We start from the raw sequence: 56,353 nt of genomic DNA, 5'->3' as shown, positions 1-56,353 counted from the left end.
CGCGCAACACATCATCGAGCGAGCGCTTGTTGCGGGTCTTGATACGGATCTCCTGATCCAGTTCACTCAGCAATAGAACCGCTTTGCCAATCTGTGCCGGGCTGATCTGCTCGCCCCGCAACGTCGTGACCTTCTGGCTATCCTTGGCCAACTTCTTGTGCAAACTCTCATACCGCTCATCACTCATGCCACCGGCGCGGCGCACCAGTTCGATGGCGTAATACTCGGCAAAGCCTTCGCTGATCCAGTCGCTGCGCTGCTTGTCGTTGATCCGCCCGAACACCTGGGCCAGCTCACGCACCAGTGCGCTGCTGCCACTTTCGCTGACCAGTGGCAGACGCGAATTCAGATATATCGACTCTCGCGCCGCCAGACTGCCGCGCCACATCGGGTCGTTGGCGCCGACGATCAGCAATTTGGCGGGATGACGCGGAAACACAGCCTGCACTTGCGGCCAGACGAACGTCAGCAGCGTCAGCACGTCCATGCGGCGCATGCCCTGGCCCTGAGGCGAGGCGACGGTGACTTCGGTTTCCCCAAGCCGGGTGCGACGGCTGCCGAGGTGACCGGCGAGCATCCAGCCGGTTGGCCGGTCGAACAGGCGCGAGACGTTGTCGATGCGGAATTTGTTCTTGCCGATCCGCGGCCAGGCGGTTTCGACGCTTTTCCATCCGGTGGGCAATTCGAATTCAAGGCGTGACACCAATTCGATGCCGTCCTGCTGATCGAGTCTGGCGGCCGGTACCAGGTCGTCGCCGCGCATCAGCGCCCAGGTCGGGGTCATGCGCGTGTCGAAGCTGCCGCTCTTGCGACCGTGGCTGATGCGCACGCGGTAGGTCAGGCTGGCCTTGTCGGCCGCCGGGCGCCAGACACCCCGGGCCTCTTTGCCCGGCGTGAGTTGCCATTGGCCGTCAGCCTTGAAGTCGCTGTAATGGCTGCCGTCGCCGAGGTCGAAATCCAGACTGCGCACCGCCGAACCCTGGGCCAGCGTCAGGCGCACTTCAGCCTGATCGCTTTGCGGCAACAGGCGCACGTGGTAATCCAGATCGACTTTTTTCGCCGCCCACACCGACGAACTCAGGGCCAGCAGCCCAACGGCCAACGCCAGCCGCAATCCCACAGCCATACACACTCCCTTGTAAAACTAACCTGCGCGGAAAATCAGATGGTCTTCCCAATCGTCCTCGGGCACGCTGCCTTCGGCGAGCATGCGCCCGGACTGGGAAATACGTTCGTGATGCACGGCATCGCGATCACCGCACACCAGATGGTGCCAGAGTGGCAAATCCTTGCCCTCGCTGACCAGGCGATAACCGCAGGTCGGCGGCAGCCATTTGAACTCATCGGCCTTGCCCGGTGTGAGCTGAATGCAGTCCGGCACGAATTCACGACGGTTGGGGTAATCGCTGCACTGGCAGGTTTTCAGGTCCAGCAGTTTGCAGGCGATGCGCGTGTAATAAACGCTGTTGTCGTCTTCATCCTCAAGCTTTTGCAGGCAGCACAGGCCACAACCGTCGCACAGCGATTCCCATTCCTCTTGATCGAGTTGATCGAGGGTTTTGCGTATCCAGAACGGTTCGACTTTGGCGGCCATGGCTCAAGCATCAACATCAGGTGGTGAAAAGGCCGCCAGTCTAGTGCCAAGGCCGTTGCGGGCCAAGCATTGGCGACTGCCGGTAGAACGCGCTTGTCAGTTTTTGCGCTGCCCAGTAGGGTTTCGCGTCGCCCCTCACTTTCAAACGTAGCAAGGAATCTATTGATGAGTGCCAATCCACGCGTTGCCGATTATGCCATCCACCCTCAATTCACCGATCGCTGGTCGCCTCGCGCCTTCACCGGCGAGGCCATCTCCGAGGAAACCCTGCTGAGCTTCTTCGAAGCCGCACGCTGGGCGCCATCGGCCTACAACTCGCAGCCTTGGCGGTTTCTCTACGCGCGCCGCGATACGCCGAACTGGGAGCGTTACCTGGGCCTGCTGAACGAGTTCAACCGCAGCTGGGCGCAACACGCCTCGGCGCTGGTGATCGTGATCTCGAAAACCACCTTCACAGCACCCGGCGCCACCGAAGAAACCCCGGCGCTGTGGCACACCTTCGACACCGGTTCTGCTTGGGGCCATCTGGCGCTGCAAGCGAGCATCAGCGGCTGGCACACCCACGGCATGGCCGGTTTCGATCAGGAACTGACCCGCAAGGAGCTGAACATTCCTGAAGGTTACGCACTGCACGCGGCAGTGGCGGTGGGCAAGCTGGGGGACAAGGCGACGCTGGCGGATTACCTGCAAGCCCGCGAAGAGCCAAGCCCGCGTCGTCCGTTGAGCGAGTTGGCGGCTGAAGGCGACTTCACCCTCTAAGCCACAACATAGAACCAAAACTGTAGGAGCGAGACCGGCTTGCCGGCGATGGAGTGTCAGTCGACATCAACGTGTCTGACACTCCATCGCGAGCAGGCTCGCTCCTACAGAAGGTTTGCACAGTATTCAATGATGCAGTGGGTTCAATACCCGCGATTGAAATCCACTTCGCCGCGCAACGCTTCGCCCGCCTGATACGCCCGCAAATTCTCGACAAACAACTTCACCATCATCGTCGGCGACGTTGGTGCGGAGCTGTGGCCGGTCAACAGCAGGCCCCAGGCCGTCCAGAACGGATGACGTTGCGGCAGCGGCTCCTGACGGCAGACGTCGATCACCGCGCCCGCCAGATGCCCTTCCTTCAAGGCTTCCACCAGATCCGCATCGACCACCGCCACGCCGCGCCCGACGTTGATGAACAACCCGGTCGGCTTGAATTGCTTGAACAGCGCCGCGTTGTACAGGTCGTGGGTGCTCGGAGTGTTGGGCAGCAGATTGATCACGTAATCCACTTCACCGACCAGGCGCGGCAAGTCCGCCAGCGCTCCCACTTCGACAAACGGAGCCTGCTCGCGGGCTTCGCTGGCGATGCCATACAACTCGACGCCAAACGGCAGCAGGAACTGCGCGACGGTCTGGCCGATGTCGCCGGTGCCGACGATCAAGACCTTGCGCCCCGCCAGGCTTTGGCCCTGACGACTGTCCCATTTGCGCTCGACCTGACTGACCAGCCGCGGCAGCACTTCGCGTTCGTGGCCGAGCATGTAGGTCAGCACGTATTCAGCCATGACCTGACCGAAAATCCCGACAGCGCGAGTCAGGCGATAGTGGCGCGGCAAACCGTCGGCCAGCAGCGGCGTGATCCCGGCCCACGTCGACTGCAACCATTGTGGCTGGTGGCCCTGACGCAACAGAGTGGCCAGGAGGTCCGGCTGACCCAGCCAGATCGGGCAATCGGCAGCCTGACTGGCCAGTTCGGCGGAGTCACCGCTGGTCAGCACTTCCAGATCAGGTGCTGCCTGACGCAACAGTTGGGCATACACAGGGTGGTCGTGTTCAGCAATCAGAACGCGCATGGTTCAAACCTTTCAAAAGCAGTGCAGACGGCCGCCGAGGGAGTATCGCTCCCTCGTTGCGGCCATCGCCAAAATCATTCCAGTTTTTCATAAAGGCTCTGAACAGAGCCTGTCTGCCGACTACATCGGGTCGTTGCGTCGCAACAACTCTTCCGGCAAGTGTTCGATGTATTCGTCTTCGGCCGGTGGCATTTGCAGGTGATAGCCCTGCTTGTCGAGGTTTTCCAGGACCACGGCGATGTCCTCGCGCGACAGCTTGCGCTCGGGGGTCAGCACCAGATCGAAGGCGTGGATGGCTTTGCCGAAGGCCGCCATCAGTGTTTCGGGCACGCGCTCCAGTGCATCGCTCTTGAGCACATAGAGGTACATTTCGTTTCTTTTCGAGCTGCGGTAGATGGAGCAAATACGTTTCAAGGCTGTTCTCCGGCGGTGGCCAGGCTGTCGAGCAGCGCCTGGCCCATCAATTCGCGGCGCCAGCCACGCAGCGAATCAGGCAATTGGTAAGGACCATTGGGGAAGCCGCTCTTGAGCAGCGCTTCCAGGGTTTTCTTGCGCAGCATCAGTTCCGGCGCGACGTTCAGTCGCTCGGCTTCGGCCTGGCCAAGCGCACGCAACTGTTTGATCAGTGCGGCAGCATCCACCGGCAACGGTTCCGGCACGGCTGGCGGCCATTGATCTGGCGACACACTGCCAGAGCGCTTGATCAGATCAAGCAGAAATTCGCCGTCCTGACGCACGGTACGCGGGTGCATGTCTTCGATTTTCGCCAACGCCCCGAGGTTGTCCGGTTGCGTGCGCGCCAGCGGCCACAGGGAATGTTCACGGATGATGCGATTGCGCGGCAGATCACGGGCGCGGGCCTCGCGTTCACGCCAGGCGCAGAGTTCACGCAAAACGGCGAGCTGAGCGCGAGACAACTTCCAGGCCAGTTTCGCTTCGCGGTAAACCTCGTACGGGTCGACTTCACGACGCAGGTTGGCCACCAGCTCGGCGCCGTCTTCCAGGACCCAGGCGTATTTGTCGTCAGATAGCTTCGGACGAAGCTGTACGAAAACTTCTGCCAGGTGCAAGGCGTCTTCGGCGGCGTAGCTGATCTGGGTGTCGGACAGCGGGCGTTGCAGCCAATCGGAACGGGTCTCGCCCTTGGGCAGGTCGATGCCGAGCACTTCCTGCACCAACCGCGAATACCCCATGGAGAAACCGAGGTTCAGGTAGGCGGCGGCCAATTGCGTGTCGAACAGCGGCGCCGGCAGGCTGCCGGTCAGGCGCAGCAACACTTCGAGGTCTTCGCTGCACGCGTGGACGACTTTGACCACGGCCGGGTTTTCCAGCAACGCGGCCAGGGGTTGCCAGTTGTCGATGGTCAACGGGTCAATCAGGTAAGCGCGTACGCCATCGCCGATCTGCAGCAAACCCGCGATCGGATAAAAGGTGTCGACCCGCATGAATTCGGTGTCGAGGGCAACGTAGGGCAGCTGCTGCCACTCGGCGCAAAACCGGCCGAGGCTATCGTTGTCGCGAATCCAGTGAATATCGATGGCCACACGGCTCTCCCTTGAAGAATGGCGCGCAGTATATATCGCCCCCGGCGATTTCCGCGCCTCCACTGAACAAGAGCTTTAGCGAAAACACCTGCTTGTTAGCAAGAATAGTCTGACGGAGGGAGGTTATCTGGCCTTACGCAGCACGTAGACGCGCATCCGCGTGCAACCGGGCAGGAAATCCTGATGGCTGAGTAAACGGAACCCGGCCTGTTTGAACTCGGCTTCCACCTCGGCCTTACTGGCCAGATGCCGGGCATGAGTGCCTTGTGCATCGGGTTGTCGGCCTTTGAAATGAGCTTCGACCCGCACCGCGACAATCACGGTGTCGCGGCTGACCCGGTGGAACTCACCGAGCATGGCCGACCGATGCTCGGCGCTGGCGATGTGCTGAAACAGTTGCATGCAAAAAATGCAGTCCACCGCATTCGCCGACAAGCCGATGGCGAACGCCGAACTCTGAAAGGTCTTGACCCGTTTCAGCAGCTCTTGCGGATGATGGATCGGGGCGTGATCGAGCATGTCCTGCGACGGATCGGACGCCAGGATCACCCGGTTCGCGTGTTCGGCCAGCACCGGCCAGAAACGTCCGGCCCCGCAAGCGACGTCAAGAATCAACCCCGGCTCGCCGGCCACTTTGAGCGCGTTGCGCACCAACTGCTCGTCCCGCCAGAACGCCAGGCGCCCGGCCAGGCCACGCGGACGCGGCTGCATGCAGACGCGGGCGTGTTCCTGGTCATAACGCCGGGCGAACTCAAGCTCGAAGGCGGATGGGGGTTGAGGGGACATGTGTGATTGCTCTTGTAGGAAAATCTACCGGCCGCAGGTTAGCGGCCGATACGTGAAAAAAAGGTTGTCACCCTCACTCTTTGGCCAAAACGCCGTCGATCACCGCACCACGGCAGCCGGCAAACAGGTCCAGATCCTGGTTGTAGACCTTACTGTTGACCTCCAGCAGACCGAGCATCGAATGGAACAGGTTGTCCTGGCTCAGCGGCTTCTCACGGCTCAATTGCAGGCAGTGTGTGTCCACCGAGAACGACTTTTGATAGCTGTCAGAGAACCAGGCCAGCATCGCAACATGCTTCTGTTGCTCCGGCGCCAGCATGTAAGGCGTACCGTGGAGGAACAGGTTGTATTCGCCCAGGGATTCGCCGTGGTCCGACAGGTAGAGCATCGCGGTATCGACTTTGTCCTGGTTGCTGCGCAACAGATCAATCAGGGTCGACAGCACGTGGTCGGTGTAAACGAGGGTGTTGTCGTAACCATTGACGATACTTTCGCGACTGCAATTATTCAGGGCATTACTTTCACACACAGGCGTAAAGCGTTCGTACTCTTTCGGGTAGCGCTTGAAATACTCCGGGCCATGACTGCCCATCTGGTGCAACACCAATACCGTGTCTTTATCCAGGGTGTCGATGAAGTGCTGCAAACCTTGCAGGAGAATTTCATCGCGGCATTCACTATTGGCGCAGAGCACCGGGTCTTTCAGGTTACTGACATCGTCGAGGGTGACGCGGTCGCACGTGCCTTTGCAGCCTGACTGGTTATCGCGCCATATCACCTCCAGGCCTGCACGCTTGAGCACATCCAGCAGGCCTTCTTCATTCTTGGCCTTGCTCGCGTTGTAGTCCTTGCGGCCCATGTTGGAAAACATGCAGGGCACCGACACGGCCGTTTCAGTACCGCAGGAATGCACATCGGTGAACGCAATCAGGCCGGCTTCTTTATCCAGTTTTGGCGTGGTGTCACGGTTATAACCCAGCACACCGAAGTTCTCGGCCCGGGCACTTTCACCGACCACCAGCACGGTCAGGGATTTGCGGCTGTGCGCTTGCCAGGTCGGATTTCTCTCGGCGTCCTCACCGATTTTAACGAAAGGCTGATGGGCCGAAGCGACTTGCTCACGCAGGTAGCTGAACGAGGCGCCGATGTAGTTGCTCGGGACCACCATCAAACGCAATTCATGGTGATTGCGAAACAGTGAGGACAGGCCCTGATAGTTGACCAGTGCGACGCCACCGATCACCGCCACCGACGCAACACTTACCAGTACTTTACTGAGCAACTCACGGTGCCAGCGGCGGTAACTAATTGGCGTCTTCCATAACAACCACGAAGGTAAAACCCCGAGCAGAACAATATAAACAAGTAACTTTATCGAGAGTAAGTCACGCACTTCCGTGGCATTGGTTTGCGCAAAGTTACGCAACATGCCGGTGTCGATAAGTGCACCGTATTGCCCCATGAAATACGCCACCCCGGCGCTGATCATGAAGAGTAGGGTCAAGACTGGTTTTAACAGCGGGCGGAACGCCAGCAGGGTCAATACGATGTTGAAAGCAGCCAGAATCATCAAGCCAAAAGCCACACGCATGACGATGCCTTGACCGTCGAACGCGGTGATTTCAAACAAATGTTGCCAGAGCACCAAATTAAAGCCTGTCAATAAAAAGGCACTGGCAATCAACGTCACCCACTCGGGGCGAACGGCTTTGAGTTTCCACATGATAATCGGCTGTTCCTGAAAAGAAGTGCCGTCGGTCAATGTGAAAATTTCATTGACCGCGACAGCACTAATTTTAAGTAGCCAACCATCAATTTTTTGTGAAAAAGAAGCCAACGATTAGTTGGCTTAAGGCGTTTAACTAAATCTTCAGTTGTATTTGAGAATGGTTCAGGCCTGGTTCAGGTACCAACGCCAATCCTGCTCACCGACCTCGCCCATGAATTGACGATACTCGGCACGCTTCACCGCGAGGTAAACACCCAGAAATTCTCTGCCGAAGGCCTCTCGCGCCCAGCCCGAACCTTCCAGTGCGCGCAAGGTGGTCAGCCAGTCGGTGGGCAGCAGTTCCGTGGCCTGGGCGTAACCATTGCCCTCCACGGGCGCCCCCGGGTCCAGTTGTTCGCGAATGCCGCGATGGATACCCGCCAGAATCGCCGCAGCCGCCAGGTACGGGTTGGCGTCGGCGCCGCAAATGCGATGTTCGATGTGCCGCGAGAATGCCGGCCCGCCTGGCACGCGTAGACTCACGGTGCGATTGTCCACGCCCCAGGTGGCCGCCAGCGGCGCGTAGCTGTTGGTCTGGAAGCGACGGTAGGAGTTAGCGTTCGGGCAGAACAGCAACAACGAATCGAGCAAAGTGCTGAGCATCCCGCCAACCGCCTGTTTAAGCAGCGGCGTACCGTCTGCGGCTTCGCTGGCGAACAGGTTGTTGCCGTCCTTGTCCGCGAGGCTGACGTGCATATGCATGCCCGTGCCGGCCAGGTCATCGAACGGTTTGGCCATGAAGCACGCGGTCATCCCGTGCTTGTGCGCCACGCCCTTGACCAGGCGCTTGTAGCGCACGGCTTCGTCCATCGCCTGCAAGGCGTCGGTGCGATGCTCAAGGGTGATTTCCACCTGCCCCGGCGCGTATTCGGAAATCGCCGTGCGCGCCGGAATGCCCTGGAGTTTGCAGGCGCTGTAGAGATCCGCCAGAAACGGCTCGATCTGCTCCAGTTCACGCAAGCCGTAGACTTGAGTTGCGCGCGGGCGCCCGCCATCGACATCCCGCGCCGGTTGCGGCCGGCCGTTGCTGTCGCGCTGCTGATCCAGCAGATAGAACTCCAGCTCCGCGGCCATCACCGGGTAATAGCCGTCCGCCTGCAAGCCTTCGATCACCTTCGCCAACAGGTGCCGCGGGTCGGCGATGGTCGCCGGCATGCCCTCCTTCGGGTGCATGCTGACCTGCACCGCCGCCGTCGGAATCAATCGCCATGGCATGCGCGTCAGGCTGCCGCTGATCGGGTAGGCCCGGCAATCGATATCCCCCACGTCCCAGACCAGACCCGAGTTTTCCACGTCATCGCCGTTGATGGTCAGGCCCAGGATAGTGCTTGGCAGGGGGCGACCGCTTTCGTAGACCGCCAGCAGTTCATCGCGATGCAACAACTTGCCCCGTGGCACACCGTTGTTGTCGAGGATGAACAACTCGAACATCTCGATATCCGGATTCTGTTCCAGAAAAGTCAGGGCTTCTTGTTTCGTGGCGAAGGAGGTCGTGGCACAACTCATAGGAATTCTCTTGTTTCCGCGTCAGGCAAACGCGCAGGCGCTGCCGGTTTGATCCCGGCGCACAGCGCAGGACCTGTAGGAACTATCAACGGGAAAGGCAGGAATCCGGTGGGCGCGCGTGACGGCAATGCCACAACGCCCAGAAGGCGAGTTCGGAAGGAAGTGCGACTGGACAATCGTCCATAAAGAAGACCGCAGTAGACAGATGAGCAGCAGCGTCACATGGCTGGTTAAGTCGTTAAATCGGGATTTGAAGAACTTTGGTTGTGGATTGGCTAAACAATCAAACAGCCACCCTAAACCCAATGTGGCTGCCGCCACACAAACCATTGTAGGAGCGAGCCTGCTCGCGATGACGGAGAGTCAGGCAACATAAATATTGAATGAAAAATTGCTTTCGCCGGCAAGCCGGTCTCGCTTCTACAGGGTTCTGCGTTGCGGCAGAGGTATTTGATTTTTAAATACTGCGACGGACTTTCTGATTTGCGGCTTCCAGGCCTCTCGCGCCTAATCGGGCCCTGTCATTCAAGGTCCAATCGATGGAAAACGTCCGCGCCACTTCTCGCCCTGCCTTCTGGTTGATGATCAGCATCATGCTCGTCGCCCTGAACCTGCGCCCGTCCATGGCTGCGGTCGGCCCTTTGCTCTCGGCGATTCGCGGCGACATCCCGCTGAGTTTCAGCCTGGCGTCGCTGCTGACCATGCTCCCGGTGATGGCCATGGGATTGGCGATGCTCTTCGGCCTCAGCGTCAGCCAATGGCTTGGCGAACAGCGCACGGTGGTGGTGTCGTTGCTGATCATCGGCCTGGCGACGGTGTCGCGCCTGTTCCTCGACTCCGCGGCCGAACTGATCCTCAGCGCCGTTCTGGCAGGTGTCGGTATCGCGCTGATTCAGGCGTTGATGCCGACGCTGATCAAGTCGCGTTTCAGCGACAACGTTTCCGTGTGCATGGGCCTCTACGTCACATCGATCATGGGTGGCGCCGCCCTCGCCGCGTCCTTCGCGCCGCTGGTGATGATGCGCACCGGCAGTTGGCGAGGAGGCTTGGCGATCTGGTCGATCCTGGCATTGGTGGCGCTACTCTTCTGGCTCGGCCAACGTGCGGCGATGCCGGCACTGCCCGCTCATGCGCAACGAAACAGATCGTTCTCCGCCAATTCCCGCGCCTGGTTACTCGCCATCTTCTTTGGTCTGGGCACAGCGTCCTACACCTGTGTGCTGGCCTGGCTGGCGCCGTACTACATGGAAAAAGGCTGGAGCGAACAAAACGCCGGTTTGTTGTTAGGTTTCCTCACGGCCATGGAAGTACTGTCCGGCCTGGTGACGCCTGCGATCGCCAACCGCTGCCGTGACCGTCGCCTGGTGCTGATGGTGTTGCTGGCGCTGATCATGGCCGGTTTCTGTGGGCTGATAGTGAGCCCGCAACACCTGAGTCTGTTGTGGCCGTGCCTGCTGGGGCTGGGCATCGGCGGACTGTTCCCGATGAGCCTGATCGTGTCGCTGGATCATCTGGACAACCCGCAACGTGCAGGCGGGCTGACGGCTTTCGTCCAAGGCATCGGCTACTTGATCGCCGGCCTCTCGCCGCTGATTGCCGGGATCATCCGCGATCAACTCGGCAGTTTCGAATGGGCCTGGTGGTCGCTCACCGGCGTCATGGTGCTGATGATGTTGATGGTCCTGCGCTTCAACCCGCGGCACTACGCCCGCCACATTCACTGACCCGGAAGCGCCCTCATGAAACACACCGGTTTCGCCGCCGCCCACGCTGGCATGCTGCTCTGGGCACTGTTGATCGCTGCTTCGTTTTCCGCAGCGGCGCAGGTCAGTCAGGCCATTGATCCGGTCCTGCTGACCGGCTTGCGCCTGCTGTTTTGTGCCCTGGTGTTTTTGCCGCTGCTGCTGATCAAGGGCGACACCGCCATGACCCGACGCGGGCTATTCGGCCATGCCGTCCTCGGCCTGCTGCTGGCGGTTTATTTTGGCTCGTTGTTCGAAGCATTGCGCTACACCAGCGCGGTCAACACCGGCACGATGTTCACGCTGGTGCCATTGCTGACCCTGCTTTTCGAAGCCGTATTGATGCCGGACAGCCGCCTGAAACAACGGGTATTACCGATGTTGATCGCGGCCGCCGGGGCCGTGATGCTGGTGCTGAAAGGCACTGGGCCCGGCGAGTTGCCGTCGTTCTATGCGGTGTCGGTGTACGGGCTCGGTTGCCTGGCGATGGCGCTCTATTCGCCTCTGAGTCAGCGGCTGAAAACCAGCAGCCTCAAGGGTCGTGGCCCGGTGGGCATGACTTTCTGGAACATGCTGTTCGGTGCGTTGTTCCTGCTGGTGTTTTGTGGGGTCAGTGGAGGCTGGCGATCGGCATCGTTGCTGACCCTGAATGATTTTTACTGGCTGATTTACCTGGCGTTGTTTGCCACCCTGGCGACCTTCTGGTTGCTGCACCGGGCCATCGGCGTCATCGCCCCCTCATCGGTCATTTCGTACATTTACCTAAGCACGCTGTTCATCACGCTGTTTCATTGGTTCTGGTGGCGTCAATCGCCGATGCCGCTGGAAATCGTCGGTGCGGTACTCGTAGGCATCGGCATGCTGGCGTTATTGATGTCCAGTCGTCGCACTGTGCATTTGGCACTGCCTCACAACTAAAAGGGAAACTTCCCACAAGGCATTCTCCTGGGACCATCGTTCCGCTAGGATCATTCGCACGAGTTTGCGCTCAGTCAGCGCAAGGATCACAGCGAGATGGAATGGATGCTGAACAGTAACTTGCTTAGAAAACTCGACATGCAGGACCTCATGGTGTTTATCGCCGTGTATGAACAAAGCAGCGTCACCGGAGTGTCCGAAACACTCTGCGTCAGTCAGTCAACCGTCAGTTACTGCCTGAAAAAGCTACGCAGCGGATTCGAAGACGAATTGTTCATCAACACCCGCGCGGGGATGCGCCCTACTTACAAAGCCAGCACCATGTACACCCACGTGCTGAAAATCCTCGACAGCATCAACCTCTGTCACGCCGGGACGCAGGCGTTCGACCCTACCCTGCAACCGGTCACCTTCAACATCTGCGCACCGGAATACTTCGAGCAGTTAATCCTGCCGCGGCTATTGAAAAGCTTTGATTTCGCCGACTTACCGGTGATGGTCAACATGCACAAGTTCGAAACCGACATCCCGGCCGAAGAACTGCGCGACGGCAGTCTCGACCTGGTGATTTGCTTCGGCCCGAATTTTCATCGCAGTCACACCGACTTCAAATCCCGCATGCTGCTGGAGGACGATCTGGTCTGCGTCTTCGATAAACGCGCCACGCCGCTGGAGCCGCGTTTAAGTCTGCAAGCCTTCACCGAACGCCGGCACGTGTTTCCTACACCCTGGACATCGACCACCAACATGGTCGACGGCTGGCTGGCGCAGCAAGCGCAAAAACGGCAAATCGTCGCACGCTCCAACAGCTACAGCGCAGCGCTGAAAATGATCACAGGCACCGACTTCATCGTTACCCTGCCCCGACGCATCCAGCACTTACTGGCCAGCGAGGCGATTTTCAATCACTGCGAAGCGCCCAACGGCTTGCCGGGTTTCACCCTCGACATGCAATGGAGTCAAGGCGCCGATCAGGACAGCGCCAATACCTGGCTGCGTGAACAAGTGGTCAAGGCCTGCACTGAACAGGCCACTGCCTGAGACTCAGTTGTTGATGGCGACTTTGCTGTAGGACTCCCGATCGATGTCGAGGATTTCTACAGCCAACTGCACTTCTACCCCCGCCGGCCATTCACACAAGTCGTGCACCACCGCCAGCAGGCTTTCGGATAACTGCTTTTTGATCTGCGGCGAGCGGCCACTCAACAACGCCAATTTCACGTGCACAAATGCCCGCTCAGCCAATGCAGTACCGACCTTGAAGGTTTCGACCTTCACGGCTCGGCTTTTGATGTCGTATTCGGCAGCAAACTGACCGGAAGCCACCAGCGTATTGTTGAGCCGGATCAACGCCACGTCGGCGTTCAATTCAGGCAGGTTGGCGGTGTATTCCATGTGCAGGTGGGGCATGACGTGGCTCCTGAAATTAGGCGGAAAGGTCGTACATATAACACAGAGTGGTCCTGCTCACCGGGACGGCGGCGACGCTAAGCGCTCACTCATGAACGCCTCCAGTCGCGAGCGCAACCAGCGCTCGGCGGGGTCGGTGTCGACGTGGCTGAGCCAGACCATCGACAGGTCAAGCGTCGGTGTCTTGAACGGAAAAGGTTCCATGAACAACTGACCGGATGCCGCCATCGCCTCGGCGGTGTAATCCGGCAGGCTGGCGATCAGATCGGTTCCGGCGAGCAAGGCTGGCAAGGAACTGTATTGCGGCACGGATAACACTACGTGGCGTGTACGCCCGATCTCCGCCAGCCACTCGTCAGCGTAACCACTGATGTTGGCGGTGTGAGACACCAGCACGTGCGGGCGCGAGCAATACTCATCGAGGGTCAGCGGCGTGTCGGACGCATCGGCGCGCAGGATCCTGGGCTGGATGTGCCGCAACAATTTGCGCTTGGCATTGGCCGGCAGACCCCGGGTCTGACTGATACCCACCGTGATGTCGCCGGATGCCAGCAAATCGGGAATTCGCCAGTAATCGACATGCTGCACTACAAACACCACCTTCGGTGCTTCCTGGCGCAAGGCACGCAGCAACGGCGGCAACAGGCCGAACTCGACATCGTCCGACAGCCCGATACGAAACGTCATGGTGCTGACGGTCGGGTCGAAATCATGGGTCAGGCTTAACGCCACCGACAACGAGTCCAGCGCCGGCGACAAATACTGAATCAGCTCCTCGGCCCGGGCAGTCGGCTCCATTCGATGGCCAACCCGAATGAACAGCGGGTCGTTGAACATCGTACGCAGGCGGTTGAGCGCCGAACTGATGGTTGGCTGCCCGAGAAACAACTTCTCCGCCACACGGGTAACGTTGCGTTCGAGCATCAAGGTTTCGAACACCACCATCAGGTTGATATCCGCCTTGCGTAGTTCGTTGCGATTCATCCACTGCCCCCAATCCCCAAATCTGCTGACAGTTTAGGTAGCTGTCGCAACGGGCGTCTATGCGACTCAAGCAGTTTGCATTTGATCGGGCTGCAAGGCTGCTTGAAACGAAGCTGCCCTGATTGAGCAGCTTCACCGCTCGAGGCCTAGATTTCCTTCACCGGAGTCTGATCCTGAGTGCCCTTGATCAGGCTGATGGCATGCACGCAATCCGCCTTGTTGACGTAAGCCTCCCCGCTGGCAATCGTTTCATTGTTCCCCGCCCGTAAACGCCACCGCCATTGACCTTTGCCGGTGTGCGGGGTGCCACGGGTTTGCCTGTAAATCTCAAAGTACATTGATCGCTCCTTGCGATGACTGATAACGGCAGGTCAGTGACCTGCGAAACCAGAGTAGATGAGGATTTTGGGCGGAGAAGCTTTGCAATGTCAGGGGATATTTCGGGGAAGAAGCCTTGGTTCACGGGGCAACCAATGGATAGGGCGCAGGTTAAATAGACTGACTCGGGGGAGTCACTTTTCTCAAGAAGGGGTTTATCTTTCTTACGCCGATTGGCTGCTGGATCCTACACAAACACATCAAATGGAGTTGTACATGCAACGGGGCATCACTTTTTCTCTAATCCTTCTGACCACAGCGCTAAGTGCTTGTACGTCGAAGAGTCCAGCCACTGACCAATCCCTCGTCGGCTCATGGCAAGGAATGCGCGAAGAAAGCGGGAAATGTCAGTTCCTGTCGTGGAATACCCATTTCGAACCCAATGGTCGCTTCTCGATTACGTTCTTCAAAGATGCGCAACAAACCAGGCCCATTCAAACCGAGCGCGGGTCATGGTCTGCAGCCAATGGCAAGAATGAGCTTAAAACAGACGGCGTTCGTACTCCGGAAATCTATAACTACAAAATGCTGGACGGAAACACTGTTCACTACGTGAACACCGTCAAAGATCCTACTGCCGACTGCCAAGAGGACTACGAGTTCACGGAGCATCGGGTTCGGGGCTAGACCTTTAGCCATTCACATCTCCGAAAACGTAAAAGCCCCGTAGCTTTTTCAGCTACGGGGCTGAATGAGATGGCCAGCCGGACCAAGAAGCCCGGCAGGTTTACGCCTGCAGGGCTTTTTTGTTTAACGCAAAGGCAGACTCCGGCATCGTCTGACAGCCCCTTCCTGATTTGTCCAAGCCCCTGGCGGTATCAGGCTTGGCCCCTAAGCTCTGCGACGTGCGGGGCGAAAAGGCCCTGACCACCGACAATCATGCGAACTCAAAAGGAGCCTCTGCAATGGCTAGAGATAAAGCAAAAGACGACAAACACTTCAACTGCACCCAAGCCCATGAAGCCGACTACGTCGCAGGCCTTTACCCTCATGCGAAGGAAGAGGTCAAAACATTACTGGCATCCGCCTGCAAGGACAAAACCTTGCACAACTCCACACACAGGGATGTCTACGAGCTGATCAAGAGGAAACTGGGTTACTCGCAGCCGTAAGATTGGCGGGCTAATACGAAGCTGCTCTGATTGAGCAGCTTCACGGCTGTTTTTAAGCTCCACCCCAATTGCACAGAATAGAGCTCAGCACCGCATGAACTCGTCAGGCATGTGCCTCACGATCAAGAACATCAGCCACCCACTGATTGATGCTCTTGTTAGCGAGCTGTGCTTTAACAGCGACTGTTGCGTGAAGTGCTGGTGCGAGACGCAGGCTGAGGTTGCCCGAATAGGGTTTTTGCGGGGAGCGGCCGAGCTTGGCGCACGTCTCCAGATAATCTGTGACGGCCTCTTCAAATACTGCGCGAAGCTCGCTGACTGACTCGCCATGAAACCCAACGACATCCTTGATACCGGCGATATGGCCAACAAACAGGCCGTCTTCATCGCTGTATTCGATCCGGGCGGCGTAGCCCTGATAATTCATAACGTTCACGGGGTCACTCCTGCTTGTTCAAGCGGCGTTTTCACATCCGGGATTCAGCTGTTTTTGTAAGGCCACAAGAATATCGGCGGGACTCTCGGCGCAGTTGTAGGCAAAATCCGAGAGATGCGTACGAACGTACATCTGCTGTCAAGGTGTTGACGAGGTGGCCACCGCTGAATACCGACGCCTAGTACTTACTTCTAGGCGCCCCCTAAAAAAACGCACTAAAAAATCTACAGAAACGAAAAAGCCCCGTAGCTTATTCAGCTACGGGGCTTTTTCTATGTAATGGCGGAGAGATAGGGACCCTCAACTCTGAAGCAAAAAACCTAACAAACGCCCTAAATCTTGGATTTCAATGAAATTGTACGTACAAATACTACGTACAATTCAGCATCCAATAGAATGACATGGCAAATAATTTAGAACTACAAGGCGGGGTGTATCACGTGCGCCTTGCGATCCCAAAAGACGTACAGGACGAATTCGGCGGTAAGAAAATACTGTCACAGTCGCTGAGGACTGGACTTCGCTCCGAAGCGATGGTTTACCGTCTGCCAATTCTGTCCGATTGGAAAAATCAAATTCAGGCTGCACGCGTAGGCAAAATGCCTCCCGAAGAATGGCAAGAACAATTCGCATCCACCATTGAAAAAATCCAAACCTACAGAACGAACAAACGCCGTGCACTGATTGGGGAAGATGTACCGCCCCATCCCGTGCCCGAAGGTATCGACATGAAACAGGTGTTCATTGATAACCCTGAGTTTTTTAAACGTCTAACCTCGATTGTATTGATGTCGCGAGAGATGGAGGAACGCGATGGACTACCGGGAGCACTACGATTTCAAGATCAACTTGCCGAAGCGCTAAAAGCTACTCTGCCGAAGCTACAAAGAACTCTTTACACGATGACAAAAGACCAACAAGCAGAGATGAACGCGCTTGTGGTTGACCCTTCGAGCATCAAAGCCAAATCAGTGATAACAAAAACAGTGCTTGCAGAGTTTCGGGCGTATCGACAGAGCCGGGGCGCTGAGCCGAAAAACATCGCCATGCAGGAAATGAGGCTAAACAGCCTGTCTAAATTCTTGACTACGCATCAGCGGTCTTTGGACTTCGATTCTGTATCCGCATGGCTTGATTCATTGGGCCTAAGCACCAAAACACTTCACCAGTATCGACTTGCTGGAAGTGTTTTTTGGAAGTGGGCGATGAAACATGACAGGCGTTGGCGCGAAAATTACAAGGACAAAGGAAGTCCATTCGACAACCATGACTTGCCTCAAATGAAAAGCAAAGCACGCAGCGATGCCGAACGTAAAGACTTCAAACTGGAAGAACTGTCGAGACTTCACGTAGCCGCCTTAAAGGATGGTAATGTGGCCCTGGCAGACCTAATCCTCATGGGTGCGTACACCGGGGCCAGGATTGAAGAACTATGCCGTCTACGAATTGAACACGTCATCACCGTGGACGACGTGCAGAGCTTCGACATCGTTGAAAGCAAGACTAAGGCAGGGATTCGAGTTGTTCCGGTCCACCCTGCACTAAAAACCATCGTTAAACGACTCGTAGACGATTCCAAGGACGGATATCTAATACAGACTAAAGGCCACAACAAGTACGACATCCGCTCAGATGCGCTGGGAAAGGCATTTGGTAGGTTGAAGACCGCCCAAGGCTTTGGACCACAACATGTGTTCCACAGCATCCGGAAAACTGCCATTACCCAACTTGTGAGAGCCGATGTACCCGGAACACTAATTGCGGAATTAGTAGGTCATGAAACAGGTACTGTGACCTTCGACATTTACAGCCAAGGTGCGAGCGCGGTCCAAAAATTTGTTGCGATTTCAAAGTTACCTCTTATAGCCAGATGCCTCCGATGAGTGAGATCAACGATACAAGCGTTTTAGCAACCGAAGTCTGCACTCTTTAGTGAATCAGTATGACCTACTCGAAAACGATGGAATATTTTTCTAATTTAAATATTAATAATTTCTCCATTGTCTCGAAGCTAGACCAGTCGTAGGCTCTCGGTAAAAAACATCAAAATTAAAACAAGCCGCCTATATCCAATAAGTTATTAATCTTTTGACACCTACCAAGACCTTATAGCAAAAAGATATCAATACAGAAAAATCAATAGTGAATCATCATAATAATAAGCCATAAAAATCGAGGCTTAACTATATAAATAGATATGTACGAATCAAATTCTATATACACACCAATCAAAATTATGAAACCTACCCTAATCAGGACACACCGCAACTGCTGATTGACGCTTGCATCCGTGTAAAAACATCAGTCAAAGTCGAGAACCGTTCCCGACTCAAAACCCGAGTGACAAACTCCAAAAGGCGACCCTAATGCGCTAGGTGTGGAGTGTCACGCGATCATGCTGTGCACAATGGATTTTCCGGGAAGTTGAAATCGGACAATTTAACAGCCTCTGCGCCAATCTAGGAAATATAAATTAACGGACTTCAACAGGATGATGGCTCTGTGAAACAGATACAACCATCAACAGACAGGACTTTCGCCATACTGGAACCAGTCTGCTCCGCAGTTACCCGAGAACAGACTTTAACCGCCGATCGAATTGCCCCGGCGGGCTAACCCATCACGTGGGGAATAGCTGTCTAGTATGGAATCGCTCCGGGACGGTCTTCAAACCATTCTTGACTTTCTCCTTAACAGGAGAAATTCGTCCAAACATTCTTCAACAACTTAATAGATTTTAAAGAAAAATTAACGCTACCGATAGGATATCGCTGTAGGCGATGCCCCGAAGGGGCGTAACTGAAAAACCAATAGATATTAACTTACGCCAACAAAAATTAACGAATACAAAAACCATGCAGATAATAAGCACCACGATGATCATCTACTCCATTACCGGCGGAATGATCTTATTCAATGCATTTCGTTATCTTTCCTTCATTTGAGCAGATCAAGAAAAAATCTTTCACGATAGACTTCTTCAAGATTCAAAAAATGAATGCACGTTGAATGACAAATACATGAGCAACCACCATTGACCGTGTTGACTTGGACGGCCGAAACACAACGAATATGCCCGATAGACTTGAACCAGACTATTTCGAGCCTTGTCAAGAAACCACAAAACTAACAGGCCAATTCTGGCATTACAAACGGAAAATTTATGAACCACGTATACGTTGACCCTCAACCTTCAGCTCGCCTTGAATCAGCTCCAATAACTAATTACGTGCTACTGCATGGCGATGACCAATTTGTGACCAACTTGCGTTATAGAACCGAGAAAGAGGCTGTTGATGCAGCCCGGAAACTCGGCTTCACTCCATGGGTGGCTCGGGTCCGAATTCCGAATAAACGCAACCCCGAACATTGGCAATTCGCTACTGAATGAGCATCAATTACCTTGACTCTACTGGGGCAGAGATTGATCAAATTGACTAACACACAAATTTGCCAGTTCATCTGTGACAAGTTAATGAGAATTCTAAGCGTCTAACCTGAGCTGCATGACCTCTTCACCAGATAGTTAACTGACGGGACAAGCACCAACAAACGACCGTTAAACGATACCTTCCCGACAGTCGGTATTGGGTGTCATAAAAATAGGCTTTGTAATTTTGTGATACCATTACACACTGATACCACCTTAAGCGATACCAGTGGAGTCACCCGCCATGTCCCGCAATTTCCTTTATTGCCGCGTTAGCACCGCCACCCAGTTCACCGAGAACCAGGTGCAAGAAGTGAAAGCCGCTGGCTTCGATGTACAGGCCAGTCGGGTAGTCGAGGAAACAATCTCAGGCAGCATCGCTGCAAAGGAACGTCCCGGCTTTCAGAAACTGCTTGATAGGATGGAGTCTGGCGACGTGTTAATCGTGACCAAGCTCGACCGCCTAGGTCGTAACGCTATGGATGTCCGTCAGACAGTCGAGCATCTGGCAACTTCAGGTATCCGTGTCCACTGTCTCGCCCTTGGTGGTGTGGACCTCACCAGTGCAGCGGGTCGGATGACAATGCAAGTGCTGAGTGCCGTGGCAGAGTTCGAACGTGACCTTCTGATCGAACGCACACAGGCAGGGTTGCAGCGTGCCAAGAGCGAAGGCAAGAAGTTGGGCCGTCCAGAGGCAACTGATACTACTGCGGCAGTGCGGCGACTCAAGGCAAGGGATATGACTCAAGCCCAAGTAGCCGGTGAACTGAAGATCGGTATCGCCACCGTCAAGCGGCACTGGAACAAGACCTAACCCACTTTTTTGCTAACTACGGGCGGCTTTTTCGTGCCAGTGATATTTCTGGAAAGCTAGTGTTGATACCTAGGTGGCACGGGAATGGCGTTAAAACTCGACCCAGCCTGTTCAACCGCGGCGAGGATCTCGCGAGCCAGCTCATTGAGCATTACCTGCAGGTTGCTGGGCGAGTACTGCTCGATCAGATTAGGGCTGACTTCGAACTTCAGGTGGAGGCATGATAATTCGGCCTTGACGTTGTAGTTCTTGATCAGCAGGACTAGGCCGAGTTCTGCGTTCTGCAGCTTGAAACGGTAGCCGGAGTCCTCGCCCTACCCGTCCTGGATGCCATTGTCGTCCAGCGAAGTCGACCAGCTCCGAGGCCTCGAACAGGACAAGGACCTCGGGACGAAGCACGCCGGTGTACAGTTGGCGGTCCGTGTCGACGTGGCAGCCGAGGATCCGCACTGCGGAAAGGTCGAGCGAGGATCCGTTGCCTGGGTCCAGGAAGAACCGACCGGAGGCAGATTCTTCAAAGTTGCCCGAATCGTCGAAGTGAATGCGGATCAGGTCCTTGGGTGCCTTCATCGTTCATACCTTTATGTGCTGGTGGCCGACGATCTGAGCGACCCAGTGGCAATGCACCTGACGGGCAACCACTACACGGAGTACCGAACGCAGTGATTGCCTCAGCGTTCTTCCGAGGCGCAGGCTCAGACCTAATTAACATCGACCTGCTGTGCCAGCAGTCCTGCATTAACCAGCCCAGCCCTTTCGACAGCAATGACCGCTTCGAGGGCCGGTTTTGCCTGTCTGGCAGTCGGCTTTCGCTGCCAACCGCCTGCGGCGTAGGTCGCCATGGTGCGGCATATACCTGCTACTTTCCAATGGATGGTGTTTGTTTGCTCTCCACGCTCGGCTACTTCAAGCCAGATAGTTGCCGGTATTTCCATACAGCGAGCGATGCGCTCATAGTCTGCGGCGGTATGAGTGCCGGTGGGGATCATTGGCTTGATACCGTCCGTTGCTTCTCCGGCTGAGTAAGAGAGCTCGGATGGCAGGGGATCGGAAAACTCAGGAAGCTTATCCTGGATGTCTTTCCAGCAATCTGCTTTCTTGAACCATTCGCTAGGGTTTCGCTGACCAGCTGATTTGCGCATAACTTCGTCGAGTTTTATGGCCCAGCCGGCGATAAGTTGTTCGAGTTCGGGACTGACTACTTGTTTCGACCAAAGAAGATCGAAATCGATACGCCCTCCTGTGCGATGTGAGATGCCAGCGATGACATAGGCGATGATCTGAGCACTATATGCAGGGAACCTCATGCTCTTTATCTTCTTTTCTGCGGAGCGATAAAGGATCGCGATCGCTATCAGGCGTTTGAACCAATTCTGGTCTGGCGTGCGGGTCGGCTCGTCCTTGAGTCGCTGCATGAAGATCTGGAAGTTCTTCTGGCCACCGAGGCAAACCTTGTCGGGGAGGCTGGACCAGGCGCTGAGGTAGCGGGCAACGTCGAGCTTGCTGAGGCGGCGCTGCTTTGGGGTTTGCTGACGGAATATTTTCGTGTCTGATATGCGATAGGCTGCCTTCTGTTCAGCCGCCAGATAGGAGCCGCGGGCGCGTTCATAGAACCAGCGCCCTTTACCGTCATCGAGCCAAGTCGTGTTGGCCAGTGTTTCAATCTGCTGATGGAAGGGGTCGTTTGCGGAGAAGTCTGCGAGCTGGACCGTATTCTGCCGGTTGGCTGCGCGTGAGATGCAGGAGACCATTTCACTCAGGTCGGCGCCACCCACTTTGATGATCTTTACCGGGACGGCTACATGCTCAAGGCTAATAGAGTCCTTACGCCGGGCTCGGTGCAGTGAGGCGGTAGTCTGACCACCGTTCACGATCTGCAGGCCCTTGAGAGAGCGTATTTCGATGCCGCCCGTGGCATTGGGGGCGACATCCAGATCATCGACAGTGGCGACGATGCCATTATTGAATGCGAGGAACATGGACGGCTGATCGGCGATCGTACGTCTAAGCTCAGCGTTAACGCTCTTGCGCCCCTGAAGTCCCAAAAACGCACGAACGTTCAGCTCAAGGAGGCGGACGCCGTAGCGCTCATATACCTGAGACAGGACTTCACCGGGAAGGACCGCAAGATAGGCATCGTAATCGTCATTCTGTGCAGGCACATGCAGGCAGGGCAATCCTTTTCCTGACAAGGCTATCAAGTCAACGGCGATATCTGTGCGGGTTTCGCCTTCGCCTAGTACACGGAAGAGGCGGACAATGTCATAGGCCTCGAACTCCACGGGTTTTTCGCGCCACTCCGCTGGAGGCGTGATGTTGCCAACGATACCGTCGGTGAGCAGCACGATTCTGATTGCTGAGAGGTTTTTTGCTTCGCCTTCTATCAAGCGAGCGAGGTCACTGGCATCGGTGTTCGAAGGCTCAAGGAGAGATGCGAGACCGTCGACGCAGGCACTGGCAAATCGCAGGGCTCTTTCCAGAGCACGGGTAGTGTCGGCGGCAGGAATTTTGCTGGCTGTAAGATCGCCGGAGTAGATCGTGGTGAACAGGTCCAGGCGAGCGCGATCCTCATCGTACGTGTAGCCATCAATGCGATACCGTGTATTGCGGATCGGACCTTCCTGGTAGAGGGGGAAGGTGCTGTCAAAATGGCCGGCCTCCTCCAGGCGTTCAAGGATCAAGCGGGTAAAGATGTTTGCTGAGAAAGGCTCTTCGGTCGATAGGCCTTCTTCTACTTCGGCAACCAGCTCTTGATGGAACTCTGTAAGTGCGTCGTCACTCATGAACGATCTCCTTGAATGAACGCTTCAAGGGCCGCCGTTATATCTATAGAGAAAGTGGACAGCGCGCGAACATCAAGCGTGTAGGTGGCTTCAGTAATTGCTACGGGGAGTGAGGCTCGGAGCAGGCGCGGGAACCCGCCCGTAACAGAATAGCAGTCCATCCCACGCACCTGTACTCTTGGTGCACTGCGCGCAATATCATCCCCTGGTAGAAGGCCACGGCGCAGAATAGCGTTCTCGAAAGTAAGACGAGCGGCCTGGCTAGGCAGTCGGTCAGCGATCGCAACGATCAGGTCACGTAAAGTATGGCCATCTTGTGCTTCGACCATTCGCACATGAAGTAGCTCGAGCCGACGGAGATCAGTTGTGTCCAGTTGATCAAGTTTTGAGACCGTGATTGAGGCTGCGGGACCGATGGAGCTCTTGACTTCCAAGGCATGTCCAACTCGAGCGAAGTCATGTAACCCGTCTCGTGGAGATGTCCATGTATCGAGACAGCCTGGATCAATAATCAAGAGTTTCTCTAGCACGACTAACTCACCGATCAGTCCGACTGTCTCCCGGCGGGAGAGTCCATCATGCCGATCCCGAAGAAATTGGCGCCAAGCGTCAAGGCGAGCCAGAAACTGCTCTAATGCATCTGCACTGTTCGCCTGGACCGAAGCGGCAACAACATCTGCACAGATAGTCGTGAAAAGGTCGCGTCTTGTGCTGTCCTCGAGGGAAAGCACAAGAAAGATTCCTGACGCGTCTGGCACGGTATTCAGACGCATGCCACCAAGCTCGAAAAGAGCATCTGGTGCAGGGGCTGTCTGAAGCATCAGGCATGGCGCGCCATCCATCGCGCGCATCCCTGCAAGGATATCGAGGGGTACCTCCGTGGAGATAAGCTTCGACCGAAACTGATGAGCTACGGGCGCGGTCTGCGCGAGCTCATCCCAGGCATCGTTCAGTGCGGAAAGCCAAGTCATAGTTCCTCGCGCAGCAAGACACTGTTGAAAAGGAAAATACGTTTGTCAGCAGCATTACTATCGGGGAAGCTGACTACCACGCTGATAACCGGCCTATCAGCCGATTCGACCTTCGCTACTTCAGGATCGATGGGATAGATGATCAGGAGGCCATTCTGCGGGCGTCGACCTCGAACCTTTCTGATGCACTCACCCGAGGGAACGTCAGTGTCGCCCAATCTGCGCGATCTGCGCTCCATATTCGTATGAGATAGAGCTTCTTCAAACTCCGCGTCGGTCAAATCGATAGCTTGATCAAGGGGACTGAGGGCCGTACCGATAATGAAGCGATCGGTAGGTAGAGGCCGTGCATTCCTTGGCTTTCGGGGTTCGCGCAGAACGCATTTACGCGACTGCTCCGCTATCGTGACCTCTTTCTTATTCCCTGTAGCGAGAAAGATTGTCCAGTCGGTAAGTTCGGGATGTTCCATCACCAACTGTGCATTGATATACGAAGCTAGAGCGCTGCCATTCAGCTGGAGGCTTTCCGGGGGGAAAGTGAGATCCTTGAGATATGCGGAGACTCTCTGTCCGGGAACGCCAGACCATAGTACACCGTCCGCCGTTTTTCCTGGCGGTCCGGGGCGAGCGGGATTTTCCGTGCCTTTTCCGAGACTGCGAATGAAGTCGTCAGTCACGTCGGCATTGAGATCCAGCGTCCTTTTGTCATTGAACATGACTGTCTGGATCTTGCCTTCACCGGCGTAGCTGCTCTGACGTTCCTCAGCGTGGCGCTGCTTGTTCTTCGCGGTGACTTTCAGGACATCATGAACGGCAACCTTCAAACCGAATTCTTTCGGTGTGCCCCCCCTCTGCTCCATCTCGAAGAACTGAGCTCGCAGCTCCTTCTGAGCTGTAGCCACGTACCTGAACCAGTCCTCCATATCGGGAGTGGTATAGAGGCGGCAAAGGTCGGCAAAGCCCCGACGATAGCCGAACCACCGTCCCATCTGCAAAAGACTGTCATATTGATGAGATGTACGGAGGAAGTAGCTTGAGGACAGTCCCTCGAGCGTCAAGCCTCGTGAGAGCTTATCACCGCCCACAGCGATGACCGAAAGGCCAATACCTTTGTAGAGGTCATAATCGATGTCCGCCTTCGTCTTGCCATTCGCGGTGATCACCTTGATCTTGTCCGAACTGTCAGCAATTCGTACGCGGACCTGGTCCCAGGTAAGATCAATTGTGTTGCGGCCGTGCACGGTGGGCTTCACTGCGCGCGTTGTGGAGAAAAAGTCGGTGTCCCACACCCCCTTTAAGCGTCGCAGGGTCTCTTGGTCGCCATTCGAGATCATTGCGCGCACCGTATGCAGGTATCGCTCGACTTGGCGATGAACCTCTTCGTGCACGTCGACGAACCGCGAGACGTGTACAAGCATGGAGTTGTGCTCGGTGCATTGTCCGCGTGCCGAACGCGCGGCGCACGTAAGGAGGAAGCTGTCTATTGCTTCTTCCAGGCTGGGAGGGATGACGTCCTGTCCGTTGAATCGTGGCTTGAGCGTCTTGTCATGCTTTTCCGGTATCCAGTTCTCACCCAACTGATCGAACGGACGGACGAGAGGCAGACCGATGCTATCGGCATCGTCGGTTGTCCCGAAAACAGCTGCCGGACCAAAGTAATCATCCGGTGGGGTAAGAGCCGATATGAAGGTCGACGGGAAGAGATCAGGACCATAATCCTTCGCCGACCTTTCGTCGTGAATAAAGATATTTGCAAACGGTGTCGCTGTGTATCCCAAGTAGACGCGCCGCTCGAACTTCATCAGCAGCTTGCGTATTTCACCGTTGACGCGTTTGGGGTCGTATTCCTCCTTGAACGTGCCATCCTCAAGCACGGGCTGGTCACCTGTATCAACCGAAGCCTGATCAGCCTCATCATCAATGACGAGGACAGGGGCTGTTTTTGCTAGAGCAGGCAGGCGGGCGATCCAATTGTTCAGATTTTCAAGCACCTTTGCGTTCTTCTTGACGATGAAAAGACAAGGTTTGCTGTCTGGTGAGAAGTTGGCTTGGTCCGCGAGCTTCTGACTGAAGTCCCCATTCATGTCCGCCATTGTGAGGCTATCGACGAGCAGAGGAGTGAAGGTGCCAACACCGACTGGCCGCAAGGGCTGGTTTGTCTGGCGGTTCTTTGGATTGGTGTCATAGCCTAAAACGTCAAGATCGAAGCGCTTCTGCGTCTGGAGACGCAGAATTTTGTGCATACCGGCGAGTACGATGATGATGCGGTATCCCGCATCCGCAGCGCGATTGACAACGCCTGCATAACTGGCGGTCTTGCCTGACTGCACATCACCAACAACCAACCCCCGCCAATCCCAGGTCCCAGCACGGCATGGGTCGTCCATGGCTTCGAGAATGCGAGCAGTGCTCTCCTTGAGCTCATTTCTGGAGTGTTCAGGCCACTTATCCTCCTCGAGCTTGCTGAGGTAGCGTTGCATGAAATGGCCTGCCTGCCTGCGCTCACCGACATACCAGGGCGCCGGACGGTCGCCTTCTTTACCCTTCAGGAAAAGAGCCGGTCCCTGTTCGGTGATAAAGATGGTCCAGAGTAATCGCGTTGCGGCTTCAATCTGCTCTGGGCTGACGGTCTGCTTTGTAGTTAAGGTGAAAATGGGGGCATCAAGTTCAAGCAGTTTTGTGATTGAGGTACGGTCGATCTTCTCACCGGCCTCTTTCTGAATTTGCAGAATTTTCCTCGCTCTCAGTGCGAGCGCCTCAACGACTTCAAACATTATTGCCCCCTAGTTTTCGTGTCAGTTCCACCTTGAGTCTTGCCAAGTCCCCGGGTAGGTTGAAAAGAAGAATGTCAACGCGTTGATCAAGCGTCATGCTCTCGGGCAGTAGGCGGCTCAATTCGGCCAACTGATCAGCCAGTGATGCTATTTCATCAGCATGCAGCGTCGGAGTTTCTCTACCCTCTGATTCAGAAACATCCAGCCAGATGCGTTCAACCGGGACACTTCTCTCGATAATGGACAGCACTGCATTCAGAGCGCGAAGTCCGCGAGCCGCCTCGCGGTAAGCGGCGATAACCGGATGATCCCGATTGATACGGTACAGCGTGCCGTTTGGCCCTTCAGTTGCCAGCCATACGGCGAGTGCTTCGCGTGCCCCCCCACGGACGCGTGGTCCCTGTCCACGAAACGCGAATACTTCGCGTGCTTCCTGTCTGCAACGTCCAGCTATCGCTGTCAGGCGGGCTCTGAGTGCTCCTGGCGGGCGGGCCTGTGATTTCCTGACGTCAATACGCCAATCCCGGTCCATGTCGGTTGGAAGGTCGACCTGAATACGAGCAAGACGACTGGTTTCGTCTCTTGTCCATGCTCGAGAGCCACCAAGTCCGAGCCAGCTGCCAGGTACGAGCAAGCGCTTACCCCGGTAGACGTAGAAGCCTTGGCGTGCAGCCCATCCACCAGGACCGCCCGCTGCCTCATACTCGCTGTCATTGGAGAACCGGTCACGATGGGGCAACACGCAGGGCTTCACGCTGAATGAAGAGCCCGTGAGCCTGATTCTTTCGACTGGCATGCTAATGGTGGCCGGATGTTGAGACTGGAAGGGGTCCCAGGCTTTGACCGGTCGTCCGTTGAGGATGATGACAAGTCGTTCGGCATCACCGTTGATGAAACGATGAAATACCATGCCGAGATGGCCGCGGATTTCTTCCAGCCGAAGGTAAAAGGCCTCTTTGGAAAGACCAGAGAGGCCGCTCAGTTCATCGATGTTTTCCCACAACACGACCGTCCCAGATTGGAGGGAAAGCAGCTTTGCCACAAGCGAGTGATTCGGCAGCGGGTCTGGAACAGTGGCCACCCAGCCGCGTGCTGTAATGACCCCGACATCCATGGTGATTGCGGTGGTGCTCTCTGCCGTTCTGGAGACCACAGTCATGCGGCTGCTCTGAGAGAGCGACGCTGTTTTTAGTCCCATGCCGAAACGGCCGAGGTCGTTGTCACTTCTGGCTGCCCCTGGGCTATCACCACCGAGCTGCATGGCCTCGGTGAGTCGTTTCTCGTCCATGCCGCTCCCGTTATCGAGCATGGCAGCAGTCGGATTTCCGTCGTTCCATTGAACGTCGACCTCGAGGACGGAGGCGCCTGCGGTGATGCTGTTATCGACCAGATCGGCGATTGCAGTTTCAGGGGAATAGCCCAACCCCCTGAGGGAATTGATCAGTGCGGAAGCCCTTGGTGAGATATCGACAGTACGTTCCGAGGCCATGTCAGGCGACCTGCCGATGAGTAGCATCTTTTTTGCCGGAGGTCCCTGCCAGCTGAGCCTTTTTATGATCATTGCCAGGCACAAGCCAAACATCCTGGATCGTTTGGAGTGATACTCCATCGTCATCGTCTTTGACGGAAATTCCTGGGCTTTCCCTATCCGTAAGATTCAGAACAACGGAAACTTCATTAGGACCAGCATCATAAGCATTCTTCACAAGCTCAAACACAACCAGATTACGGCTGCCAATCAGTTCATCTCCAAGCAACTGAAGTACGTTAGCTCGCGGGCGAAATCGCTGTTTGAAATCTTCTTGATTGATGCTCACCCGAATTACCTAGTGCTAGAAACAGAAAAAGCCTCACAGGGAGGTTTTAAGCAATATTGAATGGTGGTGATTTTCATCGCTACAGTCCCTGTAGAGATCAAGGCGTTGGGCGGCCTCTTCAGTCTGGCCAGTATCCTATCCAGCCTTCAGCGACGCAACAATCGCTTCCATCACAGGGGAACATACCGCATTCCCCATGAGCTTGACCCTATCCCTACGGCTTACTTGCGGAAACTGATACTTGTCAGGGAAGCCCATTGCTCGGCGAAGCTCATCAGGCTGGAGCATGCGCATCATGTGGCCTTCCGGAGTCGGCTTCACGTAGGCAAATCGATCTACGGTGGTGATGGTACGTAGCGGCTCGCTCATCCGTTGCCAGCCACCGGCACCATCGGTGCCGTAGTAGACGATGAGGAAAGCCTTGTCCGGGCCAAGTTCAGCAATGGCGCGCTCTGCACGTGCCAGCGTGTCCTTGGCGCGGCGCTCGGTTCGCAGTGGGTTCATCTTGTAGGTGCCTTCCGGCGCCAGGATGTCCCAAACAGTCCGGTAGCTCGGGCGTAGCGGCAGAATCTCCTGCGACTGTTCCTGTAGGTCGGCGATCATGAATAGGCGGCGGCGACGCTGGGCGACACCAAATAGAGAGGCATCGATGATCTGCTCGTGCACTTTATATTTGAGACGAGCCAGTTCGGCCTTGAGTTCGTCGTAGCGGGCCCAAGGTTTCATGTGGACGACGTTTTCCAGGGTGATCCAGCGCGGCTTCATGACTTCGGCGTAGCGGATGACCTGGAAGGCAGTGTCCTTGCTTTCTTCCGAGCGCGGCTTTGCACCACGGGCGCAGGTATGGTGGGTGCATTCAGGAGAGGAGATAAGCAGGTCGATCGGGCCGGTTTTGGCCAGAACCTCTTCGGGCGTGAGGCTGCGCAGATCCTGCTCGAAGACATGTGCGTCCTTGAAGTTGAGCTTGAAGGATTCTACGGCCGGGCCCCAGAGGTCGACACCACCAACAATTGTGGCCCCAGCTTCACGAGCCCCCAGGCTGGCACCGCCAGCACCGCAGAACATGTCAAAAGCGCGTATCTGCTCCATTGGAAACTCTTCCATTCTTTCAGTCTGGCCAGGCTACCAGGTTCCCGGCATCATTCAACCAATTTTATGAACAAGGACAGTCAATGAGCGACAACCTGGTGTTTTCTCTGGAGCAGTTGGAAACCGACGATCTGTTGATCGACGCAAGGTACGCCGGCGGGCGCAAAGGTAACGCAAGCGATGACCCTTTGACTAAGCTGTTGAGCCTAAGCAATGGCGGTGGCTTCCGGATTCGAGGGACGTACGAGGATCCTCGGTTGATCGTCCTGACCTCCAGCATGGAGGACTTGGACTGGCCGGATAATTTGGATCTGACGACGGGCGTATTCACTTACTACGGGGACAACAAGAAGCCGGGACGAAAGCTGAATGAAGCGCCTCGCCGCGGCAATTTTCTACTGGAGCTGGTGTTCAGCCGGTTGAATGCCGGTGAACGGGACAAAATTCCACCCATTCTGATCTTCACCAAGGCCGGCATTTACCGTGATGTGGTGTTCCGTGGCTTGGCTATACCGGGGGCCATTGGAAGCACGCACAACGATGACTTGGTTGCGGTATGGCACACCACCGCCGGGCAACGCTTCCAGAATTACAGAGCGACCTTCACTGTATTGAATCTGCAGAACACCCCCCGCGCTTGGCTGAACGACATTATCCATGAAGGGGTTGTAGGAGTCGACAGTAAGCATGCTCCTACAGAGTGGTTGAAGTGGATCAAGTCCGGTCAGTACACGCCACTGATTGCCAAGCGCTCACAGCCGGTACGCTCGAAGCTGGAACAGCTGCCCTCCTCCACATCGGACAAGGCGATGCTGGCCAAACTGCATCAGCACTTCCAGAGCAATCCCTATGCCTTCGAGCATTGCGCAGCTAATCTGGTCAGGCTGTGCCTGCCGAATACGGTGGAGCTGGATCTGACCAGGCCATTCCGCGATGGTGGTCGCGATGGTATCGGCAAGCTGCGTATCGGGCGCCCGGAAACGTCCGTGCTGGTGGATTTCGCGATTGAGGCCAAGTGCTACGGCCTGGGGAACTCCGTGGGTGAGCAGCGTGACGCCAACACTGCAACTACTCGTATGCACCGCAGCTGAAGTTATCACGATGGATTGTCAAGATACCGGGACCCGACTACATCCTGTCAGAACGGCCTAAAGGGGCTTATGGATCCCCTTTCATATGTATGGTCCGATTTAAAAAAAGGAGCCCAAAATTTCCGGATTCTAGAATTTTTCTGGTGCATTTTTTACGTACAACCTCTACGTACAATGCAAAAACGAAAAACCCCCGCAGACCTTAATCTACGGGGGTTTTTATGTATGGCGGAGAGATAGGGATTCGAACCCTAGGTACCGGTGAAGGTACAACGGATTTCGAATCCGTCCCATTCGGCCACTCTGGCATCTCTCCAACGGCGCGCATCATAACAACACTTTTGCCGGAAGCGAACCCCCAAGGCGAAATTTTTTCCGTGCTATCAGATGCTTGCGTCGATTAAAGCGGTACGCCCAGACGATTGGCGACTTCTTCGTAGGCTTCGATGACGTCACCGAGGCCCTGACGGAAGCGGTCCTTGTCCATTTTCTTGCCGGTGGCCTTGTCCCACAGACGGCAACCGTCCGGGCTGAATTCGTCGCCCAGGACGATGGAGCCGTCGGAGAACACGCCGAATTCGAGTTTGAAGTCGACCAGCAGCAGGCCGGCGTCGTCGAACAGTTTGCTCAGGACTTCGTTGACCTTGAGCGACAGTTCTTTCATGCGAACCAGTTGCTCGGCGGTGCCCCAACCGAACGCCACGACGTGGGATTCGTTGATGAACGGGTCGCCCTTGGCGTCGTCCTTCAGGAACAGTTCGAAGGTGTAAGGGTTGAGCTTCATGCCCTCTTCGACGCCCAGGCGCTTGACCAGGCTGCCGGCGGCGTAGTTACGCACGACGCACTCGACCGGGATCATGTCGAGTTTTTTCACCAGGCATTCGTTGTCGCCCAGCAGTTTGTCGAATTGAGTCGGCACGCCGGCTGCTTCGAGTTTCTGCATGATGAAGGCGTTGAACTTGTTGTTCACCATGCCTTTGCGGTCGAGCTGCTCGATGCGCTTGCCGTCGAACGCCGAAGTGTCGTTGCGAAACAGCAGGATCAAGCGGTCAGCGTCATCGGTCTTGAAAACCGATTTGGCTTTGCCGCGGTAGAGTTCTTCACGTTTTTCCATGATGGGCTCCGCTTGCTAAGTAGGTGGGCTAGGCGATGTGTCGCCAGTCGAGCCCTGAATCTTGATCGGCCAGTTGCAGCCAGTCCGGGTCGCACCCGAGGGTGTCGACAAAACATTGCCGGGCCAGCTGCGGCAGGTTGTTCTTGCTGCTCAGATGGGCCAGGACCAGGTGTTGCAGGCCTTGCCAGCCCAACTCGGACACCAGGAATGCCGCCTGGTGGTTGTTCAAATGCCCCAGTTCACCACCCACCCGCTGCTTGAGAAAGTACGGGTAGTGACCGCGAGCCAGCATGTCACGGCAATGGTTGGCCTCGATCATCAACGCATCGAGGTCACGATAGCCGTCCAGCACCTTGTTGCAGTACGAGCCCAGGTCGGTCAACAGGCCGAAGCGCCGCTCACCGTCACTGAACACATATTGCGTCGGCTCCTGTGCATCGTGGGCCACGGCAATGACGCCGATGCTCAGTGCGCCGATCTGCAGTTGCTCGCCGCCAGCCAGAAGGCCAGCCGGTTCAATCGGTTTGCGCATCCCGCGCAGGGTGCCGCGACTGAGGTAGACAGGCAGATTGTAGCGCCGAGACAGCAAACCCACGCCATGCACGTGGTCGGCATGTTCGTGGGTCACGAGTATCGCGCTCAACTGCGCCGGGTTCACACCCAGGCGCAGCAAGCGTTTTTCGGTTTCCCGCAAGGAGAAACCACAATCCACCAGCACATACGTGTCAGCGCTGGCTATCAGCGTGCCGTTCCCTTGGCTACCGCTGCCGAGAACGGCAAAACGCATGTGATCAGCCCAGGTTGTCCTGAATCACGCTCAACACTTTGCGCGCCACGTCAGCCGGCGCCACGGTGTTGATGTTTTTCTCGACGGTGACCTGAACGGTATCGCCTACCTTGCTCAGGCGAACCTGATAACGCTCGGCACGGGCTTCAACTTCTTCCTTGTCCGGCTTGCTGCCGAACAAACCGCTGAGGAAACCAGGCTTCTCGTCTTTCTTCTCGGCTTTTTCGGCCAGGTTGATGTAGTACAGGCCCAGGCTGCGGTTGATGTCTTCAACGCGCCATTCGCCCTGCTCCAGCGCACGACCGACGCTCGACCAGGCACGATCCAGGTCGGTGCCGACGTTCAGAACCGGGTTGCCGCTGCCGTCTTCGCTCAGGCTGACACGGCTTGGCGCATCAAAATCACGCGAGGCCAGCATGGAGACCGAACCGCCCTTCTCCGACGTGCGGCTCATGCTTGCCAGCATGTCGTCGACCAGCGCTGCGTCCAGGCCCGTGTTGACCGAACGGTTGGTGAAGGCCACATCGGCGGTGCTGCCGGCAGGACGCTCGGCGCTGACCACATAGACTTCACTGGTGTTGCGCTGCACGCCTGGCTCGATACGGACCCGCACGCGGGTTTCGCTGTCGGCGCCGACACCGGCTGCGCTCAGGCGCTTGGCCATCGCGGCGGACAGTTCGTCGGAATGCTGCCAGGTGGTGGTGAACTCGCCGGTTTGCGGGCGCTGTTCATCCAGACGGAAACCGTTGTCCTGGAAGAACTGCACAGCCACTGGCCAGACTTCGGCTGGCGGGTTTTGGGCCAGGATCGATCTCGAATCACCGCTCTTCTGCAGCGAGTAGGCACTGGCATCGGCAGCAGCGGACAGCGGCTGCGGACGCGGCACGATGTATTCGCCCTTGACGGTGTCATCGGCCACGTTGCGCGGGATCGGCAGCAGCGGATCCAGACGCTTGGCAGTGCTGACGTCCGTTGGCAATTGCATAGGTGCAGTCTGTTGCGCTTCCAGGTAATCGCTACCACGGTCACGGAAATAACCTTCCGGGCCCCAGACCCATCCACAGCCACTGGTGCTGGAGATAATCAAGGCAAGTGCGGAAAGTCCGGCCAATCGCTTCATGCGTAGTGCTTCCTCAATTAAACCAGTACGCCGGACTGGCGCATGGCCTGCCGCAGCGGTTCGTGACAGGCAGCGCTGAGCCAGGTGAGCGGCAGACGGATACCGTCCGGCATCAAGCCCATTTCATGCAGTGCCCATTTCACGGGGATAGGGTTGGATTCGATAAACAGGGTTTTATTGAGCGGCATCAGCTTTTCGTGAATCGCGCGGGCCGTGACGGCATCGCCTTTCAGAGCAGCGTTGCACAGGTCGGCCATGTCGCGCGGGGCAACGTTGGCGGTCACGGAAATGTTGCCTTTGCCGCCGAGCAGGATCAGCTCCACCGCTGTCGCGTCGTCGCCGGAAAGCACCACGAAGTCTTCGCTCACGCCGTCGATGATCGCTTTGGCACGGGCCAGGTCGCCGGTGGCTTCCTTGATACCGATGATGTTTTTCACGGTCGACAGGCGGATCACGGTTTCGGTCAGCATGTCACACGCCGTACGGCCCGGTACGTTGTACAGGATTTGCGGAATGTCGACGGCTTCGGCGATGGCCTTGAAGTGCTGGTACAAGCCTTCCTGGGTCGGCTTGTTGTAGTACGGCGTCACCAGCAGGCAAGCATCGGCGCCGGCGGTCTTTGCATTGGTGGTCAGCTCGATGGCTTCGCGGGTCGAGTTGGCGCCGGTACCGGCGATCACCGGAATGCGCCCTGCAACCTGCTTGACCACGTAACGAATCACTTCGATGTGTTCGTTCACGTCTAGCGTGGCCGATTCACCTGTCGTGCCGACCGCCACGATGGCGTGGGTGCCGTTTTGCAGGTGAAAGTCCACCAGTTTGCTCAGGCTGTCCCAGTCGAGACGACCCTGTGCATCCATGGGTGTGACCAGTGCCACCATACTGCCCGCAATCATGCAACCGCTCCTGCCGGAAAAAGAGAGCCGTAATGGTACTGGCGCCAAGATGCTTGTACAAGCGAAGTACTGCGCTGCTGCCATTCCCCTTGGCGCTGCTTTTCGCTACCCTTCAGACTTTGATCGGTACTGACAAGCTCGTACGCCGGGTTTCAGCCTCCATTTTCGGCATCACAAGCCCCGATCCAGCGTTGCCACCCTTCGCTCTTGCCTTAATGGAGCACGTTGCAACCTTCCGGCTCGGGTTTTCTGAATTCGCATCCGCAGGCTCGCCCCCGGTAATAAAAGCCCGTAGAAGTATCGACCGCTCATCGCTTTAGGAATGCTGCATGTCCACCCCCACAGTTCGCGAACAATTCCTTGTCATCAGTGCCCTCGGCGCCAACCCCATGGAGCTGACTAACGTCCTGTGCCGCGCCAGCCATGAAAACCGCTGCGCCGTGGTCACCTCTCGCCTGACCCGTCATGGCGAGTGCAGTGCGTTGATCCTCGAGATCTCCGGTAGCTGGGACGCCCTGGCGCGCCTGGAAGGCAGCCTGCCGAGCCTCGCCAAGAAGCACGCTTTCACGGTCAACGTGGTGCGCAGCGCGGCGCTGGAGAACCGTCCCCAGGCCCTGCCGTACGTTGCCTATGTCAGCTCGGCTTACCGCTCGGACATCATCAACGAACTGTGCCAGTTCTTCATGGACCATAACGTCGAGCTGGAAAACCTGACCTGCGACACCTATCAGGCACCGCAAACCGGCGGGACCATGCTCAACGCCACGTTCACCGTGACCTTGCCGGCTGGCGTGCAGATCAGCTGGTTGCGCGACCAGTTCCTGGATTTCGCCGACGCGCTGAACCTGGATGCCCTGATCGAACCGTGGCGCCCACAAAACCCAATGTAAGGAAGCTCTCATGGCCGTTGCCATCGACCAACCGGTTGCCGACTTCGAAGCACCCGCCACCAGCGGACAGACCGTCAGCCTCGCGAGCCTTAAAGGCAAGCAAGTGGTGATCTACTTCTATCCGAAGGACAGCACACCGGGCTGCACGACCCAGGGCCAGGGCTTTCGCGATCAGCTCGACGCCTTTAAAGCGGCGAACACCGAAGTCTTCGGCGTGTCCCGCGACAGCCTGAAATCTCACGAGAACTTCAAGGCCAAGCAAGCGTTCACCTTCGAGCTGATCAGCGACAAGGAAGAGGCGCTGTGCCAGCTGTTTGATGTGATCAAGCTGAAGAAGCTTTATGGCAAGGAATACATGGGTGTTGATCGCAGCACGTTTTTGATCGACAAGAACGGTGTACTGCGTCAGGAATGGCGCGGCGTTAAGGTGCCGGGGCATGTGGATACTGTTCTGGCTGCTGCGCAGGCATTGAACAAAGCCTGATTTTGATGGCGCCTGTTCTGACGCCTTCGCGGGCAAGCCTCGCTCCTACAGGTTTTGAGTCGCACCCAAGCCCCCTGTAGGAGCGAGGCTTGCCCGCGAAGGGGCCATTAAGCTTGAACGTTAAAGCAGAGGCGCCACCACCGGCTCCTTCCGAGGCCAGGCATCCAGCACGGCCTTGAACAGCGTCGCCAGCGGAATCGCAAAAAACACCCCCCAGAATCCCCATAACCCGCCAAACAACAACACCGCGCAGATGATCGCCACCGGATGCAGGTTGACCGCTTCCGAGAACAGCAGCGGCACCAGCACATTGCCATCCAGCGTCTGAATAATTCCGTAGACCGCCATCAAATAGATGAACTGATCGCTCCAGCCCCACTGGAACAACGCAATCAGCAGCACCGGCACGGTCACCACCACGGCCCCGACATAGGGCACCACCACCGACACGCCTACCAGCAACGCCAACAGTGCCGCGTAGTTGAGCCCCAGCACGACAAACGCGATGTAGGTCACGCCACCACAGATGAAAATCTCAATGACCTTGCCGCGAATGTAGTTGGCGATCTGCCGGTTCATTTCGTGGGCAACACGGGTGATCAGCGCGCGCTCACGAGGCAGATAACCGCGAACCCACTGGCCGATCATTTCCCGGTCCTTGAGAAAGAAGAACACCAGGATTGGCACCAGCACCAGGTAAATCATGATGTTGACCAACAGTGGCAGGCTCGACAGCGAGAACGTCAGCGCCCATTGGCCGAACTTGCCGATCTCGCCGCGTGCCGCCTCGATGGCTTGCAAAACCTGCTCGTCGGACACCAGATGCGGATATCGCTCGGGCAGCAGCAACAACAGTGATTGCCACTTGGCGAGCATGCCGGGCAACTCGTTGAACAAGGTGATCAACTGGTGCCAGAGCAACGGCACCACGACAATAATGAACACCAGCAAAACGCCCATGAACAAGGCAAAGACCGCTCCGACGGCCACCCCGCCCGGCACCCGCAGGCGCTCAAGTGTCACCACCAATCCCTGCATCAGATACGCCAGCACCATCCCGGCGAGCACCGGCGCAAGCATGCCGCCCAAGGTGAGCACGGCGGTAAACGCCAGAAACAGCAGGACCGCCAGCACCACCGCTTCTTCATCGGAGAAATAGCGCTGAATCCAGTCGCGTAACACTTTGAACATCAATAATCCTTAGAAACGAACGCAGCAATTTTCAGGCTTTTTTCAGCCAATAGCGGTAAACACCCGCTTCATCTTCTTCGCGAAGCAGCGTATGACCGGCCAAACGGGCAAAGGTGCGGAAGTCGCGCTGCGAACCCGCATCGGTGGCGATCACCTTGAGTACCGCGCCGCTGGCCATCTTGTTGAGTTCCATCTTGGCCTTGAGCAGCGGCAACGGACAATTCAGGCCGCTGGCGTCCAGTTCGGCGTCATGGGCTACAGCATCGGTCATTGCGTTACTCCGGTTCAGGTGGTCGAGCGGCTTAGAATATCTGGTCCGAAGCGTACTGTCCGGCTACAGTAAGGTCTTTGTCGACTAAGGCTTTGTGCATGACTTTTTTGCGCCCTACCCTGCTGACGCTCGCTTGCCTGCTCGCCTCACCGGGCTTCGCCGACGACCTGCCGTCACTCGGTGACGCCAGTTCTGCAATCGTCTCGCCACAACAGGAATATCAGTTGGGCCGCGCCTGGCTGGCGCTGCTGCGCAGTCAGGTTGACCAGCTCAATGACCCGCAACTCAAGGACTATGTCGAGTCCAGCGTCTACCGGTTGGTTGAGACCAGCCAGGTCAATGACCGGCGTCTGGAGTTCATCCTGATCAACAGCCCGCAGCTCAACGCCTTTGCGGCACCGGGCGGGATTGTCGGGGTCAACGGTGGCTTGTTCCTTAATGCCCAGACCGAAGGCGAATATGCCTCGGTACTCGCTCACGAACTGGCTCACTTGTCGCAGCGCCACTTTGCCCGTGGCGTCGAAGCGCAACAACGCATGCAAGTGCCGATGATGGCCGCACTGCTGGCCGGGATCGTGATTGCCGCTGCCGGTGCCGGTGATGCCGGGATCGCGGCCATTGCGGGCACGCAGGCGGCAGCGATTCAGGAACAACGACGTTTCTCGCGCCAGAACGAGCAAGAGGCCGACCGCATCGGCATCCTCAACCTGGAAAAAGCCGGTTACGACCCACGCTCGATGCCAACCATGTTCGAGCGATTGGCGCGCCAATACCGCTTCGACGCCAAGCCACCGGAGTTCTTGCTGACTCACCCGGTGACCGAATCGCGTATCGCCGACACCCGCAACCGCGCCGAGCAGGCCAAACCCGGCGGCATTGAAGACAGCATGCGTTATCAACTGATCCGTGCGCGAGTCCAGCTGATCTACGAAGAAACCCCAGGCCTGGGCGCCAAGCGCTTCCGCGCACAGCTGGATGAAAACCCGAAAAACGACGTTGCGCGTTATGGCCTGGCGATCGCCCAGATAAAGGGCGGCCAACTGAACGAAGCACGGGAAAATCTCAAGTTGTTGCTGGCCAAGTCGCCAAACGAGATCATCTACAACCTGGCGCAGATCGATCTGGACATCACCAACAATCGCCTGCCGGACGCCCAAACCCGGGTGGACCGGATGCTGACTCAATATCCGGGCAACTATCCACTGAATCAGGTGCGTGTCGATTTGCTGCTCAAGCAAAACCGGGCGCCCGAAGCGGAAAAAGCGCTGGAGAACCTGCTCAAAAGCCGTCCCGATGATCCGGATGTCTGGTACATGGTGGCGGAAACCCGTGGCCTTTCAGGCAACATCATCGGCTTGCATCAGGCGCGCGCCGAGTACTTTGCGCTGGTTGGCGACTACCGCCAGGCCATTCAGCAACTGGACTTCGCCAAGCGCAAGGCCGGGACCAACTTCCCGCTGTCATCGCGTATCGACGCCCGCCAACGGGAGCTGATGGAGCAGGAGCGCATGATCAAGGACATGATGGGCTGACACTTTTCACCAGGCATAAAAAAACCGCCTCTTTCGAGGCGGTTTTTTATTCAGCCGACAACCGGTTTATTCAGCCAGTTTGAAGGTGATGAAGCTGGCGCGATTCTGACGCAGAACCCGCATCGACACCGAGCGGTTCTTCGGCAGCGCCTTGGCGATATCGGTGAACTCCTTGGCGGAACCAATCGCCTGATTGTTCAGGTGAGTGATGACGTCGCCTGGCTGCAAGCCGATCAGGGACGCAGGACCGTCCTGAACTTCCTTGATCACCACGCCACCTTTGAGGTCGTAGGTTTTCTTCTGTTCGTCGGTCAGCTCGACCACGGAAACACCCAGGCGATTGCTGCTGCGCTCGGTGGCCGATTTCGGCAGGGCATCCAGCTCTTTGCCCTCTTCAGGGATAGCGCCGACGGTCAGCTCGACATTCTGGCGCTTACCTTCACGAATCACTTCAAGGTTTGCCTTGGCGCCAGCCTTCAGCGCGCCGACCAGATGCGGCAGATCGGCAGACATGACGATCGGTTGACCGTTCATGCTCAGGATCACGTCACCCACTTGCAGGCCACCCTTGGCAGCCGGACCGTCATCCTGGATCTGCGCCACCAGTGCACCGGCCGGTTTATCAAGACCGAACGACTCGGCCAGATCCTTGCTCACTTCCTGAATCACGACGCCCAACCATCCACGGCTGACCTTGCCGCCGCTTTTCAGCTGGTTGGAAACGTCCATGGCCACATCGATCGGGATTGCGAACGACACGCCCATGAAACCACCGGAACGGGTGTAGATCTGAGAGTTGATCCCCACCACTTCGCCCGCCAGGTTGAACAGCGGACCACCAGAGTTACCCGGGTTGATCGGCACGTCGGTCTGGATGAACGGCACATAGTTTTCGTTCGGCAGGCTGCGACCGATGGCACTGACGATGCCTTGGGTCACAGTGTGGTCGAAACCGAATGGCGAACCGATGGCCACGACCCACTGGCCAGCCTTCAGGTCCTGGGATTTACCCAGTTTCAGGACCGGCAGATCCTTGCCTTCGATTTTCAGCAGCGCCACGTCGGAGCGTGGATCGGTGCCGACCAGTTTGGCTTTCAGCTCACTACGGTCAGCGAGACGGACGAGAATTTCGTCGGCATCGGCGATCACGTGATTGTTGGTCAGGATGTAGCCGTCAGACGAGATGATGAAACCCGACCCCAACGACTGGGCTTCGCGCTGACGATCACCGCGCGGCGTACGCGGTTGTGGCGGCATGCCGCGCTCAAAGAACTCGCGCAACATCGGCGGCAAGCCTTCAAGGTCTGGCATCTGCTGGCTCGACACTTTGCGGTCCGGCAGTTTCTGCGTGGTACTGATGTTTACCACCGCGGGCGAGGCCTGCTCGACCAGCTGCGTGAAGTCAGGCAACTCGGCCGCTTGTACAGCGACCGCCTGACCGAGCACCAGCACGGTGGCAAATATGGAGAGGTAAGACTTCAAGCGTGGTATCGACATACGGCTCCCGTTACGACGAGCATGGTTAAGCGATATGGAGCAAGGAACACCGGGAACGATACGCCGGTATTTTTGTTCCGGGAACAACAAACAAGGCCAGAGCCGAGGGGCTCTGACCTATAAAAAATTTCGGGGATATTTGCAAATTGAAATGCTCACCAAACATTTCGGTTTCAGCTCACTACTGGGTTGCAGTGGCATCGGAGCGCATGGACAGCGCAATCCGTTCAGCGGTGCCTACCGGGATTTCACCGACGACGGTGACCATCATCTCGCCTTGAGGGGTGGTCAAGCGCCGGGATACAGCGACGGTCGGGCCCAACTGAGTGCGGGTATCGGTGACGGGGGCACCATTGAGCGGCTCAAGGAACACCGAAAAACGTGCGAGACCATCGTCATACATCAGGCTGCTGACCTGGGTTTTGGTCGCGGGATCCTTGCGTGAAGTGCTGCTGGTCAGCTCAAAGCCGGCAGGCAACCAGTCCGAATGCCAGTTCTGGGCAGCCTTGACGGCTGAAGCCTTGTCGCTGTCGAGGATGATGGCTTTGCAATCCGGGCCTGCCTGCAAATCGTCGTCGGAGGGCAAATCGGAGGTATCCAGCTGCGTGAACTGGAACCGCTCCAGCAACTGCCCTTTCTCATTCAGAAGCAATGATTTGAGCGGCAGGCCGGTTTCTTTATCCAGATGCAATTCAAAACCGTAGCGATGTTGATCGCGAGGCGTCAGGGTAACGATGACTGCCGCACGGCCGGCCACACGCGACTTGCCGATGACGGCAAGGTCGTACCAATTCTTGAGCTTCTGTGGATCGAGTGTACGAGCAGCGGAGTTGGGGGAATCCCCAAGCCCTGCAATCAGAAGACCGCTGACGCATTGAGTATGCCCATCAATGCGTACAACTTCCTGAGCCTGGCCGTCGAGCTGGAGTAAACGCTCATGGACCTTGCCATCCTGGACGCGGTGCCAGATGTTGTGGGTAGAAAAACTACCGTTTCGCTCGTAGACAAAAGTACCGTGAAAGCTTTGCTGCTGCTCGGCCTGGCCAAGACGGGTCAACCAGTCTTGTGCCTCATCGGCATGGGCTGGAACAATGAACCAGCCACTAAGCAGAAGCGAAAGTAGAGGTATGGCGCGCATGATCCTCCTTAACGGTTTTCCAGGCTCGCTGCACGAGCGTAAGGCAGAGCGCTCTCAGTACCTTTCAGTGCAGCCTGTTGAGCATGTTGGCGCAAGTAGCCTGGCAAACGCTGATCGTGCCAGCCCGGCTGAGCCTGCAATACGCCGTTGGCCATAGGACCAGTGGCTTCCGAGCTCTCATTATAGCCTGCCAAAACAGCTGGACCCTTGACCTGAGGAACGGCCAGACCCGGTTGAGTGGAGTGCTGAGCCAGCTCGACACCCGCGATCTCGTCCTGGTTGTACAGACGAACACCTGCCAACACGGCGACGGTAACCGAAGCGGCTACAGCGAGGCGACCCAGGCTGCGCCATGGACCACGGGAGGCTTTCGCCGGTACGGCTTCATCAGCCAACGCAGCAGAAACGGCCGCTGCAATGTCCAGACGTGGAAGCAGCAGATCCTTGTGCATCACTGCCCGAGCGATTTGATAACGAGCCCATGTTTCACGGGTTTCAACATCGTCAAAGGCATTCAATACCCGACGCAATTCCAGTTCGTCCGCTTCGTTATCCATCACTGCGGACAGCGATTCCTGCAGGGCTTCACGACTCATGGCGTTCCTCTCTTGGCTGTCGCCGCTGTCTCAGTTTTCCTGCAACAACGGCTGCAGGGCTTTATCGATGGCCTCCCGAGCGCGGAAAATCCGGGAGCGCACGGTACCCACCGGACACTGCATGACTGCCGCAATGTCCTCGTAACTCAGACCATCAAACTCACGTAAAGTTAAAGCCGTACGCAAATCTTCCGGCAGTTGCTGAATGGTTCGATGGACGGTGCCTTCGATCTCATCCCGCAGCAATGCGCGCTCAGGCGACTCGAGATCCTTGAGGCCATGATCGCCATCGTAGAACTCTGCATCTTCGGAACTGACATCGCTATCCGGCGGCCGACGGCCGCGTGAAACCAGATAGTTTTTCGCCGTGTTGATGGCGATGCGGTAAAGCCACGTGTAAAACGCGCTGTCCCCGCGAAAATTTCCAAGCGCACGGTACGCCTTGATAAAGGCTTCTTGTGCCACATCCTGGGCTTCATGGGTGTCGTGCACGAAACGCACGATCAACCCGAGAATTTTGTGCTGATATTTCAGCACTAGCAGATCGAAAGCTCGCTTGTCGCCGCGCTGAACGCGTTCGACCAGCTGCTGATCCTCTTCCTGGGTTAGCATGAACTCTCCTCGATAAGCTCGGAGGAAGCTTGCATAACTAAACGACCAGACTTGCAAACATAGACTCGGGCTTTTCGCAAAAGTTCTCCCCCTCCAAGCAAGTTTCCTGCGGGCTCTGATTTGGCACGCACGAAAAGCGCAGCTCGGCATAACCCGGCTGCGCGAATAATCTTGTCATCGGATTCGCCGGCAAGGATCAAACCGCAATCCTGCATTGAAGCCGACACTGTCCCTTGATTCAGGCAACGGTCTATTGATCTTGGGCCTTTGGCAAAAGTTCCAAATATTTATAGCTGCGCAAGACCGACATTGTGCAACCGTGAATGGAAAAAGACTGTTAAATCGACGATACAGTCTTCTTGTCGCCGAACCGGTCGAAAAATCATCCGACGAAGCGTCAAGTCTTTTCCGTCACAGTAGTTTCACAATGCCATGTGACCTCGGCTATTGTGCCGCTCCCCCCCTCTATATACTAGTGCGCTGTGTGGCCGCCTTGACTCGCCGTTGCGGGAGTCATGCGCCAACCCCGACCCGGGTCGCTTTGAGCGGAATCCTGAAATGAGCCAACAGTTTCAACACGATGTTCTGGTGATTGGCAGCGGTGCTGCCGGTTTGAGCCTTGCGCTGACCTTGCCCGATCATTTGCGCATTGCCGTACTGAGCAAAGGCGACCTCGCCAATGGCTCGACCTTCTGGGCCCAGGGCGGTGTCGCTGCCGTGCTGGATGACACCGATACCGTTGAATCCCACGTCGATGACACCCTGAATGCCGGCGGTGGCCTGTGCCACGAAGACGCCGTGCGCTTCACCGTCGAGCACAGCAAAGAGGCCATTCAATGGCTGATCGATCAAGGCGTGCCGTTCACCCGCGATGAACAATCCGGCACCGAAGATGGCGGTTTCGAGTTTCACCTGACCCGCGAAGGCGGTCACAGCCATCGGCGCATCATTCACGCCGCCGATGCCACCGGCGCAGCGATTTTCAGAACCCTGCTCGACAAAGCCAGACAGCGGCCCAACATCGAGTTGCTGGAACAGCGGGTCGCCGTCGATCTGATCACCGAGAAGCGCCTGGGCCTTGAAGGCGACCGCTGCCTCGGCGCCTACGTGCTCAACCGCGGCACCGGGGAAGTCGACACCTACGGCGCACGCTTCGTGATCCTCGCGTCCGGCGGTGCAGCCAAGGTCTACCTCTATACCAGCAACCCCGACGGCGCCTGCGGTGATGGCATCGCCATGGCCTGGCGTTCGGGCTGCCGGGTGGCGAACCTGGAGTTCAACCAGTTTCACCCGACGTGCCTGTATCACCCGCAAGCCAAGAGCTTCCTGATCACCGAAGCCCTGCGCGGCGAAGGTGCGCACCTGAAGCTGCCCAATGGCGAACGCTTCATGCAGCGTTTCGACCCGCGCGCCGAACTGGCGCCACGGGACATCGTCGCCCGGGCCATCGACCATGAGATGAAGCGCCTGGGTGTCGATTGCGTTTATCTGGACATCAGTCACAAGCCGGAAGCGTTCATCAAGACGCACTTCCCGACGGTGTACGAGCGCTGCCTGGAGTTTTCCATCGACATCACCAAGCAACCGATTCCGGTGGTTCCCGCGGCGCACTATACCTGCGGCGGCGTGATGGTCGACCAGCAGGGCCGCACCGACGTGCCGGGGCTGTATGCAATTGGCGAAACCAGTTTCACTGGCCTGCACGGCGCCAACCGCATGGCCAGCAACTCGCTGCTGGAATGTTTCGTTTACGCACGCTCGGCGGCAGAAGACATTCTTGAGCAACTGCCGCAGGTTTCGATTCCGGTCGCCCTGCCCGTCTGGGATGCCAGCCAGGTCACCGACTCGGATGAAGACGTGATCATTGCGCACAACTGGGATGAACTGCGGCGATTCATGTGGGACTACGTCGGCATTGTGCGCACCAACAAGCGCCTGCAACGTGCGCAGCATCGCGTGCGGCTGTTGCTGGACGAAATCGACGAGTTCTACAGTAACTACAAGGTCAGCCGGGACTTGATCGAGCTGCGTAACCTGGCCCAAGTGGCGGAATTGATGATTCAGTCAGCCATGGAACGCAAGGAAAGTCGCGGCCTGCATTACACCCTCGACTACCCGAACCTGCTGCCGGAGGCGCTGGACACTATTCTGGTGCCGCCCACCTACGCCGACTGAACGTGAGCCGAACCCGCAGGCGTCGGTGCACATCCGCCGCCTGCGAATCCCTGGGCACACAGATCGCCCGGACCCGCCGCTCGCCCTGCAGGCGAAAACGCAGGACGACGACCAGCGGCAGCGCGAGGCTGTCCGGCCGTAGCTGAACCGCCTGCCAACCCGCCGCCTGATTCCACAACTGCCAGCCATCCGCATCGCGACGCAAGCCGCGAAACGCCTGTGGGTGTGTCAGTAAAATCTGGCGTGGCAATGCCCAAACGCAATGAGCCAGGCAGCAAAAAGCGCCGAGCAAGCTAGCCCAGACCGGTATGGCAAGCAGAAACAACGCACCCAGCGCGAACAGCTGGGCCAACAGATACGCCGCCAGCAACTGCCCAGAGGCATGCCAGCGGCATTCGAACGCATTACTTGGGCTGGACACGATCCAGGATCATGCGAACCATGCGCTGCAGCTCCGGATCTTCCGACTCGGCGCGTTCCATGAACCAGCCGAACATGTCCTGATCTTCGCATTCGAGCAGCTTGCGGTAGCAATCGCGGTCGACATCATTGAGGTGCGGGTAGACCTCTTTCACGAACGGCACCAGCAACACGTCAAGTTCAAGCATGCCGCGGCGGCTGTGCCAGTAGAGGCGATTCAGTTCAACATCTTCGACCATGGAGCGCTCCTCAAATAGGCGGCAAGTATACAGCCCCGGACACCATCGAACAGTCGGCTTTGGTCGGGCACTGTCGACCTTTTGTGAACTACCCATTTCATGGGCGCCCCCTTATGATGTCCCCCAGACTCTTTTACCCTGCGATCTCCCATGGCCGATTCTGCTTTTTTCTGCACCCTGTCTCACGAAGGCGTTCTCGCGGTCCGCGGCGCGGATGCCAGCAAATTTCTGCAAGGCCAACTGACCTGCAACCTCAATTACCTGAGCGACACCCAGGCCAGCCTCGGCGCGCGCTGCACCCAGAAAGGCCGGATGCAATCGAGCTTCCGCATTCTGCTGCAAGGTGATGGCGTGCTCATGGCCATGGCCACCGAGCTGCTGGAGCCGCAATTGGCGGACCTGAAGAAGTACGCGGTGTTCTCCAAATCGAAATTGACCGATGAAAGCGCTGCCTGGGTCCGCTTCGGCGTTGACCATGGCGATGCCGCCCTGATCGGCCTGGGTCTCGAACTGCCGGCGGACACCGACAGCGTGGCGCGCAATGACGGATTGATCGCCATCCGCGTTTCACCGGACCGCGCCGAACTCTGGGTTGCCGCCGATCAGGCCGACGTCATCAAGGGCCGGTTATCTGCTGTGCTGACCGAGGGCGATCTCAATCAATGGCTGCTGGGCCAGGTCCGCGCAGGGATCGGCCAGGTGATGCCGGGCACACGCGAATTGTTCATTCCGCAGATGCTCAATCTGCAGGCCGTCGGCGGCGTGAGCTTCAAGAAAGGTTGCTACACCGGCCAGGAAATCGTTGCGCGGATGCAGTACCTGGGCAAACTCAAGCGCCGCTTGTATCGTCTGAAGCTGGACGCCAGTGCATTGCCTGAACCCGGCACCCCCTTGTTTTCCCCGACACACGGCAGTTCCATCGGCGAAGTGGTGATTGCCGCACACGCCGGACAAAACATTGAACTCCTGGCCGTCTTGCAAGCCGAAGCGGCGGAAGGTGGCGACGTCCATCTCGGCGCGATCGAAGGGCCGGCCCTGCATCTGCTTGACTTGCCTTATGAACTGGATCGCGATCGCGAGATCCAGCGTTAACAGCAGTACTTGTTGCAACACCCTAGAGAAAAGAAATGAGCGATTTGGCGGATAAGGTCCAACAGGATTTGGTTGAGGCCATCGATAACGATGACCTGGTTCTGCCAACGTTGCCGGAAGTGGCCCTGCAGATTCGCAAGGCCGCTGAAGACCCGGAAATAAGTGTCAGCACCCTGAGTAAAGTGATTGGCCGCGATACGGCGCTGTCGGCGCGTCTGATCAAGGTGGTCAATAGCCCGCTGCTGCGCGCGACCCAGGAAGTCACTGACTTGCACACGGCAATCACGCGTCTGGGCGTCAATTACAGCAGCAACCTGGCCATCGGTCTGGTCATGGAGCAGATTTTCCATGCGCGCTCTGACGTGGTGGAGAAAAAGATGCGCGATGTCTGGCGCAAAAGCCTGGAAATCGCCGGGGTCAGCTACGCGCTGTGCCGCAGTTACACGCAGCTCAAGCCCGATCAGGCGGCGCTGGGCGGACTGGTGCATCAGATTGGTGTACTGCCGATCCTGACCTACGCCGAAGACCACTACGAGCTGCTGTCGGACCCGGTCAGCCTGAACCATGTGATCGACCACATTCACCCGCTGCTCGGCGACAAACTGCTCAGGGTCTGGGAGTTTCCGGAAATGCTGGTGCAATTGCCGGGGCTGTATCTGGACTTCAAGCGCGAGTCCGAACGCGTCGACTATGTGGATCTGGTGCAAGTGGCCAGTTTGTATTGCCACAAGGACACCGACCACCCCATCGCCCGTATCGACCCGCTCGGCGTGCCGGCCTTCAAGAAGCTGGGAATCGACCCGGAGAATGAGTCGATGTGCAGGGATCTGGAAGAATCGCGGTCGATGTTCTATTAAAAGCTTCGCGGGCAAGCCTCGCTCCTACAAAAGCATCGTAATACCTGTAGGAGCGAGGCTTGCCCGCGAAGGGGCCAGTACGAACACCATCACTCTCCCGCGATAAAACTCACCCGCACCTTCAACCCCGCCTGCTCGCCATCGTGCAGGCTGATCTGTGCCAGATGCGCGCGGCAAATCTCGCCAACAATCGCCAACCCCAACCCCGACCCGGCCACTTGCTGGTTGCGCCGATAGAAGCGCTCGAACACCCGATCACGCTCTTCCAGCGGAATCCCCGGCCCGTCATCCTCGACCTCCAGTACCGCCGGCGCCGAGACCCGCAGGATCACATTGCCGCCGGGCGGCGTATGGGCCAGCGCGTTGTCCACCAGATTGCTCAACAGTTCGTTCAGCAGCGTCGGCTCACCGCGCAGCCACACCGGTTCGTCGGCTTCCAGCGCCAGCGCGACGCCGCGGGCATGGGCCAGCGGCGCCATCGCCATGCCCAGTTCCCGGGCCAGCTGACTCAGATCGAGTAATTGTGCACCGCCCTCGGCAATCGCCCGGGCACCGTTTTCGACACGCGCCAGCGACAGCAATTGGTTGGCCAGATGGGTCAAACGATCCGTGCCTTGCGCTGCCGTTTCCAGCGTGTTGCGCCAGGTTTCGGGTTCGCCCGAACGCAGGCCGAGTTCAAGTCGCGCCTTGAGCGCCGCCAGTGGCGTGCGCAGTTCATGCGCAGCATCGGCAATGAACTGCGCCTGACGTTCGAACTGCCCGCGCAGACGCTCGGTAAAGTGATTGAGCGCACGCACCAACGGCCACAACTCTCGCTGCACCTCCACCAGCGGCAGCGGCCGCAAGTCATCGGACTGGCGCTCTTCCACCGCCGTGCGCAAGCGTTCCAATGGACGCAACGCCGCACTCACCGCAAACCACACCATCAGCAACGCGCCGACCGCCAGCATGCCCAGCCGCAACAACGTGTCTGCCGCCAGGCTACGGGCCATGCTGACGCGTGCCTCGTCGGTTTCCGCCACGCGAATTTCCGCCATGCCGTTCATGTTCGGTTCGCTCACGGGCTTGAGCAGGCTGACCACCCGCACGTTCTGCCCCCGATACGTCGCGTTGTAGAAACGGGCGAGTGCCGGATAGTCATCGGTGCGCGGCGTTCCCGGTGGCGGGGCGGGAAGGTTTTCGTAGCCGGAAATCAGGTTCTGGTGAATGTCGTTGACCAGGTAAAAAATTCGCCCGGCACTGTCGTAGGCAAACGTATCCAGCGCCACGTAAGGCACATCGGCACTGAGGGTTCCGTCACGCTGGGATACCCCGGCGGCGATGGTTCGCGCCGAAGCCAGCAGGGTCCGGTCATACGCGGTGTCGGCGGCTTCGCGACCATTCCAGTACGCGCTCAATCCACTGGCCAGCATCAACACCACCAGCAACAGCGCGAGGTTCCACAACAACCGCCAGCGCAGGCTGCTGGGCTTATGCATCGCGGCTTTCCAGCAAATATCCGAGGCCGCGGAACGTCACGATGGCGACCGGTTGGCCGTCGAGTTTCTTGCGCAAGCGGTGGACGTAGATTTCGATGGCGTCGGGGCTGGCTTCTTCGTCAAGACCAAACACCTGGGCGGCCAGTTGTTCCTTGCTCATCACCCGACCGGGACGCGCAATCAGCGCTTCGAGCACTGCTTGTTCGCGGGAGGTCAGGGTCAGCAATTCGTCGCCGAGGGTGAAGCGTCGGGTGTCCAGATCGTAAGCCAGCACGCCGCAGGTCTGCTGGCGTTCGCCGCCGAGCACACTGCGACGCAGCAAGGCTTTGACCCGGGCTTCGAGCTCGGTCAGTTCGAACGGTTTGGCCAGGTAATCGTCAGCGCCGAGGTTCAAGCCATGCACGCGATCCTTGACGTCGCTGCGGGCGGTCAGCATCAGCACCGGCAGGTTCTTGCCCCGGGCCCGCAAGCGCGCCAGCACCTCGAAGCCATCCATGCGCGGCAGGCCGACATCGAGGATCGCCATGGCGTATTCCTCGCTGCTCAGCGCCAGGTCGGCGGCCACGCCGTCGTGCAGCACATCCACGGTCAGCCCGGTGCTCTTGAGCGCCTGGGCGACACTGTCGGCGAGTTGCAGATGGTCTTCGACGAGCAGAACACGCATGGATCTTTACCTCATTCAGGGATGTTCGACGCCATTCTTTGGCGCGGAGTTTACAGCCGCATCCGCCGCTGTGAAGCCCGAAAACCGTGAAAGTCCGCTGAAAGGTTAGTGAAAGGTTCGACCGTTAGAGTCGGCCCACGGATGGTTTCGACTGAAAGCCATCGATCGTGCTTTGAAATGTAGCTCCCGAAAAACGCCTCGATGCGTTTTCGCCAATAAGAACAATAACGAGGTACTTCGCCATGCTGTCCACACAGCCCCAGGTTTGCCCGCCTCATCTCTTTTTTCAATTCCCGTCGTTTACGTTAGTCAGCGCCATCAACGGCTGCGCGACGCGAAACTGCCGCACCTGAAACATCCCCAAAAACAACAACTCCCGTGGAGACAACAATGAATCGATCACTGCGCCGTTTCGCCCTCGCCGCCAGCTGCATGCTGTTTGCCGGCCAACTGATGGCCGAGCCCAAGCGCCCGGAATGCATCGCCCCGGCCTCGCCCGGCGGCGGTTTCGACCTGACCTGCAAACTGGCGCAAAGCGCGCTGATGAACGAGAAACTGTTGAGCAAACCGATGCGCGTGACCTACATGCCCGGCGGTGTCGGCGCAGTGGCGTACAACGCGGTGGTCGCTCAGCGTCCGGCCGACGCCGGCACGCTCGTGGCGTGGTCCAGCGGCTCGTTGCTGAACCTGGCCCAGGGCAAGTTCGGTCGCTTCGATGAAACCAACGTGCGCTGGCTGGCAGCGGTCGGCACCAGCTACGGCGCCATCGCGGTGAAAAGCGATTCGCCTTACAAGACCCTCGACGATCTCGTTCAGGCGCTGAAGAAAGATCCAAGCAAAGTGGTGATCGGTTCCGGCGGCACCGTCGGCAGCCAGGACTGGATGCAAACCGCGTTGATCGCCAAGGCCGCCGGGATCAACCCGCGCGATCTGCGTTACGTCGCCCTCGAAGGTGGCGGCGAAATCGCCACCGCCCTGCTAGGCGGCCACATCCAGGTCGGCAGCACCGACATCTCCGACTCCATGCCGCACATCCAGAGCGGCGACATGCGCCTGCTGGCGGTGTTCTCCGATAAGCGCCTGGACGAGCCGGAAATGAAAGACATTCCGACCGCCAAAGAGCAAGGCTACGACATCGTCTGGCCAGTGGTTCGCGGTTTCTACCTCGGGCCAAAAGTCAGCGATGAAGACTACGCCTGGTGGAAAGACTCCTTCGACAAACTGCTGGCGTCCGATGATTTCGCCAAGCTGCGCGATCAACGTGAACTCTTTCCGTTCGCCATGACCGGCCCGGAACTGGACACCTACGTGAAGAAGCAGGTCGCGGACTACAAAGTGCTGGCCAAAGAGTTCGGCCTGATTCAGTGATCGCCTCTGTCTAGCGGCTGCGGCCCCGCACTGCGGGGTCGCGGCACAGGAGTTCCCCATGCTCGTACAACGCATTTTCGCATCGGTGCTGCTGCTGGCCTGCGCCAGCCTGGTGCTGATGGCCTGGCCCTACCAGGCGCCTTTTTCCTACGAACCGATCGGCCCTCGCGCCTTCCCCTTGCTGATGCTGGGGCTGATGGGAATGGGCTTGATCTACATGGTGTTTCGCCCGTCCCCGATCAAACACTCCGAAGAAGACCCGCCGCTGGATCGTGAAACCCTCCACAAGATCGGCCGCTGCGTGGTGCTGCTGCTGGTGTTCGCCGGCCTGTTCGAGCCGTTGGGCTTCATCCTCAGCAGCATTTTGATCGGCATTCCGATGGCGCGCTTGTACGGCGGACGCTGGTTGCCAAGCGCAGTGATCATCAGCCTGATGAGCATCGGTCTGTACCTGCTGTTCGACAAAGTGATGGACGTGCCGCTGCCTCTGGGTCTGCTCGACGTTCTGGAGAACTGAAATGGATACGCTTGGTTATTTGAGTCACGGCTTCGGCGTCGCACTGACCCCTTACAACCTGGTCACCGCACTCAGCGGCACGCTGATCGGCACCGTCGTCGGCCTGCTGCCCGGCCTCGGTCCGATCAACGGCGTGGCGTTGCTGATCCCGATTGCATTCGCCCTCGGGTTGCCACCGGAATCGGCACTGATCCTGCTGGCTGCGGTTTACCTGGGTTGCGAGTACGGCGGCCGGATCAGTTCGATCCTGCTGAACATTCCGGGCGAAGCGTCCACCGTCATGACCACCCTCGACGGCTACCCGATGGCCCGTCAAGGCATGGCCGGTGTCGCGCTGTCGCTGTCGGCGTGGAGTTCGTTCATCGGCGCCTTTATTGCCACGTGCGGGATGGTGGTGTTCGCACCGATCCTGGCGAAATGGGCGATTGCCTTCGGTCCGGCGGAATATTTCGTCCTGATGGTGTTCGCGATTGTCTGCCTCGGCGGCATGGCCGGTGATCGACCGCTGAAGACCTTTATCGCGGCGCTGATCGGCCTGTTCCTGTCGACCGTCGGCATCGACGCCAACAGCGGTGTCTACCGCTTCACCGGCGACAACATCCACCTCACCGACGGCATTCAGTTCGTGGTGTTGGTGCTGGGCCTGTTCTCCATCAGCGAAATCCTGTTGCTGCTGGAAAAAACCCATCGCGGCCAGGAAGCGTTCAAAGCCACCGGCCGCATGATGTTCAACTTCAAGGAAGCTGCGTCGGTGTTCTGGGTGAACATGCGGTGCGGTGTGCTGGGTTTCATCATGGGCGTTTTGCCTGGCGCCGGTGCAACACTTGCCAGCGCCGTGGCCTACATGACCGAGAAACGTATCGCCGGCCCAAGCGGCAAATTCGGACAGGGCGACAAGCGCGGTCTGGCCGCTCCGGAAACCGCCATCGGTGCTGAAGCCTGTGGCGCGCTGGTGCCGATGCTGACCCTGGGCGTTCCCGGTTCGGGCACGACGGCGGTGATGATCGGTGCGTTGTCGCTGTACAACATCACGCCGGGACCGCTGCTGTTCCAACAGCAACCGGACATCGTCTGGGGCCTGATCGCGTCGTTGTTTATCGCCAACATCATGCTGGTGATCCTCAACATTCCGATGATCCGCATCTTCACCCGCATCCTCGCCGTACCAAACTGGGCGCTGGTGCCAATGATCGCGATCATCACCGCCATCGGCGTGTTCGCGGTGCATGCCACCACCTTCGACCTGTTCCTGATGATCGGCATCGGCATCTTCGGCTACATTCTGCGCAAGCTGGATTTCCCGTTGTCGCCGGTTTTGCTGGGCTTCATTCTCGGAGGTTTGATGGAACAGAATCTGCGCCGCGCACTGTCGATCTCCAACGGTTCGCTGGAGATTCTCTGGTCGAGCGGGATCACGCTGGGTGTCTGGGCGCTGATCGTGGTGATGCTGCTGGTGCCGATCCTGCGGATCTGGCGCAAACGTTCGGTCGCTCGTCGCGCGGTCGCCGATGTCTGATCGAACACCCTTCAACGCCTGGTGGGGTACGCCGCTGGTCGGCGCGCTGGGCGGTTACCTGGCCAGCCAGATCGGCTGGCCACTGCCGTGGATGGTCGGCTCGTTGCTGGCGATCATCCTCGTGCGTTGCCTGACGCCCTGGCAATTGGCCGAAATCCCTGGCGGCCGCAAGGTCGGCCAGTGGGTCGTCGGCATCGGCATCGGCCTGCACTTCACCCCGGTGGTGATGGAGCAGGTGTTGAGCCACTTTGGCCTGATCTTCTTCGGTGCGTTGATCACCAGCCTGTCCGCCGTGGTCGGGGTCTGGTTGATGCGCCGTACCGGTGAGGATCGCGCCACCGCATTCTTTTCCAGCATGCCCGGCGGGTCCGGGGAGATGGTCAACCTCGGCGCACGCAATGGCGCGGTGCTCAGTCGCGTAGCGGCCGGGCAAAGCCTGCGGGTGCTGGTGGTGGTGCTTTGCGTACCGGCGGCGTTCAAGTATTTGCTGGGCGACGGCGCACCGGTCTTTCATCCGACGGCCGTCAACTGGTGGTGGCTGGCCCTTCTATTTCCGGCGGGCGCCTTGGCAGCGTGGATTTGGGAACGTTTGCGTCAACCCAACCCGTGGCTGTTCGGGCCGTTGCTGGTGAGTGCGGCGGTGAGCATTGGTTGGGATCTGCACATTGGTTTGCCCAACGGCGGTAGCCAGATTGGCCAATGGCTGATCGGCAGTGGCTTGGGCTGCCACTTCAATCGACAGTTTTTCCGGCGTGCGCCTTCGTTTATGGGGCGGACGTTGATTGGTACGGTGTTGACCATGTTGATCGCCACGGCGGCAGCCTTGGGATTGAGTGCGCTGACACATCTGGATTTGCGTTCGCTGACCCTGGGCATGATGCCCGGCGGGATTGCGGAGATGAGCCTGACGGCGGAGACCCTGCAATTGTCGGTGCCGCTGGTGACGGCGATGCAGGTGATGCGGTTGTTGTTTGTGTTGTTTCTGGCGGAGCCGTTGTTCAAGTATTGGAATCGGAATCCGGATTCGGTCTGATAGACCGAGTCGCTCCCTTCGCGGGCAAGCCTCGCTCCTACAGGGTTTGTGTCGTATGTGAATTATATGCTCGACACAAATCCTGTAGGAGCGAGGCTTGCCCGCGAAGCTTTTTAGACTGGCGGCAACCGCCAATCAATCGGCGTCTCGCCATTCTGCTCAAGAAACTTGTTGGTCCGGCTGAAGTGCCCGCACCCGAGAAAACCGCGATAAGCGGACAGCGGTGACGGGTGCACCGACGTCAGCACCAGATGCTTGGTCGCGTCGATCAGCTTCTGCTTGCTCTGGGCATGGGCGCCCCACAGCATGAACACCAGATGCGGTTGCTGCTGGCTGACCACTTCAATGATCCGGTCGGTAAAAAACTGCCAGCCCTTGTCCTTGTGCGCATTGGCATTGGCGCGCTCGACGGTCATGGTGGTATTGAGCATCAACACGCCCTGATCGGCCCAGCTCTGCAGATAACCGTGATTGGGAATGTCGATGTTCAGGTCGCGTTTCAACTCCTTATAGATGTTCACCAGCGACGGCGGCGCCGGCACGCCCGGTTGCACCGAGAAGCACAAGCCATGGGCCTGGCCTGGCCCGTGATACGGATCCTGACCGAGAATGACGACCTTGACCTTGTCCAGCGGCGTCGAGTTGAGCGCGTTGAAAATCATCGGGCCCGGCGGATAAATCTCCTTGCCGGCCGCACGCTCCTGTTGCAGGAAATCGCGCAACTCTGCCATGTAGGGCTGGTCGAATTCGGCACGCAGTGCCTCCTTCCAGCTCGGTTCGAGTTTGATACGGTCGTCAGCAGTCATGGTTACATCCGGCAAAAACAATGGGGCGAACCCTAGGAAAGCCCATCACGCTTGTCAATTGATCTGACGCAGATCCGGCACTTTCCTGCATTGCGATCATACTGAACGCTCAAATTCCCGATCGAGGTCACGATGAATCTGCACTTCGAAGAACTCACCGGCACCGACGGCGCCCGCATCGGCGTTGCCAGCCTGGATGCCGAAAAGTCCCTGAACGCCCTGTCCTTGCCGATGATCAACGCCCTGCGCGATCAACTGGACACTTGGGCCAAGGATCCGCAAATCGTCTGCGTGCTATTGCGCGGTCATGGCGCCAAGGCCTTTTGCGCCGGTGGCGAAGTGCGCAGCCTGGTGGAAGCCTGTCGCGCGCACCCCGGCGTAGTGCCCCCGCTGGCCGCAACTTTCTTCGCGGCGGAATACCGGCTGGACTTCAGCCTGCACACCTACCCGAAACCGCTGATCTGCTGGGGTCACGGTTATGTACTCGGCGGCGGCATGGGCCTGCTGCAGGGCGCGAACATCCGTATTGTCACGCCGAGCAGCCGTTTGGCGATGCCGGAAATCAGCATTGGTTTGTATCCGGATGTCGGTGCCAGTTGGTTTCTGTCGCGCCTGCCCGGCAAGCTCGGTTTGTTCCTCGGCCTGACCGGCGCGCACATGAACGGTCGCGATGCGATCGATCTGGGCCTGGCCGACCGCTTCCTGCTCGATGAACAGCAAGAAGAGCTGATCGAAGGCCTGCTGCAATTGAACTGGCAAGAACAGACGCCGATGCAGCTCAACAGCCTGCTCAAGGCCTTGCAGCAGGAAGCGCTGGCGCGAATGCCCGAAGCCCAGTGGCTGCCGCGCCGCCAGCAGATCGATGAACTGCTGGATGTCAGTGATGTACGTTGCGCCTGGAAAGCCATCAGCCAACAGCGTGATAGCACGGACTTGGTACTTAGCCGCGCGGCGCGGACCCTGAGTGAAGGTTCGCCGCTGACCGCTCATCTGGTCTGGCAACAGATATCCCGCGCCCGGCATATGTCGCTGGCTCAGGTTTTCCAGATGGAATACACCTTGAGCCTCAACTGCTGCCGGCATCCGGAGTTCAGCGAAGGCGTGCGTGCGCGGTTGATCGACAAAGACCAGAAACCGCACTGGCATTGGCCTGATATCAATCACGTGCCGGATACGGTGGTGGAGGCGCATTTTCGCAAGGTCTGGGAAGGCCGGCATCCGCTGGCGGATTTGTAAGGTCACAAAACGAAATGTGGGAGCGAGCCTGCTCGCGATGGC

Annotated in this window: 54 protein-coding genes and 1 tRNA gene (1 of these 55 cut by a window edge); 21 read left to right on the top strand and 34 right to left on the bottom strand. The window is 57.7% G+C overall.

Annotation, left to right across the window (positions count from 1 at the left end; genetic code table 11):
• Both KGA97_RS13295 and KGA97_RS13290 read right to left on the bottom strand, forming a co-directional pair.
• Window positions 1-1,126 carry the 5' portion of a hypothetical protein gene (locus KGA97_RS13295; protein ID WP_223480908.1) on the bottom strand. It extends 104 nt beyond the left edge of the window, so only the first 1,126 of its 1,230 coding nucleotides appear in the window; it begins with the start codon at window positions 1,124-1,126; the stop codon falls past the left edge of the window.
• An 18-nt stretch (window positions 1,127-1,144) separates the two neighbouring features.
• Window positions 1,145-1,594 carry a YcgN family cysteine cluster protein gene (locus KGA97_RS13290; RefSeq protein WP_008034970.1) on the bottom strand — a complete coding sequence of 150 codons (450 nt, stop codon included), beginning with the start codon at window positions 1,592-1,594 and terminating at the stop codon, window positions 1,145-1,147.
• Between the two features lie 165 nt (window positions 1,595-1,759).
• Here KGA97_RS13290 and KGA97_RS13285 point away from each other — a divergent pair, with 165 nt between their 5' ends.
• Complete coding sequence (locus KGA97_RS13285) at window positions 1,760-2,353, top strand: nitroreductase family protein (RefSeq protein WP_008034969.1); 594 nt, start codon at window positions 1,760-1,762, stop codon at window positions 2,351-2,353.
• A gap of 143 nt (window positions 2,354-2,496) precedes the next feature.
• Here KGA97_RS13285 and KGA97_RS13280 read toward each other — a convergent pair whose 3' ends face one another.
• From KGA97_RS13280 to KGA97_RS13255, 6 genes are all read right to left on the bottom strand, one after another.
• Window positions 2,497-3,429, bottom strand: coding sequence for a D-2-hydroxyacid dehydrogenase (locus tag KGA97_RS13280; RefSeq protein WP_008034968.1), 933 nt, complete (start codon window positions 3,427-3,429; stop codon window positions 2,497-2,499).
• A gap of 120 nt (window positions 3,430-3,549) precedes the next feature.
• On the bottom strand, window positions 3,550-3,843 hold the full coding sequence (locus KGA97_RS13275; protein ID WP_192419483.1) for a YcgL domain-containing protein: 294 nt from the start codon (window positions 3,841-3,843) through the stop codon (window positions 3,550-3,552).
• Complete coding sequence (gene rnd / locus KGA97_RS13270; protein WP_008034962.1) at window positions 3,840-4,973, bottom strand: ribonuclease D; 1,134 nt, start codon at window positions 4,971-4,973, stop codon at window positions 3,840-3,842. The genes KGA97_RS13275 and rnd overlap by 4 nt, the downstream gene beginning before the upstream one ends.
• Before the next feature lie 123 nt (window positions 4,974-5,096).
• A complete protein-coding gene (locus tag KGA97_RS13265; RefSeq protein ID WP_223480907.1) occupies window positions 5,097-5,759 on the bottom strand; it encodes a class I SAM-dependent methyltransferase in 663 nt (220 codons plus the stop codon).
• Between the two features lie 73 nt (window positions 5,760-5,832).
• Window positions 5,833-7,482 (bottom strand): phosphoethanolamine transferase, encoded by a 1,650-nt coding sequence (locus KGA97_RS13260; protein WP_223480906.1) that lies wholly within the window; start codon window positions 7,480-7,482, stop codon window positions 5,833-5,835.
• A 168-nt stretch (window positions 7,483-7,650) separates the two neighbouring features.
• Window positions 7,651-9,033, bottom strand: coding sequence for a glutamine synthetase family protein (locus tag KGA97_RS13255; RefSeq protein WP_207286119.1), 1,383 nt, complete (start codon window positions 9,031-9,033; stop codon window positions 7,651-7,653).
• A gap of 539 nt (window positions 9,034-9,572) precedes the next feature.
• On the opposite strand from KGA97_RS13255, the gene KGA97_RS13250 reads away from it, so the two are divergent.
• The 3 genes from KGA97_RS13250 to KGA97_RS13240 all read left to right on the top strand — a co-directional run bounded on the left by KGA97_RS13250 (window position 9,573) and on the right by KGA97_RS13240 (window position 12,734).
• Complete coding sequence (locus KGA97_RS13250) at window positions 9,573-10,757, top strand: cyanate transporter (protein ID WP_223480905.1); 1,185 nt, start codon at window positions 9,573-9,575, stop codon at window positions 10,755-10,757.
• A 15-nt stretch (window positions 10,758-10,772) separates the two neighbouring features.
• Window positions 10,773-11,693 (top strand): DMT family transporter, encoded by a 921-nt coding sequence (locus KGA97_RS13245; RefSeq protein WP_223480904.1) that lies wholly within the window; start codon window positions 10,773-10,775, stop codon window positions 11,691-11,693.
• 105 nt (window positions 11,694-11,798) lie between these two features.
• Window positions 11,799-12,734, top strand: a complete 936-nt coding sequence (locus tag KGA97_RS13240) for a LysR family transcriptional regulator (protein WP_223437295.1) — start codon at window positions 11,799-11,801, stop codon at window positions 12,732-12,734.
• Window positions 12,735-12,737: 3 nt separating this feature from the next.
• On the opposite strand, the gene KGA97_RS13235 is transcribed toward KGA97_RS13240, so the two are convergent.
• The 3 genes from KGA97_RS13235 to KGA97_RS13225 all read right to left on the bottom strand — a co-directional run bounded on the left by KGA97_RS13235 (window position 12,738) and on the right by KGA97_RS13225 (window position 14,425).
• Entirely contained in the window at window positions 12,738-13,103 is a 366-nt protein-coding gene (locus KGA97_RS13235) for a 5-carboxymethyl-2-hydroxymuconate Delta-isomerase (protein WP_192419476.1), read from the bottom strand.
• 57 nt (window positions 13,104-13,160) lie between these two features.
• Window positions 13,161-14,087: a LysR family transcriptional regulator gene (locus KGA97_RS13230; protein ID WP_008034933.1), complete on the bottom strand. Its 927-nt coding sequence runs from the start codon at window positions 14,085-14,087 to the stop codon at window positions 13,161-13,163.
• Window positions 14,088-14,233: 146 nt separating this feature from the next.
• Window positions 14,234-14,425: a YegP family protein gene (locus KGA97_RS13225; protein WP_008034931.1), complete on the bottom strand. Its 192-nt coding sequence runs from the start codon at window positions 14,423-14,425 to the stop codon at window positions 14,234-14,236.
• Between the two features lie 256 nt (window positions 14,426-14,681).
• Here KGA97_RS13225 and KGA97_RS13220 point away from each other — a divergent pair, with 256 nt between their 5' ends.
• Together KGA97_RS13220 and KGA97_RS13215 are read left to right on the top strand one after the other, a co-directional pair.
• Window positions 14,682-15,092: a hypothetical protein gene (locus KGA97_RS13220; protein WP_192228699.1), complete on the top strand. Its 411-nt coding sequence runs from the start codon at window positions 14,682-14,684 to the stop codon at window positions 15,090-15,092.
• A gap of 278 nt (window positions 15,093-15,370) precedes the next feature.
• On the top strand, window positions 15,371-15,577 hold the full coding sequence (locus tag KGA97_RS13215; protein ID WP_008036137.1) for a hypothetical protein: 207 nt from the start codon (window positions 15,371-15,373) through the stop codon (window positions 15,575-15,577).
• 103 nt (window positions 15,578-15,680) lie between these two features.
• On the opposite strand, the gene KGA97_RS13210 is transcribed toward KGA97_RS13215, so the two are convergent.
• The gene (locus tag KGA97_RS13210; protein ID WP_223480903.1) at window positions 15,681-16,013 is read right to left on the bottom strand and encodes a type II toxin-antitoxin system HicB family antitoxin; all 333 of its coding nucleotides are present in this window, start codon (window positions 16,011-16,013) and stop codon (window positions 15,681-15,683) included.
• Between the two features lie 401 nt (window positions 16,014-16,414).
• Between KGA97_RS13210 and KGA97_RS13205 the strand changes: the two genes are divergently transcribed.
• The 3 genes from KGA97_RS13205 (at window position 16,415) to KGA97_RS13195 (ending at window position 20,923) form a co-directional block, all read left to right on the top strand.
• The gene (locus KGA97_RS13205; protein ID WP_223480902.1) at window positions 16,415-17,896 is read left to right on the top strand and encodes a tyrosine-type recombinase/integrase; all 1,482 of its coding nucleotides are present in this window, start codon (window positions 16,415-16,417) and stop codon (window positions 17,894-17,896) included.
• Window positions 17,897-19,687: 1,791 nt separating this feature from the next.
• On the top strand, window positions 19,688-20,257 hold the full coding sequence (locus KGA97_RS13200) for a recombinase family protein (protein ID WP_223480901.1): 570 nt from the start codon (window positions 19,688-19,690) through the stop codon (window positions 20,255-20,257).
• Between the two features lie 333 nt (window positions 20,258-20,590).
• Window positions 20,591-20,923 (top strand): hypothetical protein, encoded by a 333-nt coding sequence (locus tag KGA97_RS13195; protein WP_223480900.1) that lies wholly within the window; start codon window positions 20,591-20,593, stop codon window positions 20,921-20,923.
• 35 nt (window positions 20,924-20,958) lie between these two features.
• Here the strand turns inward: KGA97_RS13195 and KGA97_RS13190 are convergent, their stop codons facing one another.
• The 6 genes from KGA97_RS13190 to KGA97_RS13165 form a co-directional block, all read right to left on the bottom strand.
• The gene (locus KGA97_RS13190; RefSeq protein WP_223480899.1) at window positions 20,959-23,040 is read right to left on the bottom strand and encodes an AIPR family protein; all 2,082 of its coding nucleotides are present in this window, start codon (window positions 23,038-23,040) and stop codon (window positions 20,959-20,961) included.
• Entirely contained in the window at window positions 23,037-24,011 is a 975-nt protein-coding gene (locus KGA97_RS13185; protein WP_214496452.1) for a PD-(D/E)XK motif protein, read from the bottom strand. Before KGA97_RS13185 ends, KGA97_RS13190 begins: the two co-directional genes overlap by 4 nt.
• Window positions 24,008-26,785: a Z1 domain-containing protein gene (locus KGA97_RS13180; protein ID WP_223480898.1), complete on the bottom strand. Its 2,778-nt coding sequence runs from the start codon at window positions 26,783-26,785 to the stop codon at window positions 24,008-24,010. The genes KGA97_RS13185 and KGA97_RS13180 overlap by 4 nt, the downstream gene beginning before the upstream one ends.
• On the bottom strand, window positions 26,778-28,274 hold the full coding sequence (locus KGA97_RS13175) for an ATP-binding protein (protein WP_223480897.1): 1,497 nt from the start codon (window positions 28,272-28,274) through the stop codon (window positions 26,778-26,780). Before KGA97_RS13175 ends, KGA97_RS13180 begins: the two co-directional genes overlap by 8 nt.
• Window position 28,275: 1 nt before the next feature.
• Window positions 28,276-28,602: an ATP-binding protein gene (locus tag KGA97_RS13170; RefSeq protein WP_223480896.1), complete on the bottom strand. Its 327-nt coding sequence runs from the start codon at window positions 28,600-28,602 to the stop codon at window positions 28,276-28,278.
• A gap of 135 nt (window positions 28,603-28,737) precedes the next feature.
• On the bottom strand, window positions 28,738-29,691 hold the full coding sequence (locus KGA97_RS13165; protein ID WP_214496455.1) for a DNA cytosine methyltransferase: 954 nt from the start codon (window positions 29,689-29,691) through the stop codon (window positions 28,738-28,740).
• An 83-nt stretch (window positions 29,692-29,774) separates the two neighbouring features.
• Here KGA97_RS13165 and KGA97_RS13160 point away from each other — a divergent pair, with 83 nt between their 5' ends.
• A complete protein-coding gene (locus KGA97_RS13160) occupies window positions 29,775-30,782 on the top strand; it encodes a restriction endonuclease (RefSeq protein WP_223480895.1) in 1,008 nt (335 codons plus the stop codon).
• 226 nt (window positions 30,783-31,008) lie between these two features.
• On the opposite strand, the gene KGA97_RS13155 is transcribed toward KGA97_RS13160, so the two are convergent.
• The 5 genes from KGA97_RS13155 to dapA all read right to left on the bottom strand — a co-directional run bounded on the left by KGA97_RS13155 (window position 31,009) and on the right by dapA (window position 34,699).
• A tRNA-Ser gene (locus KGA97_RS13155) sits at window positions 31,009-31,098 on the bottom strand.
• Between the two features lie 84 nt (window positions 31,099-31,182).
• Window positions 31,183-31,896, bottom strand: coding sequence for a phosphoribosylaminoimidazolesuccinocarboxamide synthase (purC, locus tag KGA97_RS13150; RefSeq protein WP_008034929.1), 714 nt, complete (start codon window positions 31,894-31,896; stop codon window positions 31,183-31,185).
• A gap of 28 nt (window positions 31,897-31,924) precedes the next feature.
• On the bottom strand, window positions 31,925-32,683 hold the full coding sequence (locus tag KGA97_RS13145) for an MBL fold metallo-hydrolase (protein ID WP_008034928.1): 759 nt from the start codon (window positions 32,681-32,683) through the stop codon (window positions 31,925-31,927).
• Window positions 32,684-32,687: 4 nt separating this feature from the next.
• Window positions 32,688-33,803, bottom strand: a complete 1,116-nt coding sequence (gene bamC, locus KGA97_RS13140; RefSeq protein WP_008034927.1) for an outer membrane protein assembly factor BamC — start codon at window positions 33,801-33,803, stop codon at window positions 32,688-32,690.
• 17 nt (window positions 33,804-33,820) lie between these two features.
• On the bottom strand, window positions 33,821-34,699 hold the full coding sequence (dapA, locus tag KGA97_RS13135) for a 4-hydroxy-tetrahydrodipicolinate synthase (protein WP_008034926.1): 879 nt from the start codon (window positions 34,697-34,699) through the stop codon (window positions 33,821-33,823).
• A 329-nt stretch (window positions 34,700-35,028) separates the two neighbouring features.
• On the opposite strand from dapA, the gene KGA97_RS13130 reads away from it, so the two are divergent.
• Window positions 35,029-35,589: a glycine cleavage system protein R gene (locus tag KGA97_RS13130; protein ID WP_008034925.1), complete on the top strand. Its 561-nt coding sequence runs from the start codon at window positions 35,029-35,031 to the stop codon at window positions 35,587-35,589.
• 10 nt (window positions 35,590-35,599) lie between these two features.
• Window positions 35,600-36,073, top strand: a complete 474-nt coding sequence (locus KGA97_RS13125; protein WP_223480894.1) for a peroxiredoxin — start codon at window positions 35,600-35,602, stop codon at window positions 36,071-36,073.
• Window positions 36,074-36,193: 120 nt separating this feature from the next.
• Here KGA97_RS13125 and KGA97_RS13120 read toward each other — a convergent pair whose 3' ends face one another.
• Together KGA97_RS13120 and KGA97_RS13115 are read right to left on the bottom strand one after the other, a co-directional pair.
• Complete coding sequence (locus KGA97_RS13120) at window positions 36,194-37,264, bottom strand: AI-2E family transporter (RefSeq protein WP_008034923.1); 1,071 nt, start codon at window positions 37,262-37,264, stop codon at window positions 36,194-36,196.
• 31 nt (window positions 37,265-37,295) lie between these two features.
• On the bottom strand, window positions 37,296-37,535 hold the full coding sequence (locus KGA97_RS13115) for a sulfurtransferase TusA family protein (RefSeq protein ID WP_008034921.1): 240 nt from the start codon (window positions 37,533-37,535) through the stop codon (window positions 37,296-37,298).
• A gap of 98 nt (window positions 37,536-37,633) precedes the next feature.
• On the opposite strand from KGA97_RS13115, the gene KGA97_RS13110 reads away from it, so the two are divergent.
• Window positions 37,634-39,067 (top strand): M48 family metalloprotease, encoded by a 1,434-nt coding sequence (locus KGA97_RS13110; protein ID WP_008034920.1) that lies wholly within the window; start codon window positions 37,634-37,636, stop codon window positions 39,065-39,067.
• Between the two features lie 66 nt (window positions 39,068-39,133).
• Here KGA97_RS13110 and KGA97_RS13105 read toward each other — a convergent pair whose 3' ends face one another.
• The 4 genes from KGA97_RS13105 to rpoE form a co-directional block, all read right to left on the bottom strand.
• Complete coding sequence (locus KGA97_RS13105) at window positions 39,134-40,564, bottom strand: DegQ family serine endoprotease (protein ID WP_008034918.1); 1,431 nt, start codon at window positions 40,562-40,564, stop codon at window positions 39,134-39,136.
• A 181-nt stretch (window positions 40,565-40,745) separates the two neighbouring features.
• A complete protein-coding gene (locus tag KGA97_RS13100) occupies window positions 40,746-41,702 on the bottom strand; it encodes a MucB/RseB C-terminal domain-containing protein (protein ID WP_223480893.1) in 957 nt (318 codons plus the stop codon).
• Between the two features lie 8 nt (window positions 41,703-41,710).
• Window positions 41,711-42,298, bottom strand: a complete 588-nt coding sequence (locus KGA97_RS13095) for a sigma-E factor negative regulatory protein (protein WP_008036015.1) — start codon at window positions 42,296-42,298, stop codon at window positions 41,711-41,713.
• Window positions 42,299-42,328: 30 nt separating this feature from the next.
• A complete protein-coding gene (rpoE, locus tag KGA97_RS13090; RefSeq protein ID WP_007944079.1) occupies window positions 42,329-42,910 on the bottom strand; it encodes an RNA polymerase sigma factor RpoE in 582 nt (193 codons plus the stop codon).
• A gap of 558 nt (window positions 42,911-43,468) precedes the next feature.
• Between rpoE and nadB the strand changes: the two genes are divergently transcribed.
• On the top strand, window positions 43,469-45,085 hold the full coding sequence (gene nadB / locus KGA97_RS13085) for an L-aspartate oxidase (RefSeq protein WP_008034915.1): 1,617 nt from the start codon (window positions 43,469-43,471) through the stop codon (window positions 45,083-45,085).
• Here nadB and KGA97_RS13080 read toward each other — a convergent pair.
• Together KGA97_RS13080 and KGA97_RS13075 are read right to left on the bottom strand one after the other, a co-directional pair.
• Window positions 45,054-45,506: a protein YgfX gene (locus KGA97_RS13080; protein WP_223437291.1), complete on the bottom strand. Its 453-nt coding sequence runs from the start codon at window positions 45,504-45,506 to the stop codon at window positions 45,054-45,056. The genes nadB and KGA97_RS13080 overlap by 32 nt on opposite strands.
• Window positions 45,490-45,744: a succinate dehydrogenase assembly factor 2 gene (locus KGA97_RS13075; protein ID WP_007944081.1), complete on the bottom strand. Its 255-nt coding sequence runs from the start codon at window positions 45,742-45,744 to the stop codon at window positions 45,490-45,492. The genes KGA97_RS13080 and KGA97_RS13075 overlap by 17 nt, the downstream gene beginning before the upstream one ends.
• Before the next feature lie 150 nt (window positions 45,745-45,894).
• Between KGA97_RS13075 and KGA97_RS13070 the strand changes: the two genes are divergently transcribed.
• Both KGA97_RS13070 and KGA97_RS13065 read left to right on the top strand, forming a co-directional pair.
• Window positions 45,895-46,836, top strand: coding sequence for a YgfZ/GcvT domain-containing protein (locus tag KGA97_RS13070; RefSeq protein ID WP_223480892.1), 942 nt, complete (start codon window positions 45,895-45,897; stop codon window positions 46,834-46,836).
• Window positions 46,837-46,871: 35 nt separating this feature from the next.
• Entirely contained in the window at window positions 46,872-47,693 is an 822-nt protein-coding gene (locus KGA97_RS13065; protein WP_008036012.1) for an HDOD domain-containing protein, read from the top strand.
• A gap of 89 nt (window positions 47,694-47,782) precedes the next feature.
• Here KGA97_RS13065 and KGA97_RS13060 read toward each other — a convergent pair whose 3' ends face one another.
• Window positions 47,783-49,171: a sensor histidine kinase gene (locus KGA97_RS13060; RefSeq protein ID WP_008036011.1), complete on the bottom strand. Its 1,389-nt coding sequence runs from the start codon at window positions 49,169-49,171 to the stop codon at window positions 47,783-47,785.
• Window positions 49,164-49,835 carry a response regulator gene (locus KGA97_RS13055; RefSeq protein ID WP_008034908.1) on the bottom strand — a complete coding sequence of 224 codons (672 nt, stop codon included), beginning with the start codon at window positions 49,833-49,835 and terminating at the stop codon, window positions 49,164-49,166. The genes KGA97_RS13060 and KGA97_RS13055 overlap by 8 nt, the downstream gene beginning before the upstream one ends.
• 390 nt (window positions 49,836-50,225) lie before the next feature.
• Between KGA97_RS13055 and KGA97_RS13050 the strand changes: the two genes are divergently transcribed.
• The 4 genes from KGA97_RS13050 to KGA97_RS13035 are packed head-to-tail and all read left to right on the top strand — an operon-like array spanning window position 50,226 to window position 54,269.
• Complete coding sequence (locus KGA97_RS13050; protein WP_008036010.1) at window positions 50,226-51,203, top strand: Bug family tripartite tricarboxylate transporter substrate binding protein; 978 nt, start codon at window positions 50,226-50,228, stop codon at window positions 51,201-51,203.
• Between the two features lie 58 nt (window positions 51,204-51,261).
• Window positions 51,262-51,720, top strand: coding sequence for a tripartite tricarboxylate transporter TctB family protein (locus KGA97_RS13045; RefSeq protein WP_008034905.1), 459 nt, complete (start codon window positions 51,262-51,264; stop codon window positions 51,718-51,720).
• Between the two features lies 1 nt (window position 51,721).
• Complete coding sequence (locus tag KGA97_RS13040; RefSeq protein ID WP_008034898.1) at window positions 51,722-53,236, top strand: tripartite tricarboxylate transporter permease; 1,515 nt, start codon at window positions 51,722-51,724, stop codon at window positions 53,234-53,236.
• On the top strand, window positions 53,229-54,269 hold the full coding sequence (locus KGA97_RS13035) for an AbrB family transcriptional regulator (protein ID WP_223480891.1): 1,041 nt from the start codon (window positions 53,229-53,231) through the stop codon (window positions 54,267-54,269). The genes KGA97_RS13040 and KGA97_RS13035 overlap by 8 nt, the downstream gene beginning before the upstream one ends.
• 113 nt (window positions 54,270-54,382) lie before the next feature.
• On the opposite strand, the gene ung is transcribed toward KGA97_RS13035, so the two are convergent.
• Window positions 54,383-55,075 carry a uracil-DNA glycosylase gene (gene ung, locus KGA97_RS13030; protein WP_008025785.1) on the bottom strand — a complete coding sequence of 231 codons (693 nt, stop codon included), beginning with the start codon at window positions 55,073-55,075 and terminating at the stop codon, window positions 54,383-54,385.
• A gap of 132 nt (window positions 55,076-55,207) precedes the next feature.
• On the opposite strand from ung, the gene KGA97_RS13025 reads away from it, so the two are divergent.
• Complete coding sequence (locus KGA97_RS13025; protein WP_223480890.1) at window positions 55,208-56,311, top strand: enoyl-CoA hydratase/isomerase family protein; 1,104 nt, start codon at window positions 55,208-55,210, stop codon at window positions 56,309-56,311.
• Window positions 56,312-56,353: the final 42 nt, after the last annotated feature.

This window comes from Pseudomonas sp. BF-B-15 (assembly GCF_019946675.1).
GTDB lineage: Bacteria > Pseudomonadota > Gammaproteobacteria > Pseudomonadales > Pseudomonadaceae > Aquipseudomonas > Aquipseudomonas migulae.
This window is presented reverse-complemented; position numbering and strand designations above follow the sequence as displayed.

Coding starts and splice junctions, on each gene's coding strand:
- KGA97_RS13290 (WP_008034970.1), bottom strand. CDS start 1,594: ATGGCCGCCAAAGTCGAACCGTTCTGGATACGCAAAACCCTCGATCAA.
- KGA97_RS13285 (WP_008034969.1), top strand. CDS start 1,760: ATGAGTGCCAATCCACGCGTTGCCGATTATGCCATCCACCCTCAATTC.
- KGA97_RS13280 (WP_008034968.1), bottom strand. CDS start 3,429: ATGCGCGTTCTGATTGCTGAACACGACCACCCTGTGTATGCCCAACTG.
- KGA97_RS13265 (WP_223480907.1), bottom strand. CDS start 5,759: ATGTCCCCTCAACCCCCATCCGCCTTCGAGCTTGAGTTCGCCCGGCGT.
- KGA97_RS13260 (WP_223480906.1), bottom strand. CDS start 7,482: ATGTGGAAACTCAAAGCCGTTCGCCCCGAGTGGGTGACGTTGATTGCC.
- KGA97_RS13255 (WP_207286119.1), bottom strand. CDS start 9,033: ATGAGTTGTGCCACGACCTCCTTCGCCACGAAACAAGAAGCCCTGACT.
- KGA97_RS13250 (WP_223480905.1), top strand. CDS start 9,573: ATGGAAAACGTCCGCGCCACTTCTCGCCCTGCCTTCTGGTTGATGATC.
- KGA97_RS13245 (WP_223480904.1), top strand. CDS start 10,773: ATGAAACACACCGGTTTCGCCGCCGCCCACGCTGGCATGCTGCTCTGG.
- KGA97_RS13240 (WP_223437295.1), top strand. CDS start 11,799: ATGCTGAACAGTAACTTGCTTAGAAAACTCGACATGCAGGACCTCATG.
- KGA97_RS13235 (WP_192419476.1), bottom strand. CDS start 13,103: ATGCCCCACCTGCACATGGAATACACCGCCAACCTGCCTGAATTGAAC.
- KGA97_RS13230 (WP_008034933.1), bottom strand. CDS start 14,087: ATGAATCGCAACGAACTACGCAAGGCGGATATCAACCTGATGGTGGTG.
- KGA97_RS13225 (WP_008034931.1), bottom strand. CDS start 14,425: ATGTACTTTGAGATTTACAGGCAAACCCGTGGCACCCCGCACACCGGC.
- KGA97_RS13220 (WP_192228699.1), top strand. CDS start 14,682: ATGCAACGGGGCATCACTTTTTCTCTAATCCTTCTGACCACAGCGCTA.
- KGA97_RS13215 (WP_008036137.1), top strand. CDS start 15,371: ATGGCTAGAGATAAAGCAAAAGACGACAAACACTTCAACTGCACCCAA.
- KGA97_RS13205 (WP_223480902.1), top strand. CDS start 16,415: ATGGCAAATAATTTAGAACTACAAGGCGGGGTGTATCACGTGCGCCTT.
- KGA97_RS13200 (WP_223480901.1), top strand. CDS start 19,688: ATGTCCCGCAATTTCCTTTATTGCCGCGTTAGCACCGCCACCCAGTTC.
- KGA97_RS13190 (WP_223480899.1), bottom strand. CDS start 23,040: ATGAGTGACGACGCACTTACAGAGTTCCATCAAGAGCTGGTTGCCGAA.
- KGA97_RS13185 (WP_214496452.1), bottom strand. CDS start 24,011: ATGACTTGGCTTTCCGCACTGAACGATGCCTGGGATGAGCTCGCGCAG.
- KGA97_RS13180 (WP_223480898.1), bottom strand. CDS start 26,785: ATGTTTGAAGTCGTTGAGGCGCTCGCACTGAGAGCGAGGAAAATTCTG.
- KGA97_RS13175 (WP_223480897.1), bottom strand. CDS start 28,274: ATGGCCTCGGAACGTACTGTCGATATCTCACCAAGGGCTTCCGCACTG.
- KGA97_RS13165 (WP_214496455.1), bottom strand. CDS start 29,691: ATGGAGCAGATACGCGCTTTTGACATGTTCTGCGGTGCTGGCGGTGCC.
- KGA97_RS13160 (WP_223480895.1), top strand. CDS start 29,775: ATGAGCGACAACCTGGTGTTTTCTCTGGAGCAGTTGGAAACCGACGAT.
- purC (WP_008034929.1), bottom strand. CDS start 31,896: ATGGAAAAACGTGAAGAACTCTACCGCGGCAAAGCCAAATCGGTTTTC.
- KGA97_RS13145 (WP_008034928.1), bottom strand. CDS start 32,683: ATGCGTTTTGCCGTTCTCGGCAGCGGTAGCCAAGGGAACGGCACGCTG.
- bamC (WP_008034927.1), bottom strand. CDS start 33,803: ATGAAGCGATTGGCCGGACTTTCCGCACTTGCCTTGATTATCTCCAGC.
- dapA (WP_008034926.1), bottom strand. CDS start 34,699: ATGATTGCGGGCAGTATGGTGGCACTGGTCACACCCATGGATGCACAG.
- KGA97_RS13130 (WP_008034925.1), top strand. CDS start 35,029: ATGTCCACCCCCACAGTTCGCGAACAATTCCTTGTCATCAGTGCCCTC.
- KGA97_RS13125 (WP_223480894.1), top strand. CDS start 35,600: ATGGCCGTTGCCATCGACCAACCGGTTGCCGACTTCGAAGCACCCGCC.
- KGA97_RS13120 (WP_008034923.1), bottom strand. CDS start 37,264: ATGTTCAAAGTGTTACGCGACTGGATTCAGCGCTATTTCTCCGATGAA.
- KGA97_RS13115 (WP_008034921.1), bottom strand. CDS start 37,535: ATGACCGATGCTGTAGCCCATGACGCCGAACTGGACGCCAGCGGCCTG.
- KGA97_RS13110 (WP_008034920.1), top strand. CDS start 37,634: ATGACTTTTTTGCGCCCTACCCTGCTGACGCTCGCTTGCCTGCTCGCC.
- KGA97_RS13105 (WP_008034918.1), bottom strand. CDS start 40,564: ATGTCGATACCACGCTTGAAGTCTTACCTCTCCATATTTGCCACCGTG.
- KGA97_RS13100 (WP_223480893.1), bottom strand. CDS start 41,702: ATGCGCGCCATACCTCTACTTTCGCTTCTGCTTAGTGGCTGGTTCATT.
- KGA97_RS13095 (WP_008036015.1), bottom strand. CDS start 42,298: ATGAGTCGTGAAGCCCTGCAGGAATCGCTGTCCGCAGTGATGGATAAC.
- rpoE (WP_007944079.1), bottom strand. CDS start 42,910: ATGCTAACCCAGGAAGAGGATCAGCAGCTGGTCGAACGCGTTCAGCGC.
- nadB (WP_008034915.1), top strand. CDS start 43,469: ATGAGCCAACAGTTTCAACACGATGTTCTGGTGATTGGCAGCGGTGCT.
- KGA97_RS13075 (WP_007944081.1), bottom strand. CDS start 45,744: ATGGTCGAAGATGTTGAACTGAATCGCCTCTACTGGCACAGCCGCCGC.
- KGA97_RS13070 (WP_223480892.1), top strand. CDS start 45,895: ATGGCCGATTCTGCTTTTTTCTGCACCCTGTCTCACGAAGGCGTTCTC.
- KGA97_RS13065 (WP_008036012.1), top strand. CDS start 46,872: ATGAGCGATTTGGCGGATAAGGTCCAACAGGATTTGGTTGAGGCCATC.
- KGA97_RS13060 (WP_008036011.1), bottom strand. CDS start 49,171: ATGCATAAGCCCAGCAGCCTGCGCTGGCGGTTGTTGTGGAACCTCGCG.
- KGA97_RS13055 (WP_008034908.1), bottom strand. CDS start 49,835: ATGCGTGTTCTGCTCGTCGAAGACCATCTGCAACTCGCCGACAGTGTC.
- KGA97_RS13050 (WP_008036010.1), top strand. CDS start 50,226: ATGAATCGATCACTGCGCCGTTTCGCCCTCGCCGCCAGCTGCATGCTG.
- KGA97_RS13045 (WP_008034905.1), top strand. CDS start 51,262: ATGCTCGTACAACGCATTTTCGCATCGGTGCTGCTGCTGGCCTGCGCC.
- KGA97_RS13040 (WP_008034898.1), top strand. CDS start 51,722: ATGGATACGCTTGGTTATTTGAGTCACGGCTTCGGCGTCGCACTGACC.
- KGA97_RS13035 (WP_223480891.1), top strand. CDS start 53,229: ATGTCTGATCGAACACCCTTCAACGCCTGGTGGGGTACGCCGCTGGTC.
- ung (WP_008025785.1), bottom strand. CDS start 55,075: ATGACTGCTGACGACCGTATCAAACTCGAACCGAGCTGGAAGGAGGCA.
- KGA97_RS13025 (WP_223480890.1), top strand. CDS start 55,208: ATGAATCTGCACTTCGAAGAACTCACCGGCACCGACGGCGCCCGCATC.